The organism is Novosphingobium sp., assembly GCF_040398825.1.
Lineage (GTDB): Bacteria > Pseudomonadota > Alphaproteobacteria > Sphingomonadales > Sphingomonadaceae > Novosphingobium.
The window spans coordinates 1-55,270 of the sequence record NZ_JBBATI010000023.1 but is presented as its reverse complement, the minus strand read 5'-3'; the positions used below and the strand labels follow the sequence as shown (position 1 = coordinate 55,270).

The window sequence follows — 55,270 nt, the reverse complement described above, 5'->3', positions numbered from 1 at the left end:
TTCGCGCATCCACGCGCTTTCGGTCTGCAACAGCCGGCGGTTGAGGTTGCCGATCACGCCCTCGAACGCCTTTGACACGGTGTACGATTTGCGCCCGTCGATAAAGGTCAGCGGTACTGCTTTGCCACCCGTGCCATACAGGATGATCAGCTTGATTTCGCCGGGCAATTTGTCCCACGGGGTTTCCAGCGTAAAGCCGAAATGGCCGGCCAGGCTGGCCAGCACCTGCATGTAATAGGGGCTAGGCGGGTTGGATTTGGCCCAGGGCACCACCGCGCCCTGTTTCAGCGACAGGTGTTCGTTGGGCACCACCAGCTGCGGATCGAACAGCAGCTTTTCACCCAGCCCGTCGCACGCCGGGCACGCGCCCTGCGGCGCGTTGAACGAAAACAGCCGTGGCTCGATACTTTCGATGGTGAAACCGCTGACCGGGCAGGCGAATTTTTCCGAAAAGACGATGCGATTGGCGGCAAGGCCGGTACCCTTCAGCGTCTTGGCGCGCCCCTTTGGCTTGGCTTCTTCTTCTTCGCGCCCCGGCACCACGCCCTCGGCCAGATCGATAAAGGCAACGCCATCGGCCAGTTTCAAGGCTTGTTCAAAACTGTCGGCCAGCCGGCTTTCGATGCCTTCGCGCACGGCGATGCGGTCAACCACCACTTCGATATCGTGCTTCAGTTTTTTATCGAGCGCGGGGGCATCTTCGATCGCGTAAAATTCGCCATCGATGCGCACGCGGGTGTATCCGGCGCGCTGCCATTCGGCCAGTTCCTTGCGGTATTCGCCCTTGCGCGCACGCACCGCCGGCGCCAGCAGATAGGCGCGCGTACCTTCGGGCAGGGTCATCACCCGGTCAACCATCTGGCTGACGGTCTGTGCGGTGATCGGCAGGCCGGTGGCGGGCGAATAGGGCACACCCACCCGCGCCCACAACAGCCGCATGTAATCATAGATTTCGGTGACCGTGGCGACGGTCGAGCGCGGGTTGCGGCTGGTGGTTTTCTGCTCGATCGAAATCGCCGGCGACAGCCCGTCAATATGTTCGACATCGGGCTTGTGCATCATTTCCAGAAACTGCCGGGCGTAGGCCGACAGGCTTTCGACATAGCGCCGCTGCCCTTCGGCATAGATCGTGTCGAACGCCAGGCTCGATTTGCCCGACCCCGACAGGCCGGTCACCACGATCAGCGCATCGCGCGGCAGATCGATATCGATGCCTTTAAGATTGTGCTCACGCGCGCCGCGCACGGAAATGGTATTGAGGGCCATGGGGCTGCGTGTTCCATATTTGTTCGATTCACGCAAGGCGCGCGGATGCCTTTTGAACCGCACCAGCGGCCAGGCAACCTGTAACTGGGGTCAGTCGCTAGACAATCAAGGCGTGTGCGCCCGGTTCACCCAGCCAGCGCGTCCTGATGCCCCACACTTGCGCGATCACCGCCGGGTCCAGCGCCAGGGCTGGCGGCCCACTGGCCGCCAGCCGCCCGCGATCGAGCACCACCACATGATCGGCATGGTTCATGGCCTGCGCCAGATCATGCAGCACCAGCACCACACCCTTGCCCGCCATCGCAGTGGCGCGAAAATGCCGCAGCAGCGCCTGCGCCTGCGCCAGATCAAGGCTGGCCAGCGGTTCATCGGCCAGAATCCAGGCCGGATCACCCGCCAGCACCCGCGCCAGCAGCGCGCGCGCGCGTTCGCCGCCCGACAGCGTGCCGACCGCACGCGCGGCAAACGGGGTCAGATCCGCGCTGGCGAGTGCGGCGGCCACAGCCTGATCATCGCTGGCCCGCGACGCGCGATGTGGCAGGCGGCCCAGCCGCACCAGCGTCGCCACTGACACATTCCATGCGACATCGCCGCCCTGTGGCAGATAGCCGATGGCCAGCGCGCGTTCGCGCGGGCGCATATCGGCCAGCGGACGATCATCGAGAACAACGTCACCCGCAATCAGCCCGGCCAGTGCCGACAGCAGCGTTGATTTGCCCGCGCCGTTGGGGCCGACAATCGCGGTAAGCGCGCCGCGCGGCAGATTTACGCTGACGCCATCGAGCCGCCCCGCCACGGTCAGCGATTGCGCGCGCAAGGTCATGCGAAATCCCGCCGCATGCGAATGAGCAACATCAGGAAAAACGGCGCGCCGATCAGGCTGAGCGCGATGCCCAGCCGCAATTCGCCGCCCGTCAGCGGCAACAGCCGGCACGCGCTGTCGGCCACCAGCACCAGCAATGCTCCGGCCAGCGCGCTGGGCACGATCAGCGATCCAGGGCGATGGTCGGTCAGCGGCCGCACCAGATGCGGCACGATCAGCCCGACAAAACCGATGATCCCGGCCACCGCCACCCCGGCCCCCACCACCAGCCCCAGCCCCAGCACCATCCGCAGCCGCAACCGCGCCGGTTGCACGCCGAGCGAGCGCGCCGCGGCATCGCCCAGCGTCAGCGCGTCCAGCATCGGGCCACCGGTGGCCAGCACCACCACGCCGATCAATGTCGGCGGCGCGGCGATCGCCACGTCATGCCAGCTGCGGTTTTCCAGCGCCCCCATCAGCCAGGTGACAATTTCGGTCAGCGCAAACGGATTGGGCGACAGGCTGATCACCAGGCTGGTCAGCGCGCCGGCCAGACTGGCGATCATCATCCCCGCCAGCGTGAACAGCGAAATGCCGCGCCCGATCGCATCATCGCTGGCGCCGCCCGCCACCATGACCAGCAGTGCCATCGCCAGCGCCGCGCCGCCCAGCGCAAACAGTGGCAGCGCCCATGACAGCCCCCACACCAGCGCCAGCACCGCGCCCAGCGCGGCCAGCGGCGCGATCCCGAACAACCCCGGATCGGCCAGCGGATTGCGCAGATAGCCCTGCATCGCCGCACCGCCCGCGCCCAGCCCGCCGCCGATCACCAGCGCCAGCACCGCGCGGGGCATGCGCAATTCCACCAGGATCGGCACGGCATTGGCCACCGGTGATCCGAACGGATTGATCCACACCTGCCCGGCCAGCAACGACAGCGGCAGTGCCAGCGCCAGCAACCCCACCAGCATGATCCACCAGTGCGCGCGCATCACTGCCGCCCGTCGGTCAACGAGCGGCGCACATCCGCCAGCCACTGGGCCGCGCGAATCATTGCCGGACCGCCGCAATACAACAGCCCGGCGGGAAAATCGGCGCGCGTGGTGCCCGGGATCGCGCGCAGTGCCGGGTGGTGCAATGCCCGGTCATCGCCGACCGTCAGGATCAGGCGCGGCGGATGTGCCAGCAGGCGTTCGATCGGATAGAGATCGGCCTGGGCATAACCCTGCCGCGCCGCCATATTGGCAAAGCCGGTGCGCCCCAGCAGATCATCGATCAGCGTGTCGCGCCCGGCCACCATGCCGCCCCATTCCCACAGCACGGTATCGATCGGCCGCGCGCCCGGCGGCGGCGCGGACTGCGCCAGCGCCGCTTCGATCCGCCATGCCAGCGCGTTGCCGCGATCGGGGTGCCCGGCAATCGCCGCCAGACGATGCACATCGCGCAGCCCATCGGCAATGCTGCGCTGGGTGCCCAGTGTTTCCAGCCGCAGACCCAGCCGGCGATAGGCATCAGCGGTGGCCGGGGCGACAAATGCGCCATCAAACACCACATCGGGGTGGAGCGTGACCACCTCCTCCACCGTGCCATGGGTCACGGCATAACGGTCGGCGACCCCGGCCGGCAGGGAACTGCTGGCGCGATCCCGGCTATAGGCCGACAGCGCCAGGATCTGTGCCGGATCGGCGACTTCGACCAGGATCGCATCGGTACACGGGTTCAGCGATACAATCCGTGGCAGGCTGGAGTGGCGCGGCATTGATGCTGACGGCGGCGGCGCTGCCGCGGTCAGCATCAACGCCGCACAGGCCAGCACACCACCGGCGATGCGCCCGGTCAAATGCGCGCCCTGACGCCAACAAACACCCCACGCCCGGTCGCGCCATAGCCATCGATGGTTGGCAGGTGATTGTTGAACAGGTTTTCCACCCGCCCGTAAAATTCCACAAAACTGCCAAACGGCAGGCTGGCGCGCAGCGTGGTGATCGCCCCGGCCGGCAGGCGCACGGTATGATCCGCATCATCCCAGCTGGCCGATTGCATATGCAGATCGACACCCAGCACCACGCCCTTGAACGGAGAGGTCCAGTCGGCCGCAGCGGTGAACGCATGGCGGGGCCGCCGCGCCAGATCGCTGCCCTGGTTCACGCTGAACGGTGTCTGGTCGGTCGCATGGACAAAGCTGTATGCCCCCGACAGGTGCCATTTGGCCGAAGGCGCCAGCACCGCCTCCAGCTCCACGCCATCGGCGCGCGCCGCGCCAATATTGGCGAACGTGCCACCAAGCAGGCTGCTGCAGGCCAGTTCGTTGGTGGCCAGGCACCCGGCCAACCCGATCAGATCACGGCTGTCGCGGCGATAGACCGTGGCCGCCAGCCGCACCTGGCCATCGCGCGCCGAATATTCCAGTCCGCCGTCATAGCTGCGCGCGGTTTCGGGCCGCAGCGTGGCGCGGCCGTAAGACGAATAGAGCTGATACAGTGTCGGCGCCTTGAACCCGGTCGCGTAACTGCCGCGCAACCGCAGATGTTCGGCCAGTTTGATGCTGGCGTTGATGGCATAGCTGTCATGGCTGCCAAACTGGCTGTGGTCGTCGATGCGCAGCCCGGCGGTGACCGCGGCGACCGGGCCATACCAGCCGAGCAGCACGTGCCCGCTGGTAATCGCCGCGCTGTGCCGGGCGTCACCCCCGCCCGAAATCGCGGTCCATTCCGCGTCGGCGCCAAAATTGGCGACCAACCGTGCAGGCAGTTTGACCGACCCGGTCAGATCGATGCGTTCGGATTTCCCCAGCCAGTTGGCCGAAACCAACCCGGCGGTACCGCGCGCGGCATAAACGCGGCGGGTGGCGGCCAGGCTGTATCCGCTGTCCAGCGTGACCGTACCGCTGTCAAAATGGGCCCAGGCCCGGCCGGAAAACTGTTCGGTATCCAGCGCCTGGGCGGTGGCACCGGCCAATTCGGGCGGCAGCGGAAAGGCGTTGCCGGTGGCCTTGTCATCGGCATACCGCGCAGATGCGTTGATTGACAGCGTGGGGGTCAGATTGGCGCGCGCGCGTCCGCCAAAACGCCATTGGTGAAAACCGCCCGGCCCATCTTCACGCCGCGCCGGAATATCGTCGGTGGCGGTATAGCCGGCGTTGAGCGACAGCGCATAGCGGTCCCTGACGATGCCATAGGCCAGGTTGCCCGCCAGCGTATCGCGGCTGCCCACTTCGACCGATGCCGCCAGTCCCTTTGTTTCGGGCGTGGTCAGCGCGATCACACCGCCGATCGCGCCGCTGCCCCACACCAGCGACCCGGCCCCGCGCAAAACATCGATGCGATCGATCCCGACCCCGGTCAGTGTGCCGAAATCAAACCCGCCGCCCACGCTGCCCACATCCGGCATGCGCACGCCATCGATCATTACCAGCGTGTCATCGCTGCCCGCGCCGCGCAGATGCAGCCCGGTATAGGCCCCCGCAGCCCCGTTGCGTTCCCACGTCGCGCCGGGAATCGCCGCCAGCACGCGGGTAAAATCGGCGCCACCGATGCGCGCCATGTCATCGCGGGTCAGCACCGTGACCGGCTGTCCCACCCAATCGAGCGACAGCGCAGTGCCGGTGGCCAGCGTGGTTACCGCGATCGGCGCCACATCGGGTGCGGCCTGCGCTTCTTCGGGTGGGGGATAGTCATCGGCAGCGGCGGGTGTGGGCGCCGGCGCCGGCACCGACTGGGCCTGTGCCGAAGCGCCGGCCGTCAGCGCCGCCAGCAGCAGCAGGCGCGCGAGTGTGCGCGCGGACCCGCCCGGGACGCCATTGCCTGAAGTCCGGCGGAACAGCCCGGTCATCCATCACTCCCTTTGCCGCGCCTGTAGCGACACCGGGCGTTCAGAACAACCCTGCGCCGGCGCTGCTGCGCCCCACCGAACCAGCCCCCGGCAATCGCACGCCAATCGGTTAATCGCCTGATAACACACTGTCGCATAACGGTACGCTGCCCGATCGCGGGATGCGCAGGGCGCGAAAATCGCCTATGCGCGGCGCAACACACGACTCCGATCACCCTTCCACCAACCCCGCTGGACCGCAATGCCGCTGGAAATCGTCTATCGCCCGGTTGTCTTGCCCCCCGTGCCGGTCTTGCCGCGCGCGGGTTTCACGCAAGCGCCGCGCGCGGACGCAACCGCGGCCTGCCCGGTCACGCACGCGCAGCCACACCCGGCGCCTTTGCCAGAACCACGCCCACGCGATTTTGTCGCGCGCATCCGGCGCCGCGACATGACCTCGTTGCGGCGCGCGCTGCACCGGCCCGCACGGGCCCGCCAGCGGATTGCCGGCATTGTGGCGATCGGACTGCTGCCTGCGCTGCTGGCGGTAATCGGCTGGGGCGATCCGCACGGCATCGCCGGTGCCAGCGCGCAGGACCGTGCACCAGCGTGGCATGCCTCGGCGCCTGCCAGCAATGCACCCGCAACTGCTGTGGCAGCACAACCGGTTTCGGCATGGGATCGCGCGCTGGCCGGGTTGCACGGCGATGGCGACCTGCCCCAACCGGCCGCCGCGCTGGACCTGCCGCCACCATCCGTCCCGGCGGCGCGACCCTTGGCCCTGGCCGGAACCGGGCTGGACCATGTACGCGCGCTGCAATGCCTGACCGCGGCGATCTATTACGAAGCGGCGCGTGAACCCGACGATGGGCAACGTGCGGTGGCACAAGTCGTGCTGAACCGAGTCGCCCATCCGGCCTTTCCCAAAACCGTTTGCGGCGTGGTCTATCAGGGGTCGGAACGTGCGGGTTGCCAGTTCAGCTTTGCCTGCGACGGCGCGCTCGCACACGCGCCGATGGCCGCCTATTGGGATCGCGCACGCCGGGTGGCAGCGGCGGCGCTGGCAGGGTCGGTCTATGCGCCAATCGGCCTTTCCACGCATTACCACACCGGCGCGGTCCACCCGGCGTGGTCGGACAGCATGATCCTGCAGGACACGATCGGCGCGCACCAGTTCTATCGCTGGACCGGCAATGCCGGGCAACCGCGCGCGTTCAGCGCGGTCTATGCCGGCGGCGAGCCCGTCGCCGCCCCGCATCCGCGCACCTGGGTTTCGACCACCGCCGACTTTGCCGATCCGCTGGTCCTGGCCCAGGCGTTTGAGGCCGGACGGCTGGCCGCGCTGCGCCGTGCGATGGCAACCGGGCCCACGATGGGCATCGATCCGGCGATTGCGCGGGTCGGCGCGGGCTTTGGCCAGCAACCGCTGCCGCATGGTGCGTCGTCGCTTGATCCCGTTGGCGCGGCGGGCAGCGAACCGGCACGTGATACCCCCGGCGCGAACCGCATCCTGCCCGGATCGGGCGCGGTGCGACCCGACGCGACGCAACAATACGACAGCGCCGCGCACTGGATTCACCAGCCCGGCGCGTGATTGCGGGCAGTGCCGCATCCCACAGGACAGGCATGAACACACATCCGGATTTAGCGTTTCCTTTACCCTGTCACCTCACCCCACATTCATGGCTGCGGGATTAAACGGGCCACAGCAGCGGACGTGGAACCGCTGGTCAGGAGATCGATGCCATGCTGCACTTTGCCCCCCGCTATGGTATTGCCGCCCCCGCACTGGTCCGCCCGTCACGCCAGATCTGGCGCCCGGCGATGAACGACAACCAACGCCCAGCGCCGGACCGCAAATCCACGGGCCTGGCCGCCAACGACGCGGTCGCCACCGCCGACCAGGTCATTGACGGATCGATCAGCGATGTGCGGGTACAGGCGGCCCTGCGGCTGTTTGCCGCGCATGGCCTGTCCGCGGCGGAACGCGCACGGCTGGCCGCCGCCAGCGCCAACGCGCGTGGCGATGACAACGATGCGCGCTGGTGGAATGAAATCAGCCTGATGCTCGGCCAGCGCCGCCACCCCTGATCCGTCGCTGCACAAACCGCCCGCGTTCGCATGCCCGGTGTCCATGGCGTGGCGCAAGGTCGCGCGCGCCATCATTGCAGGACATTGCTGCCGGTCATTCCCGGTTCACGTGCGAGGGTTAGTAAGCGAGGCAGTATCGGTCGCAGCAGTACATTTTGATATTGCGAACCGTTATCATAAAAACCCCCGAATACGGCCTTTTATCGCCTTGCAATCCCATTCCCACCGGCTTACGGCCCGGGGCAACCCACCAGGCACCTTCCTGTCAAGCGGGACTGGGCAGGCACCCGGCTGGTCGTGATGTGATCTTTGTTCAGTCCCGCGCGTACGGGAAAGGACCGTTAACAATGGCTCGCAAGAAAATTGCGCTGATCGGCGCCGGCAACATTGGCGGCACGCTCGCCCACCTCGCCGCGCAAAAGGAACTGGGTGATATCGTGCTGTTCGACGTGGTCGAAGGCGTGCCCCAGGGCAAGGCGCTGGACCTGTCGCAGTGCGGCCCGGTCGAAGGCTTTGATGCCAAGATCACCGGCACCAACGATTATCAGGACATCGCCGGCGCCGACGTGATCATCGTCACCGCCGGGATCGCGCGCAAGCCGGGGATGAGCCGTGATGACCTGCTGGGCATCAACCTGAAAGTGATGAAGGCGGTTGGCGAAGGGATCAAGACCCACGCCCCCGACGCGTTCGTGATCTGCATCACCAACCCGCTGGATGCGATGGTGTGGGCCCTGCGCGAATTTTCCGGGCTGCCGACCAACAAGGTCGTGGGCATGGCCGGCGTGCTCGATTCCGCACGGTTCACCACTTTCCTGGCGCAGGAATTCGGGGTGTCGGTGCGCGATGTCACCTCATTCGTGCTGGGCGGTCATGGCGATACCATGGTGCCGGTGGTCGAATATTCGACTGTGGCCGGCATCCCGGTCACCGATCTGATCAAGATGGGCCTGTCGTCGCAGGAAAACATCGACGCCATTGTGAAGCGTACGCGCGGCGGCGGCGGTGAAATCGTCGGCCTGCTGAAAACCGGATCGGCGTTCTATGCCCCGGCGGCATCGGGCATCGCCATGGCCGAAGCCTATCTGAACGATCAAAAACGCATCCTGCCCTGCGCCGCACATGTCAGCGGCGAATATGGCGTTGATGGCCTGTATGTCGGGGTGCCGGTAATGATCGGCGCGGGCGGCGTGGAAAAGGTCATCGAAATCATGCTGGATGACACCGCCAGGGCCAACCTTCAGGTGTCGGTCGATGCGGTCAAGGAACTGCTGGATGCGTGCAAGGCGATCGACCCCGATCTGGCCTGATCACCCTGAATACGCCTGTCCGTTTGGAAACACGGGCGGGCGTATTCGCACGTAACGGCAACGCGTCGGGGTTTTTGCAGGTTGCATGGCACAACGCGCCGTGTTGCCCGCCCCGACGGGGACGACAATGACCCTGGTGCCATCCCGCACCAGGGTTTCCGACGCCCCGCCCGCGCCCCCGCGCTGGTGGACCGGGCACAGGAGTTGAGATGATGGGTCAGGACGTGCACCAGTTTGATCGCGATCCCGCGCAGGATGAACCGCAGCCGGGGCCAAGCTGGGCATCACCGCGCTGGCCGGTGACCGATGCCGCCGCGGGCGATGATCTGACCCGCGCGCTCGATCCGCTGGCGCTGAAGCTGGAGATTGGCGCTGCGGTCAAAGGCGCGCCAAAGAATGGCGCGCCCAAACTGGATGAAGCCGCGCTGGAACAGGCCGCGCAGGACAGCCTGCGCGCGATGCTGCTGATCCGCACCTATCGCGTGCGCGGGCATCTGACCGCCGATCTTGATCCGCTGGGGCTGGCGCGGCAGGATGTGCCCGCCGACCTTTCGCCCGAATACCATGGCTTTGTGGGTGCTGCGCTCGATCGCAAGGTCTATCTGGGCGGCATCCTGGGCGTCGACTGGGCCACGCCGAACGAGATCGTGGCGATCCTGCGGCGCAACTATTGCGGCAAGATCGCGTTTGAATTCATGCACATCGCCGATGTCGCCGAACGCAAGTTCATCCAGGACCGCATCGAAGGCGGCGACAAGGCGATCGATTTCACCCCCAATGGCAAAAAGGCCATCCTGGGCGCGGTTATCCGCGGCGAACAGTACGAGAAATTCCTGGGCCGCAAATATGTCGGCACCAAGCGGTTCGGGCTGGATGGCGGGGAATCGATGATCCCGGCGCTGGAGGCAGTGATCAAGTATGGCGGCCAGCTGGGCGTGCGCGAAATGATCTGCGGCATGTCGCATCGCGGCCGGCTGAACGTGCTGGCGAACGTGATGGCCAAGCCATACCGCGTGATCTTTCACGAATTTTCGGGCGGCAGCGCCAATCCCGAAGACGTGGCAGGTTCGGGCGATGTGAAATACCACCTGGGCACCTCTACCGACCGTGAATTCGACGGGATCAAGGTGCACATGAGCCTGCAGCCCAACCCGTCACACCTGGAAACGGTCGATCCGGTGGTGCTGGGCAAGACCCGCGCGCAACAGATGTTTCGCGATGACCTGGGGCCGGGCAAGCACAAGCAGGTGCTGCCGATCCTGATCCACGGCGATGCCGCGTTTGCCGGCCAGGGCATCGTGTGGGAATGCCTGGGCCTGTCGGGCGTGCGCGGATACGACACTGGCGGCTGCATCCACTTCATCGTCAACAACCAGATCGGCTTTACCACTTCCCCGCAATTTTCGCGCGGATCACCCTATCCATCGGACGTGGCCAAGGGCGTGCAGGCGCCGATCATCCACGTCAACGGCGATGACCCCGAAGCGGTGACGTTCGCGTGCAAGCTGGCGATCGATTACCGCCAGCGGTTTGGCCGCGATGTGGTGGTCGATATGTGGTGCTATCGCCGGTTCGGGCATAACGAAGGCGATGAGCCCAGCTTTACCCAGCCGCTGATGTACGCCAAAATCCGCGCGCATCCGCCGATCAGCGCGATCTATGCCGAACGGCTGGTGGCGCAGGGCGTGATCGATGGCAATTGGAAGGGTGAGATCGAAGACCGCTTCGTCGCCACGCTTGAGGCTGAATTCGACGCGGCCAAAAGCTACAAGGCCAACGAGGCCGACTGGTTCGGCGGACGCTGGAGCGGGCTGAACCGCCCGGCCGATCCGGTTACCGCGCGGCGCAACGTGCCGACCGGGATCGATGGCAAGCTGTTCGACAGTCTGGGCCGCGTGCTGACCACCGTCCCCGACGGGCTGACCGTGCACAAGACGCTGGGCCGCGTGATCGATGCCAAGCGCGACATGTTCAAAACCGGCAGCGGGTTCGACTGGGCCACCGGCGAAGCACTGGCGTTTGGCAGCCTGGCCACCGAAGGGTTCAACGTGCGCCTGTCGGGGCAGGATTCGGGCCGCGGCACATTCAGCCAGCGCCATGCGGTGTGGGTGGACCAGACCGACGAGCACAAATATGTGCCGCTCGCGACGCTGCCGCACGGCCGGTTTGAAGTGCATGACAGCACCCTGTCGGAATATGGCGTGCTGGGTTTTGAATATGGCTATGCCAGCGCCGACCCCAAGACGCTGGTGCTGTGGGAAGCGCAATTCGGCGATTTCGCCAATGGCGCGCAGATCGTCATTGACCAGTATATCGCCGCATCCGAAGCAAAATGGCTGCGCGCCAATGGCCTGGTGCTGTTGCTGCCGCATGGCTACGAAGGTCAGGGCCCGGAACATTCGTCGGCGCGACTGGAACGTTACCTGCAGCTGTGTGCCGAAGACAACCTGCAGGTGTGCAACATCACCACGCCGGCCAATTATTTCCACGTGTTGCGGCGGCAGATGCATCGCCCGTTCCGCAAACCGCTGGTGATCATGACCCCCAAAAGCCTGTTGCGCCATCCGCTGGCCAGATCGGATGCATCCGATTTCGTCGGCGAAGGGCACTTCATGCGCATCCTGTCGGACATCAATGGCGCGGATGACGACACCACGCGCAAGGTGATCCTGTGCAGCGGCAAGGTCGCCTATGACCTGTTCGAAGCGCGCGACCAGCAGGGCGCAAAGGATGTGCAGATCATCCGGCTGGAACAGCTGTACCCCTTCCCCGGTGAACCGCTGGCGGTCCGGCTGGCGCGCATGCCCAATCTGGAAGACGTGGTGTGGTGCCAGGAAGAACCGCGCAACAACGGCGCCTGGTTCTTTGTCGAACCCATGATCGAGGAAGCATTGCGCACCGCCGGCAGCAAAGTCGCGCGCCCACGCTATGCCGGGCGCAATGCCTCTGCCTCACCCGCCACGGGCCTGGCCAAGCGGCACGCCAATGAACAGGCGGCGCTGATCGCCAATGCCCTGGCACTGTCGGTGCGCGGTGAAATCCGCCGTCGCAAAAAGGCCTGATTTTTTAGCGTTTTCATCCCCCCATTCAGATCATTTGCCCAAGGAACCCAGGCAATGTCCATCGAAGTCAGAGTCCCGACGCTGGGCGAAAGCGTAAGCGAGGCGACCGTCGGCCAGTGGCTGAAAAAGCCCGGTGAAGCGGTCGCGCTCGATGAGCCGATCGCCAGCCTGGAAACCGACAAAGTCGCCATCGATGTGCCCGCACCCGCCGCCGGAATCATGGGCGACTGGGTCGCCAAAGAGGGCGACACGGTATCGGTGGGCGCGCTGCTGGCGCTGATCGAGGCGACCGGCGCGGCCCCGGCGGCACCCGCTGCGCCCGCGCCTGCGCCTGTTGCACCCGCGCCAGTGGTGGCCGCACCGGCGCCGGCACCGGCACCAGCACCCGCACCCACGGCCGCCAAGGTGGCGACCGATGGCGATGCCGTGGCGCTGTCACCTTCGGTCCGCCGCGCCGTGCTGGAATATGGCATCGACCCTGCCACGGTCAAAGGCACCGGCGCCGGCGGCCGGCTGACCAAGGAAGACGTGCTCGCCGCCGCGCAGGCCAAGGCGGTCACGCCGATGGCGGCACCCGCGCCGGTGCCCGCCGCCCCGGTCGCCAGCACCGCGCCGGGCCGCAACGAAGAACGCGTAAAAATGACGCGGTTGCGCCAGACCATCGCCAAGCGGCTGAAATCGGCGCAGGAAAATGCCGCACTGCTGACCACGTTCAACGATGTCGATATGTCGGCGGTGATGGCCGCGCGCGACCGGTTCAAGGACGCGTTCGAAAAGAAGCACGGCATCAAGCTGGGCTTCATGTCGTTCTTTGCCAAGGCATCGTGCCTGGCGTTGAAAGACATCCCCTCGGTCAACGCCCGGATCGAAGGCGACGAGATCATCTATCACGACTATGTCGATATCTCGATCGCGGTATCGGCCCCCAATGGCCTGGTGGTGCCGGTGGTGCGCGATGTCGACAAGCTGTCGTTCGCCGGGATCGAAGCCGCGATTGCCGGTTATGGCAAAAAGGCACGCGACGGCACGCTGACCATGGACGACATGAAGGGCGGCACTTTCACCATTTCCAACGGCGGTGTGTTTGGCGGGCTGATGTCCACCCCGATCATCAACCCGCCGCAGTCGGCCGTGCTGGGGCTGCACCGCATCGAAGACCGCCCGGTGGTGCGCAATGGCCAGATCGTGATCCGCCCGATGATGTATATCGCGCTGAGCTATGACCATCGCCTGATCGACGGACGCGAGGCGGTGACCGCGCTCAAGACCATCAAGGAAGCGATCGAGGATCCCACGCGGCTGCTGATCGATCTGTGATCGAACCACACCCTCGCGCGCGGCTGGTATCTTGAAGGACCGACACAATGGCTGAATACGATTACGACGTGCTGGTGATCGGTGCCGGCCCCGGCGGCTATGTCGCAGCGATCCGCGCGGCGCAGCTGGGGCTGAAGACCGCGTGTGCCGATGGCCGCGCCACGCTGGGCGGCACCTGCCTGAATGTCGGCTGCATCCCGTCAAAGGCGCTGCTGCACGGGTCGGAACTGTATGACCAGGCCGCCAATGGCACGATGGCCAAATTCGGCGTCATGGCCGCCGGGGTCACGCTCGATCTGGATGCGATGCAGGCGGAAAAGGCGCTGGCGGTCAAGGAGCTGACCGGCGGGATCGAATTCCTGTTCAAGAAAAACAAGGTCACCTGGCTGAAAGGCCACGCGACGTTTGCCGATGCGCATGCGGTCGATGTCGCCGGCGCGCGGGTTTCGGCAAAGCATATCGTGATCGCCACCGGATCATCGGTCACGCCGCTGCCCGGCGTGACGGTCGATAACGATGGCGGGGTGATTGTCGATTCCACCGGCGCGCTGGCGCTGACCAAAGTGCCGGGGCACCTGGCGGTAATCGGCGGCGGGGTGATCGGGCTGGAACTGGGTTCGGTGTGGAGCCGGCTCGGCGCCAAGGTGACCGTGGTCGAATATCTGGACCAGTTGCTGCCCGGCATGGACGGCGACGTGCGCAAGGAAGCCGCCAAAATATTCAAAAAGCAGGGCTTTGACATCAAGCTGGGGACCAAGGTCACCGGCGTCGTTGCCAACGATGGCATGGCCACGCTGACGCTGGAACCTGCCAAGGGTGGCACGGTCGAAACGCTGGAGGCCGATGTCGTGCTGGTCGCGATCGGCCGCCGCCCCAATGTCGATGGCCTGGGCCTCGACGCCATCGGGTTGACGGTCAATGCACGTGGGCAGATCGACACCGATCACGATTTCCGCACTGCCGTCGATGGCGTGTGGGCAGTCGGTGACGTCATCCCGGGGCCGATGCTGGCGCACAAGGCCGAAGATGAGGGCATTGCGGTTGCGGAAAACATCGCCGGGCTGACCGGCCTGGTCAACCACGCGGTCATCCCCGGCGTGGTCTATACCGCGCCCGAATTCGCCGGGGTCGGCCTGACCGAAGAAGCGGCCAAAGCGTTGGGCGAGGTAAAAGTCGGCAAATTCCCGATGATGGCCAACAGCCGCGCCAAGACCAACCGCGAAACCGACGGTTTTGTCAAAGTGATCGCCGATGCCAAAACCGACCGCGTGCTGGGCGTGTGGATCGTCGCCAGCCTGGCCGGCACGATGATCGCAGAGGCCGCGCTGGCGATGGAACTGGGCGCCACCAGCGAGGACATCGCCTATACTTGCCACGCCCACCCCACCCATGCCGAAGCGCTGAAAGAGGCGGCGATGGCGGTTATGGGCAAGCCCATCCATATGTGAGGCGGGTTGGATATAACTCCACCACCTCCATCGCCCCCCCCCCCCCGGGTCAAGCCCGGGGAGACGCGAGGTGGATGATGGTATTCACCCCATCTCCACCACGACTTTGCCCACTGCCGACCGGTTTTCCAGGCTGGTAATCGCCTCGGCCGCGCGTTCCAGCGGGAACCGTGCATAGATGCGTGGCGCGATACGGCCATCGGCCAACATCGCAAACAGTTCGGCGACCTGTTCCTTGAATTTCAGCGGCTCGCGCGCGACAAAGGCGCCCCAGAACACACCGCACACATCGCAGGATTTGAGCAGGGTCAGGTTGAGCGGCAGCCGCGCGATCCCGGCGGGGAAACCGACCACCAGGAACCGCCCTTCCCATGCGATCGCGCGTAGTGCGGGTTCGGAATAATCGCCGCCGACCACGTCATAGATGATGTTCGCGCCATTGGGACCGCACGCGGCCTTGAACGCGTCGGTCAGTTCGCGCGATTGCGCCTTGTCGAACGGAGCGCGGCCATAAATGACCACATCGTCCGCTCCCACCGCGCGCGCCAGTTCCGCCTTTTCGGCCGAAGACACCGCCGCGATCACGCGTGCGCCAAACGCCTTGGCCAGTTCCACCGCCGCCAGCCCGACGCCGCCCGCCGCACCCAGCACCAGCACGACATCGCCGGCCTTGATATGCCCGCGATCGACCAGCCCGTGGTAATTGGTGCCATAGGTCATCAGCAGCGAAGCGCCGGTATCGAAATCGACGCCATCGGGCAGGGCAAACAGCCGCGCCGCTTCCACCACTGCCTGCGTGGCCAGGCCACCGCTGCCGATCATGCCGATCACCCGGTCACCCACCTGCCAGCCGGTCACGCCGTCACCCACCGCGGTGATCACCCCGGCGATTTCGCTGCCCGGGGCAAACGGCCGCGCCGGTTTGAACTGATAGAGGTCGCGGATGATCAGCGTATCGGGAAAGTTGATCGAACAGGCCTTGACCGCGACCACCACCTGGCCCGCACCGGGCACCAGATCGGGCAGTTCGTCCATCACCAGCGTTTCGGGGCCACCGGGGGCGTGGCTGCGCAACGATTTCATGGCATTCTCCCATTGATTGTTTTGGTGCGGCGCGATCCCGATTAACCGGGTAACGCCCACAAGGCCGCGCCACAGATGCCAACATTTGCGGCCTGAGGAAAGGCCTTTTAATCGCGCGTTTAAGCCGCCGCGGCGACTTGGGTGCCCTTGGCCAGAAACGGGCGATCGGCGCGCACGGTGCTTTCAAACGCGCCGATGGCATCGCTGCGCGCCAGCGTCAGCCCCACTTCGTCCAGCCCGCCCAGCAGGCAGGTTTTGCGAAAGGCATCGATTTCAAAGGTGAAACGGTCCTGAAACGGCGTGGTCACGGTCTGGTTTTCCAGATCGACGTGGATCGGCTGGGTCTGGGCGACCTCGATCAGGCGGTCGATCGCATCCTGCGGCAGGACCACGGTGACAATGCCGTTCTTGAACGCGTTGCCCGAAAAGATGTCGGAAAACGACGGCGCGATCACCGCGCGCACGCCCAGGTCCAGCAGCGCCCAGGCGGCATGTTCACGGCTGGACCCGCAACCAAAATTGTCACCCGCGATCAGGATCGGCGCACCGGCAAATTCGGCGCTGTCGAACAGGTTGTCGGGATCTTTGCGCAGGGTTTCAAACGCGCCCCGGCCCAGCCCTTCACGCGTAATGGTTTTCAGCCAGTGCGAAGGGATGATCACGTCGGTATCGACGTTTTTCTGCCCAAACGGATAGGCGCGGCCGTCGATCTGGTTCACGGGTTCCATGGTGGGGTAGGGTCCTGTCGTTCAATCGGTTTCGGGTGGCAGCGTCGGCGTGACGGCGGCCTTGGCCTTGTCGGCGCGGTCCTTGCGTTGCGAGGCATAGAGCAAGGCGGCGGCAATCGCGGCCGAACCGATCGCGGCGCCCGCGCCCGCCAGCGCGGCCTTTGCCGCCCACGATCCGTTGCCGCCGGCTTCGGGCTTGTCATCGGTCTTGCTCATCGCGCAGTCCTCCCTTGCGTTATCATGTCCCTGGCGCACTCTAGCGCGATCAGCTTAGCGATACTTGAACGGGTCAGATGAGTGTACGCACGTCGGTCAGATGGCCGGTCACTGCGGCTGCGGCGGCCATCGCCGGGCTGACCAGGTGGGTGCGCGCGCCTGGCCCCTGCCGCCCGACAAAATTGCGGTTGCTGGTCGATGCGCAACGTTCGCCCGCCGGCACTTTGTCGGGGTTCATGCCCAGACACGCCGAACAGCCGGGTTCGCGCCATTCAAAGCCGGCGTCACGGAACACCTGGTCCAGCCCTTCGGCCTCGGCCATCGCCTTGACCAGCCCCGACCCCGGCACGACGATTGCCCATTTGACGCTGTCGGCCTTGGTCCGGCCCTTCAGCACTGCCGCGGCGGCGCGCAAATCTTCGATCCGGCTGTTGGTGCAGCTGCCGATGAACACGTTCTGGATGGCAACCTCGTCCATCGCCTGCCCGGGTTCCAGCCCCATATAGGCCAGCGATTTGGCCGCGGCATCGCGCTTTGACGCATCGGCAAAGCTGTCGGGCGCGGGCACGCGTGCGGTGATTGCTACCACGTCTTCGGGGCTGGTGCCCCAGGTCACGCTGGGCGCGATGTCGGCCGCATCGATCACCACCACTTTGTCATAGTGCGCGCCGGCATCAGTCGACAGGCTGTGCCACCACGCCACCGCCTGGTCCCAATCATCGCCCTTTGGCGCATAAGGACGGCCTTTGACATAGGCGATCGTCTTGTCATCGGGCGCAATCAGCCCGGCGCGGGCGCCATGTTCGATCGCCATGTTCGACACCGTCAACCGGCCCTCGATCGACAGCGCGCGGATCACCGGGCCGGTATATTCGATCACATAGCCGCTGCCGCCGGCCGCGCCGAGCACGCCGGTGATGTGCAGCACCAGGTCCTTCGCCGAAACGCCGGGGCCCAGTTCGCCTTCGATGCGCACTTCCATCGATTTCGATTGTTTCAGCAAAAGCGTCTGCGTCGCCAGCACATGTTCAACCTCGCTGGTGCCGATGCCGAACGCCAGCGCGCCCAGCCCGCCGTGGCAGGCGGTATGGCTGTCACCGCAGACGATGGTCGCGCCGGGCAGCGAAAAGCCCTGTTCCGGCCCGACCACATGCACGATGCCCTGTTCGCGGTCCGCATCGCCGATATAGCGGATGCCGAACGCGGGGGCATTGCGTTCCAGCGCGGCCAGTTGCGCCGCGCTTTCGCCATCGGCAATCGCGATGCGCGCGCCCTGGCTATCACGCCGCGCAGTGGTGGGCAGGTTGTGGTCGGGCACCGCCAGCGTCAGATCGGGGCGGCGGACGGTCCGCCCGGCCAGCCGCAGCGCCTCAAACGCCTGCGGGCTGGTCACTTCGTGCACCAGGTGGCGGTCGATATAGATCAGGCAGGTGTCATCATCGCGACGTTCGACAACATGCGCGTTCCAGATTTTCTGGTAGAGCGTTTGGGGATTTTTCGTGGCCATGAATGTCGGTTAAGCCTGCGGCCCGCGCTTTTCAAGGCATGCGTTGCATTTCAAGGCAGTCGTTGCGCTTGCGCATGGTCAAGCCGCCGATCAGCGGGTATAGCCGCGACCATCATGATCGCCACGCTCCTCATCCGTGCCGCTATCGTTCTGGCGGCTGCCACCACGATGGAAATTGTCGCCTGGTCCAGCCACAAATATGTGATGCACGGGTTTGGCTGGGTGTGGCACCGCGACCATCACGAACGGCACGACGGTTTCTGTGAATTGAACGACCTGTATGCGGTGGTCGGCGCGGCGATTTCGATATCCTGCTTCATGATCGGCAGCCCGCTGGTGCTGGGTGCGTCGGCGTGGTGGCCGGCCACGTGGATCGGGATCGGGGTCATGCTTTATGGTGCGATCTATACACTGATCCATGACGGCATCGTGCATCAGCGCTGGTTCCGCTATGTCCCGCGCAGCGGCTATCCGATGCGGCTGGTGCAGGCGCACAAGCTGCACCACGCGACCGAGGGCAAGGAAGGCGGGGTCAGTTTCGGCTTTGTATTCGCCCGCGACCCCAAAGTGCTGAAGCGCGAATTGAAAGCCCAGCGCGAAGCCGGCGTGGCCAAAGTGCGCGACGCGATTTAATCGAGCAACGCTACCGCATCACCCACGGTGATTGTGCCAGGGCCATCGGGGATGGCGTTGGTGCCGAAAATCGGTTCGGCTCGAACGCTGGCCATGACTCGTCCCATGGCCTTCAACGTCTTCAGCGGTTCCAGCGGATCGGTCACGGCGCCCGAATCGGGGTCCTGGGTGGTAACAACGCAGCGCGTGCAGGGTTTGACCACGCGCAAAGTCACATCGCCAATGCACAGACAGTGCCAGCCATCTTCGGCAAAGGCCGATGCGCCGGCGATCACCAGATTGGGGCGAAACCGCGCCATCGGCATCGGCACTGGCAGCCGGGCGTTAAGCGCATCGAGCGATTCGACCACGGCCACCAACAGCGGATAGCCATCGGCAAAGCTGACATGATCGCCCACGTGGCCAAAAGCGGGATCGACCGGGCGGTGCGCGGTATCGGGCATATGCACCAGCCGCACTGCCCGGCCCATGCGCGTCGACAACCAGTGCGCCGCAGCATCCCCGGCATCGTGCGCCATCACCGGATCGCCCCAGACCTGCACCGCCAGCGGCTGGGCATGATCGGGCTCGGCCACGCTGATCGCACCGCCATCGCGGTGCGACAAGGTGATCCCGCCATCGACGGGATCGGCATGGAGCAAGGCCATCACCGGCAATTCGCGCCGGGTCAGAAACCGGCCCTGCGGCGTGACCATCAACCAGCGCCGATCACCGGCAATCCCGCGCGGTTCCACCCGGGCGGATGTCAGCGCCTGCCCGCCCATCGATTTGACCGGATAGCGGTGCAGCGCGACAACCCGCAGCGTCATACGGCGGTGCCGGCGATGCGCGCGGCATGGTCACGCACCAGCGCGATCATGTTGGGCACGCCTTGTGTGCGGTTGGATGACAATTGCCGTTTCAGATCAAACCGGTCGAGCAGCGCCGCGATGTCGGCCGTGGCCACCGACCCGGCCGGCTGATCCTGCACCGCAGCCAGCACCAGCGCGACAATCCCCTTGGTGATCGCGGCATTGCTGTCGGCCAGAAAATGCAGATCGGCGCCGCCGCGTTCCAATGGATAGACCCACACGCTGGCCGAACAGCCGCGCACCAGCGTGGCATCGGTCTTCAGCGCATCGGGCATCGGTTCCAGTTCCCGCCCCAGGTCGATCAGCAGGCGATAGCGATCATCGCCGTCGAGGAATTCATATTCGTCGTAAATATCGTCGAGTGTGCGCATCACCGGTCCCTAGCAGAGCGGGCATCACGCAAAAACCCCCCTAACGGTCACGCAGGGCGTCAATCTCGTGCGCCAGGTCACGGCTGCTGCGGTTGTCGGTGACGATCCGTTCCAGCACCGCGATGCGGGTGTTGAGCGCGGCCACTTCACGCGCCAGTGCGGCGGTTTCGGCGCTGTCGCCGCGCAGACCTTCGATGCGCGCCTGTGCCGCATGGCGGCTGCGCATCACGCGGGCGACCTGCGTGATGGCAACGATGATGATAATGGCCAGCCAGAAGTCCACGGTATGGTATCCTTGATCCAGAAAAACCGACGGGGGCTATTGCAGCGCTTTGGTCGCCACCGGCGCCGCCGTATCGGTGCGCAAGGCCTCGATCTCGTCGGCCAACGCCTGGCCGCGATCGGTCACGATGCGTTCCAGCACGCGCACGCGTTCTTCCAGCACGGCGGTCTGCGCCGCCGATTGCGCGGCGCGGTCGTTGGCAGCACTTGCGCGAATCTCCTCCACCCGGCGCTGGTGCGTAGTCCATATCGCGATCACCGGGATCATCAGCGCGATGATCGGGATCAGCAGGGCCAGCGTTCCGTTATCCATTGTCGTATCCCCCCGGAAAATATGCGGCCAAAAAACTCAGCGCAACTGTTCGATTTCGGCCGCCAGCGTCGGATTGGACGACACATAAAACGCCTCGACTTCGGCCAGGCGGCGGTCGATATCGCGAAATTGCGACCGCACTTCGCGTGCGGTGCGGGCGGGCGACTGGCGCACGCCCTGCCAGAATTTCGCCTCGGCGGCATCGGCATAGAGGCTGATCGGCTTTTTTTCCGACAGGAACCCCAGCGCGAAATAGACCACCGGCATGAACCCCATGCCGCACAGCGTGGCGACCACAAACCCCAGCCGGACCCAAAGCACATCCAGCCCGGTGTAATCGGCGATCCCGGCACAGACCCCCATCCATTTGCCATTGGCCTTGTCGCGATAGAATTTGGTGCGAGCGGTGTTCATTTGCGCAACCCCTTTTTGTCGGCAAGCATCCGTTCCAGCTCACCCAATGGTTCATCATCGCTGCCTGGCGCGGTGCGCCCCAGCGGCCGAAATTCCGGGTGGTCGGCGGTTACCAGCCGCTCCACCGTGGCCATGCGTTCATCCAGCCGGCGGGCCAGCCGGTACAGTTCATCCAGCAGCGCCTCATCCCCCGAGGTCAGCGTCGCGGCGGTTTTCCAGCGCGTGACATAGTGCATGATGATCCACGGCAGCACGATGAACAGCGCTACGACCGCGACCAGACCGATCACGTCTCCGGTATCCATGGCTCAGCCCTCCTTCGGTGCGGCGGACTGGTCGATCGCGCGTTTCATCGCCGCCAGTTCCGCATCGATATGGTCTTCGCCCGCCAGCGCGGCGATTTCATCGGCCAGCGTCGGTTTGGGCGTAGCGAGCCCCAGCGCATCGGCGCGCCCTTCGGCATCATCGACCCGGCGTTCCAGCTGATCAAACCGCGACAGCGCCTCATCCACGCGTTCGGTGGTCATCAGCGTGCGCAGCCGCACCCGGTTTTCCGCCGATTCCAGCCGCGCGGCAATCGCGCTCTGCCGGCTGCGCGCTTCGCGCAAACGGGTCTGCAGCTTTTCGATATCGGTTTCATAGGCGCGCAGCGAATCCGCCAGGATGGCCACTTCGGTGCGCAGTTGCGCGGCCATGTCGGTCGCCTTTTTCTTTTCCACCAGCGCGGCGCGGGCCAGGTCTTCGCGCGCCTTGGACAAGGCCAGCGCGGCCTTGTCGGACCAGTCGGTTGCCAGCCGGTCCAGCCGATCGGTGTGGCGCTGCATCTCTTTCTGATCGGCGATGCTGCGCGCGGCCGAGGCGCGCACTTCGACCAGGGTTTCTTCCATTTCCAGGATGATCATGCGGATCATCTTCACCGGGTCTTCGGCACGATCGAGCAAGTCGCTGAAATTGGCGGCGATGATATCGCGGGTACGGGAAAAAATACTCATCGGAAAAGCTCCGTTGTTGCGACGGCGATAGGGGCTGTCGGTTCCGCCACGCGCATCCTGATCGATGATGCCAGACTGCCGCGCCAGAACCGCGCGATCAAGCCGCGAAAGCGGATCGGGCGGCATGGTCATGCCAGTTCGCCAGTGATCGCCGCCGGGCTGGCCACCACATGCGGGGCAATCATCAGGGCGCCGAGCGGAGGCTGGCGCATGGTCGCCACCCCGCTGAGCGCGACGAGCGCCAGAATGCTGGCCAGCGCGGCGCGGCCGAGCGGCGATGCGAGGAAGCGGGCGGTATCGGTCACAATCTGTCTCCTCAGGTCGTTGAGGTGCCCGTGATGGGCCACGCAACCATGTCTGCATGGGTCGTGCCAGTTGGAAAAAGGCGCGGATTTGCGCGGTTTCACGGTATTTCCCGAATAAACTGACATGGGCATTCTTGCCTGATGTTGGTAAAATCTGCTATTCCTTGGGAATGGAACGCCAGACGCAATTGATCGGCCAGGCCAGTCCTTTTCTGGACGCGGTCGAACGCGCCAGCCGAGCCGCGCCGTTGCGCCGCCCGGTGCTGGTGATCGGCGAACGCGGCACCGGCAAGGAACTGATTGCCGAACGCCTGCACCACCTGTCCACCCGCTGGCAGGAACCGCTGGTAACGATGAACTGCGCCGCGCTGCCCGAAACATTGATCGAAACCGAACTGTTCGGGCACGAAGCCGGCGCCTTTACCGGTGCCGCGCGTGCGCGCGCCGGCCGGTTTGAAGAAGCGGACCGTGGCACGCTGTTTCTGGACGAACTGGGCACGCTGTCGATGGCGGCACAGGAACGGCTGTTGCGCGTGATCGAATATGGCGAAGTGACGCGAATCGGCGCTTCGCGGCCGTTGCGGGTGGATGTGCGGATCGTTGCCGCCACCAACGAGGACCTGCCGCGCATGGCCAACGCGGGCCGGTTCCGCCCCGATCTGCTCGACCGGCTGAGCTTTGAGGTGATTACGCTGCCGCCGTTGCGCGCGCGCGAAGAGGATATTGGCGTACTGGCCGACCATTTCGGGCGGCGCATGGCCGCCGAACTGGGGTGGGACACCTGGCCCGGGTTTGCCGATATGGTGGCCGCCGCGCTGGATGCGCATCCCTGGCCCGGCAATGTGCGCGAACTGCGCAATGTGGTCGAACGCGCGGTCTATCGCTGGGATGATCCCACCCGCCCGATCGGTGCGGTGCAGTTCGATCCGTTCGACAGCCCGTGGAAACCGATCGGTACTGATGTGGTCAAAGAACCAGTCACCACCGCCCACGCAATACCGGCTGCCCCTGCCCCGGCCACCGATCTTGACGGTGTGACCGATTTGCGCGCGGCGGTGGACAGCCACGAACGTGCGATCATCGATCATCACCTGGCGCGCCACCGGTTCAACCAGCGCCAGACCGCCAAGGCGCTGGGGCTCAGCTATGACCAGTTGCGCCACGCGCTGCGCCGCCACGGCCTGATCGACCGCACCTGAGCCAACCGGCACAAATGGCCCTCACCCGATTGACCTTGCGCGATTTTCGCAACCATGCCGCGACCCGGCTGGACCAGATGGCCACGTTCAACGTGCTGGTGGGCGAAAACGGCGCTGGCAAAACCAACGTGTTGGAAGCGATCAGCCTGCTGGCGCCCGGGCGCGGTCTACGACGCGCACAACCAGCGGACATGGCGGCGGCAACCGGCCCCGGCGGGTTTGCCATTGCCGCCGATCTGGAGGCAGGCGCACTGTCGATCGGCACCATGACCACGCCCGCTGCGCCAGGGCGGCGCACCGTGCGCATCAATGGCGCCGATGGCCCGGCCACGCGGCTGGCAGAATGGCTGGCGATCACCTGGCTGACCCCGGCGATGGACCGCCTGTTTGCCGAAGGTGCATCGGCGCGGCGGCGGTTTCTGGATCGGCTGGTGCTGGCGGGCGACCCCGGCCACGCACGCAACGCCGCGCGGTATGAGGCGGCGTTGCGCGAACGCAACCGGCTGCTGGCCGACCCGGCCGAGCCCGACCCGGTGTGGATGGACGCGCTGGAGGTGCAACTGGCGGGCACCGGTGTGGCGATCGCCGTCGCACGGCGCACGCTGACCATGCGACTGGATGCTGCCATCGCTGCCGAACCTGCAGGGCCGTTTGCGCGACCGCTGCTGACCTATGCCGGGGAAACCCCCGACATGCCCGCTGCGCTGGCCGCGATGCTGCGCGACGGGCGCCGCCGCGACCGGGCCGCCGGGCGCACCCTGGTGGGCCCGCACCGGGATGATCTGGCGGTGACCATGGCCGCCAAGGACGCGCCCGCCGCCACCTGTTCCACCGGCGAACAAAAGGCGATGCTGATCAGTATCGTGCTGGCACACGCGGCGCTGGGTGCGGCTTCGGGTGGCGGCACGCGCCCGCGCCTGCTGCTGCTCGATGAAATCGCCGCGCACCTTGATCCGCTGCGCCGCGCCGCGCTCTATGCCCGGCTGGCCACATCCGGCGCGCAAGTGTGGATGACCGGCACCGAACCGGCGCCGTTCGCCGACCTGCCCGCCCCCGCCGCGTTCTGGCGCGTCGCCGACGGGCGGGTGGAGCGGATTTAGCCCAGCTTCGCCTTCAGCACCTGGTTGACCAGCTGCGGATTGCCCTTGCCGGCCATCGCCTTCATCGTCTGGCCCACGAAAAAGCCGAACAGCGCTTCTTTGCCATCGCGGTATTGTGCGACTTTGTCGGCGTTGGCGGCCAGCACGGCATCGACCGCGGCCTCGATCGCGCCGGTGTCGCTGGTCTGTTTCAGCCCGTCGCGTTCGACGATCACCCCGGGCAGATCACCGGTGTCCAGCATCTTTTCCAGCACCTGCTTTGCAATCGAGCCCGAAATCGTGCCATCGCCGACCAGCGCCAGCAATTGCGCGCCCGCCTCTGGCGTGACCGGGCTGTCGAACAGCGTCTTGCCCAGCTTGTTCAGCGCACCAAACAATTCGCTGGTCAGCCAGTTGGAGGCGGCGCGCGCCACATCACTTTCGGGCTTGGCCTGCAATTGCGCGCTGTGCGTCAGCAGGCGTTCAAACCAGCGCGCGGTTTCCGCCTCTGCGGTCAGCACCCCGGCGTTATAGGCCGACAGCCCCAGCGCGGTTTCATAGCGCACGCGCTTGGCATCGGGCAGTTCGGGCAAAGACGCGCGGCATTCTTCGATATAGGCCGCGTCGATCACCAGCGGCAGCAGATCGGGATCGGGGAAATAGCGGTAATCGTGCGCGTCTTCCTTGCTGCGCATCGACCGGGTGGTGCCGCTGTCAGGATCGAACAGGCGGGTTTCCTGCACGATCTTGCCGCCGGCCTCCAGCACGTCAACCTGGCGGCTGGCCTCGTATTCCACCGTCGCCATGACGAACCGCACCGAATTGACATTCTTGGTTTCGGTGCGCGTGCCAAACTCTTCACCCGGGCGCCGCACCGACACATTGACGTCGGCGCGCATCGAACCCTGGTCCATATTGCCGTCGCACGATCCGACATAGCGCAGGATGGTGCGCAATTTGGCCAGATAGGCGCCGGCCTCCGCCGGGCTGCGCATGTCGGGGCGGCTGACGATTTCCATCAGCGCGACGCCCGACCGGTTGAGATCGACATAGCTCATGGTCGGGTGCTGATCGTGCATCAGCTTGCCCGCATCCTGTTCGACATGGATGCGTTCGACGCCGATCACCTTGGTCTGATCGGGGTGCTTGTCATCAGGGGTGATTTCGACCGCGCCTTCGCCCACCAGCGGATGGTACAGCTGGCTGATCTGGTAGCCCTGCGGCAGATCGGCATAGAAATAGTTCTTGCGATCGAACCGCGACCACGGGTTGATCACCGCGTTGATCGCCAGCCCCGTGCGCACCGCCTGGCGGATGCATTCGGCATTGGGCACCGGCAACATGCCGGGCATCGCCGCGTCGACCAGGCTGACCTGGGTGTTGGGTTCGGCACCGAATGCCGTGGCCGCGCCCGAAAACAGTTTCGATTGCGTGGTGATCTGGGCGTGCACTTCCAGCCCGATGACCACTTCCCATTCGCCCGTTGCGCCCTGAATACGATAGGTCATGTTACCACCACTTGGCCGCGCGGGCAGAAAATCCGGCACGGGCTTCGATCGCCAGCCCGGCGTTGAGCACGCCCTGTTCGTCAAACGGCCGCCCGATCAGGTGCAGCCCCAGCGGTAGCCCGGCGCTGCACAGCCCGGCCGGCACCGACATCGCCGGCAACCCGGCGAGCGAGGCCGGCACCGAAAACACATCGTTCAGATACATTTCCAGCGGATCGGCGCTTTTTTGCCCCAGCACGAATGCCGATGACGGCGCGGTCGGCGTCAGGATCACGTCGCACTGGTCAAACGCCCGTTCAAAATCGCGCGCGATCAGCGCACGCACCTTTTGCGCCTGGGTGTAATAGGCGTCGTAAAACCCGGCGGACAGCACATACGTGCCGATCATGATCCGGCGTTTGACCTCTGGCCCAAACCCGGCGGCGCGGGTGGCGGCATACATGTCCTGCAGGCCGGCGTGATCGGGCAGATCGCGCAAACCATACCGCACGCCATCATAACGCGCGAGGTTGGATGACGCTTCGGCCGGGGCGATGATGTAATAGGTGGGCAGTGCATAGCGCGTGTGCGGCAGGCTGATATCCACCACGTTTGCGCCCGCATCTTTCAGCCAGGCGATGCCGTCGTCCCAGCTTTTGGCGACATCGGCGTTCAGCCCGTCGATGCGGTATTCGCGCGGGATGCCGACCGTGCGCCCGCGCAGATCATCCGACAGCGCGGCGCCCCATGCCGGCACCGGCATGTCCAGACTGGTCGAATCCTTGGGGTCAAAACCCGCCATCGCTGCCAGCATGACCGCGCAATCGGCCACGTCCCGCGCCATCGGCCCGGCCTGATCGAGCGATGAGGCAAACGCGACAATGCCCCAGCGGCTGCACCGGCCATACGTCGGCTTGATCCCGGTGATGCCGGTGAACGCGGCGGGCTGACGGATCGATCCGCCGGTGTCGGTGCCGGTCGCGGCGGCGACAATGCGCGCGGCGACCGCTGCCGATGAACCGCCCGATGAACCGCCCGGTGCGCGCGGTGCGGTATCGCCGTTGGCGCGCCACGGCGAAATGACATTGCCGAACGCGCTGGTTTCGTTGCTGGACCCCATCGCGAACTGGTCCAGGTTCAGCTTTCCCAGCATGCCCGCGCCGGCATCCCACAATTTCTGCGATACGGTCGATTCGTAGGGCGGGATGAACCCTTCCAGGATGTGGCTGGCGGCGGTGGTCTGCACGCCCTGCGTGGCGAACAGGTCCTTCATGCCGATCGGCACGCCCGCCAGCGGCGCCAGCGCTTGCCCGCCCGCGCGCGCGGCATCGACGCGCGCCGCTGCGGCCAGCGCATGATCGGGGGTGGTGACGATAAACGCGTTAAGCGCCGGATTGGCCTCCGCCACCGCGGCGTTGAACGCGGTCGCGACCTCGGTCGCGGTAAAATCGCCCGCAGCGACCCCGTCACGGATCGCGGTCAGGCTCAGCTCGGTCAGTTCGCTCATGTTATTCGATCACCTTGGGCACGCCGAAAAACCCGTGTTCGGGCGCGGGGGCGTTGGCCAGAATCTTGTCGCGGATACCGCCGCCGGTCAGCGGATTGGCGCCGACAACATCGGCGCGCAACCGTTGGTGGTTGGCGATCACTGCGGTCATCGGTTCGATCCCGGTCACATCAACCTCACCCAGTTGTTTAACCCAGGCGAGGATACCGTTCAGTTCGGGCACCATTGCGGCCAGTTCAGCCTCGGTAACCTTGATGCGGGACAGCGCGGCAATCTTGGCCACGTCGGCGGGGGTGACAGACATATCGCGTCGCCTTTATCGTCGATCAGTTCGCGCCCGGCGCAGCGCCGGCGCCATCAGGAGCGGGAGCGGCACCATCGGGCGCGGGAGCGCCACCTGCACCAGCACCACCGCCACCGGCACCGCCGCGCATCTGCTGCTGCATCTGCTGCATCATCATGCGCTGGCGCATGAATTCCTGCGCGTTCTTGTAATCGATCAGGTCGATATCAAACGTCAGGTCGCTGTTGGCGGGGATGGTCACTTCGCCGGTCATCTGGTTGCGCTGTTCCTGCGCGCCATAGGCCAGCCGCGCCGGGATCGACACGTGATACTTGCCGCCCTTCTGCATCTGCAGCAGCGCCTTGGAAAAGCCGGGGATCACACCCTGCACCGGGATCGGCACGTGTTCGCCACGGTCGAATTCCTTGCCGCTGGCCAGGTGGCCGACATAGTTGAGCAGGACATAATCGCCGGTGGTCGGCGATGCGCCTGCCCCGGCCTTGATGGTATCGACCTGCAACCCCTTTTGCCGGGTTTCATAGGCAACCGCGCCACCCAGCATGACCGCCAGCCCGACGCCGATCCACAGTTTGCTGATCGCGCCCCTGGCCACGGGTGCAAGCGGAACGCGGGTGATTTCGGTCATGATGGCCCCTTGGCATTGGTATGATGATTCGCTGCGCCTGCCACATCGGCCCGCCGCCATCCCGTCAGGATACCGCCAGGCCAGACAGGCGAAAGGGCGCCGCGTTAACGGCGCCCTCTTGGCCCAGCGCGGGCGCTCTCGCAAGACTTAAGCGCGGATTTACGCGCGAAGTTCGATCACCATGGCCCGCCAGACTTGGCCGGCCGCGACCGAACCCTACTTGCCGCCGTCGCGTTCGACGCGCTTGCGTTCCAGTTTGCGGGCGCGACGGACAGCAGCAGCCTTTTCACGGGCGCGCTTTTCCGACGGCTTTTCGAAGTGACGGCGCAGCTTCATCTCGCGGTACACGCCTTCACGCTGCAGCTTCTTTTTGAGCGCGCGGAGAGCCTGATCGACATTGTTGTCGCGAACGAGAATCTGCATAAAAAAAGACACCTCACGAAATAACAGGCCAGAACCCCGTCTGCCGCGCGCAGTCACCTGCACGGATCAAGGCGGGGGATCACCCAGGAAAATCGCAACCGCGAGATCAGCGATTCTGCGCAGTTGCAAACAAAAACGGCCGATTCCCGACAGGGATCGGCGCTTAATGCGGGGCCACTAACACTTTGGCCGGGGTAAGGCAAGCCGAGTCGGGCACCGCCGGTCAGCGTCATGCCTTGCCACACGGCGCAAGGCCCGGCGCAGGTCATGATGACAAAACCGCTTACCACTTTTGCGCATGATGCTCTATGGACGGGCGCATGCAATCACAAAGTTCATTTCTTTCCGCCTCTGTGCTGGTGGCCGGCGGCGGCGCGGCCGGATCCTGGCTGCGCTTTGTCACCGGCCGGATCTGGTCCGGCGCGATCGGCCCGGTCGCGGCCACCGCGTTCCCCTGGGCAACGCTGACGGTCAATGTCGCGGGGTCGATCGCCATGGGTGTGCTGGCCGGCTGGCTGGCGCGCCATGGCACGGGCGGGGAACACTGGCGCCTGTTGCTGGGCGTCGGCGTGCTGGGCGGCTACACCACGTTTTCATCCTTCGCGCTGGATTTTGCGGTGCTGGTCGAACGCGGCGCGATCGTGCTGGCGATGGGCTATGTCGCGGCAACGCTGATCGCCGGGCTGGGCGGATTGTTCGCCGGGCTGATGCTGACGCGGGTGGTGACATGAAGCCCCCGCGCAAGACCGCCACGCCGGCAGAAGCGGTGCGCCAGTTCGTGGTCGGCCGCGATGATGATGGCGTGCGGCTGGATCGCTGGTTCAAACGCCATCTGCCGCTGATCGGCTTTGCCACGGTATCGCGCTGGGCGCGCACCGGGCAGATCCGGCTGGATGGCAAACGCGCCGATGTCGATACCCGGCTGGTGCCGGGGCAGACGCTGCGTGTGCCGCCGGGCGGATCGCTGCCGCCGGGCATCGGCAGTGCCGCCGCGCGCAAACCGCTGACCGATGAAGAGGTCACCCTGGCCGAGGGTATGGTGCTGACGCAGGATCGCGCGGCGATCGTGCTGAACAAGCCGCCGGGCCTGGCCACGCAGGGCGGCAGCGGCACGCACGTCCATGTCGATGGCCTGCTCGATGCCTATGCCGCCGATCATGGCCCGCGCCCGCGGCTGGTCCACCGGCTGGACAAGGATACGTCGGGCGTGCTGCTGATTGCGCGCACGCCGGGCAGCGCCGCGTATTTTTCGCGGCATTTTGCCGGGCGATCAGCGCGCAAAATCTATTGGGCGCTGGTGGTTGGGGTGCCGCAGATCTACAACGGCGAAATCGAACTGCCGCTGTCAAAGCAGCCCGGCACCGGCGGCGAAAAGATGATGGTGGATGAAAGCGGCGCGGGCCAATCCGCGCGCACCCGCTATCGCGTGATCGACCGCGCCGGCAACAGCGCGGCCTGGGTGGAACTGCAACCGCTGACCGGGCGCACCCACCAGTTGCGCGTGCACATGGCGGCAATCGGCCACCCCATCGTCGGTGACGGCAAATATGGCGGGCAGGCCGCATTCCTGACCGGCACGATCAGCCGCAAGCTGCATCTGCACGCGCGCCGGCTGGTGATCCCGCATCCCGAAGGCGACACCATCGATGTGACCGCGCCGCTGCCCGACCATTTTGCCACCGGGCTGGCGCAATTGGGCTTTACCGAATCCGAAGGCGATGCGGTGCTGGACGCCGCGCCCGCAACCCCGCCACGGGTAGCGGAAAAGCGTGCCGCACGCGCCCATTCCAAAGACCTGCGCCGCGAACGCAAGGGCGAACGGCGCGGCCGGGGCAGCGATGATACCCCACGCGAACGGCCCGCACGCCGCCCTGTGGAAAAGGCTGGGGGTAAGCCTGTGGGAAAACCCGGCAGAACCGGTGCACGAACAGGGGCTAAGCCGGGGACAAAACCGCCGGCCAAGCCGTTTGCCAAAGCGCCGGGCACGTCACCGGGCAGGGCACCGCCCAGATCCGGCGCCCCCACCGGGTCAAAACCGGCGCCACGATCGGCACCCCGCACCGGCGCGCCATCCGCACCCCGTTCAGCCCCCCGGTCAGCGCCCCGGCCAGGCGGCACAAAACCGCCACGCCGCACCACCCCGGCGCCAGCGCGGACGCCGCGCGACCGCGGCTGATCAACGATGCATCCCAACCCCGCCTTTCGTCACGATGACCGCGCGCTGCTGGCGCAGATCATCGATGACGTCGGGTTCGGCATGGTGTTTGCCGCCACCCCCGATGGCCCGCGTGTGGCGCATGTGCCGCTGCTGCTGCGTGACGATGGCCATATCGCGTTCCATCTGGCGCGCGGCAATGCGCTGGTGCGGCATATCGAACAGGGACCCGCGCTGGTGGTGGTCAATGGCCCCGATGGCTATGTCTCTCCGCGCTGGTACGACGATCTGGGCCAGGTGCCGACCTGGAACTATGTCACGGTCGAATGCGAAGGCCGCGTGCAGCGGCTGACCCGCGACGGGCTGGTCGCTTTGCTGCGTGATGCATCTGCACAGCATGAGGCGCGGATGGGCGGCACACCGTGGACGATGGACAAAGTGCCCGATGCCACGATGTCGCGGCTGCTCGACGGGATTGTCGGATTTGAGCTGGAGGTCATGGCCTGGCGCCCGACCTTCAAGCTGTCGCAGAACAAATCCGCCGCTGATCGCGCGCGCGTGGCCGATGGGCTGGCTGCCGCCGGATCGGGGGCGATTGCCACGCTGATGCAGGCGCTGGTGCCGGGGGACATGACACAATGACCGGGCGGCTTGCGATATTCGACTGTGACGGCACGCTGGTCGACAGTCAGGCCGACATTGCCGAGGCGATGGAGGCGGCGTTTGCCGCGCACGGGTTGCGCGCGCCGCCGCGCACCGCGATCCGCCGCATCGTCGGGCTGTCGCTGGGAGAGGCAATCCGCCAGCTGGCCCCGCACACCGACCCCGAAACCGCCGCATCGCTGGTGCAGGCCTATAAGGACGCATTTCGCAGCCGCCGCGCCGCCGGGGTGGTGGAAGAACCGCTGTACGACGGGATCGCCGCGCTGGTCGCCAATCTGGCCGCGAGTGGCTGGCTGCTGGGCGTGGCCACCGGCAAAAGCGACCGGGGCCTGGCACATTGCCTGGATCGTCACGGGCTGGCCGGCCATTTCGTCACGCTGCAGACCGCCGACCGCCACCCGTCAAAGCCCGATCCGGCGATGATCGAGGCCTGTCTGGATGCCACCGGCGCAGATCGTGATCAGACCGTGATGATCGGCGACACCGCCTATGACATGGCGATGGCGGTCAACGCCGGGGTGCGCGCGATCGGCGTCGATTGGGGTTACCACCACCCCGATGACCTGTTCGCCGCCGGTGCCGAAGTGGTGGCCGGGTCGGTCGCGCAATTGCACTTGCTGCTGAAAGACCTGGAAACATGACCCCCGATCCGGCGCTGCCGCGTTTCATGATCCTGCAGGCGCTGCGGTTGAGCGGGGCGTTGATCGCGTTGCTGGGGGTGGTCATTCTCAGCCATGGCCAGCGCTGGCTGGCGGGGGTGCCCGATCTGGTTGGCGCGGTGCTGGTAGTGGCGGGCGCAGCAGAATTTTTTGCCGTACCAATGCTGCTGGCGCGGGCGTGGAAGCGCAGGCCTTAACCGTGAAGCGGTTTTATCGCGAAGTCAGCGTGGCCGAAACGGCCGATGGCCATCGTGTGCTGCTCGACGGGCGGGCGGTCAAGACGCAAGGCGGGCGCGCGCAAGCGGTGCCGTCGCGCCCGCTGGCCCAGGCTCTGGCGGCAGAATGGGCCGATCAGGGCGACGAGATTGACCCCACCCGCTTTTTCATGCGCGATCTGGCCGATTATGCCATCGATGTGGTCGCGCCCGATCCCGCGCAGACTTGTGCCACGCTGATCGGCTATGCCGAAACCGACACGCTGTGTTACCGCGCCTATCCCGATGAGCCGTTCGCTGCGCGCCAGCACACCGACTGGGAACCGCTGGTGACCGCGGCAGAGGCGCGCTTTGACGTGCGCTTTGTGCGCGTGGCCGGAGTTATCCACCGCCCGCAGCCGCCTGAAACGCTGGCACGGCTGCGCGCGCACATTGATGGCCACGATGCCTTTGCGCTGGCCGGGCTGCACACCCTGACCAGCCTGGCGGCATCGCTGATTATCGGCCTGGCAGCGCTGGAATCCGCCATGACCATCGATGCGCTGTGGGACGCGGCCAATCTGGAAGAGCTGTGGCAGGCCGAACTGTGGGGCAAAGTGCCCGAAGCCGAAGCCCGCCGCGCCCGCCGCCACGCCACCTTCGCCGCCGCCGCGCGGTTTACTGCACTGGCGCGCGGATAGAACATCCTCCCCGATTCGGGGAGGATTTCCCGAAGCGCGTTAATTGATCCAGTCGGCCACGGCCCTGGCGACCTGGTTGGCAGCCTGGTTCAGCCCGGCGCCAACATCGCTGGCCTGCGCAGCGATATGATCGGCGCTGGCCTCGAACCGGCGGGTTTCGATCGTGCCGTCGGGCAACTGGCGCGTGGCATCGAACCGCACCACTGCCGATGCCGTGCGCGCGTCATAGCCGCATTCGATCAACCGGCCCGACAGCACCGGGCCATGCACGCCGGCATCGCCTTCGCTGATCAGCCGTTTGCCGCGTGCGCGCAGCGTTTCGGCCAGCAGGTGCTGAAACAGCCGCGCCGGGCGTTCTACCCACTGCGCCTGTTTCAGATAGGCCACGCGCGATGCATCGATGGTCACCGCCACGCGCACCACGCCCAGTTTGGCCGCAGCGGCGGGTTCCGGCACGCTGAGCGTGGTTTCGGCGCGGCCACTGGTTACGCTGCCATCAACCGGCGCGGTATCCGATGTCAGCGTCAGCAGCGCGGGCGGGGTCTTGGCCGATCCCAGCCCCAGATTGATGCACCCCGACAGCACCGGGATCAGCAGCAGCGGGGCAAACACAGCCTTGCGCATCATGGTTACTTTCGTGGGCGACGGGTTCGTTGCCGAACCGATCATGGTTTGTAATCGGGCAATTGCGGCCCGCCGATCAGTGTGCCGACCCCGCGATCCTTCAGCTGATCGCTTAAATCGCGCAAGGCATGCGTGGTCGATTGCAGATCGCGGATCGCGGTTTCAGCCGACGGCAGGGTCTGATCGTTCAATCGGCGCACGGCGGGCCGGGCATCGTCCATCATGCCCTGCAACGACGAAGCCGCCGCATTGGCGGATTTGAGCGTGTCGTGCAATTGCCGCACCAGCCCGTCCTTGTTGTCGCTGATCGCTGTATTGGCGGTGTTGGAAAGCCGTTCAAAACTCGCCAGCGTGGTGTTGGCCTGCTGGATGGTGGTGCGCAATTCGCCCACCGTCGCCTTCACATCGGGGCTGGCCGCGGCCAGATTGGCGGTCAGTTTGTCGGTATTGGCCAGAATGTCGCCCACCGCCTTCTGATTCTTGTCGGACACCAGCGTGGTCAGCCGTTCGGCCAGCTCGGTCAGTCGGTCCAGCAGTACCGGCGCGCTTGACAACAGTTCGCCCAGGCCGCTGCGTTTGGTCGGGATCACCGGCACCCCGCCCGGGCCAGGCAGGGTGATCGGCGCAGCACCCTTGACCGCGCCCGACAGCTGGATCGTGGTCACCCCGGTAAAACTGCCCTGCAGGCTGGCGGTGGTGCCGATCAGGATCGGCACCTTGTGGTCGATATTGATGCGCACCCGCACAAAGCTGGGGTCCTGTTCCCACAACGCAATTTGCCCAACCTGGCCCACCGGCACGCCCGAAAACGTCACCGCAGAGCCACGCGCCACGCCATCGACCGATTGCCGGAAAAAAATGTCGTAATGGTTCTGCACCGGATGGCTCAGCCGCGCGATCCACACCACCATCAGCGCGACCCCGGCGATCAGGGCCAGTGTCACCACCCCTACCCAGACATGGTTTGCGCGTGTTTCCATAGTGCTGCAGCTGCCCCTTACCGATTGTCAGAGTGTTTGTCAGAGTGTTTGCCAGAGCCCTTTGACGCCATGGCCGCACGCCCGCGCGGCCCTTTGAAGTATTCCTGAATCCACGGATGGTCGAGCGCCATCAGTTCGGGGATCGTGCCCACCGCGATCACGTGTTTGTCGGCGATCACCGCCACGCGGTCGCAGATTTCGTGCAAGGTGTCGAGATCGTGGGTGATCAGGAACACCGTCAGCCCCAGGGTCTGTTGCAGGCTCATGATCAGCGCATCGAACGCGGCCGCGCCGATCGGGTCGAGCCCGGCAGTCGGCTCGTCAAGGAACAGCAGTTCCGGATCAAGCGCCAGCGCCCGCGCCAGGCCAGCGCGTTTGCGCATACCGCCCGACAGTTCGGCCGGAAATTTGCCCGCGGCATCCGCCGACAACCCGGACAGCAGCACTTTGTACCGGGCGATTTCGGCCAGCAATTGTGGACCGATCTCGGGGTAGAATTCGCGCAACGGCACTTCGACATTTTCGGCAACGGTCAGCGTGGAAAACAGCGCGCCACCCTGAAACAGCACGCCCCAGCGGCGACGGATGGCGATATCGGCGTCATCGCGCGCCTCGGTAATCGACTGGCCCAGCACATCGATCGATCCCGCGTTGACCTGTTGCAACCCGATGATCACGCGCATCAGCACCGATTTGCCGGTGCCCGATCCACCCACCACCCCCAGGATTTCGCCGCGCCGGACATCCAGATCAAGATTGTCGTGCACCACGTGCGTGTCGAACTCGGTGCGCAAGCCATGCACACGAATGGGAAATTCAGCGGCATCGTCATGCCGGTTCGCGGGTTCGTGGGCAGTATCGGGAACGGTGGCGGTATCGGTCGCGGTCATCCCCAGCCCACTTCGGTGAACAGGATGGCAAAAATCGCGTCGAGCACAATCACCAGGAAAATCGCCATGACCACCGCGGCGGTGGTGCGCGTGCCCACTTCTTCGGCATTGGCGGTGACCTGCATGCCGTTGTAACACCCGGCGATCGATACGATCAGCCCGAACACCGGCCCCTTGATCAGCCCCACCCACAAGTCAAAGATCGGCACCACTTCGCGGATGCGGGTCAGAAAGCTGACAAACGGGATGCCCAGCGCAAATTGCGCCAGAAACGCGCCGCCGATGATCCCCAGCACCGCCGCATAGACCCCCAGCAGCGGCATCATCACGATCGTTGCCATGATGCGCGGGATCACCAGCGCCTCCATCGGGGCGACCCCGATGATGCGCATGGCATCGACCTCTTCGGTCAGCTTCATCGTGCCGATTTCCGCGGCAAAGGCAGATCCGGACCGGCCGGCGACCATGATCGCCGTCATCAAAATGCCCAGTTCGCGCAAAGTCAGCCGCCCGACCAGATTGACGGTGTAGATTTCGGCACCGAATTGCCGCAACTGCACTGCGCCCTGTTGCGCGATCACGATCCCGACCAGAAAGCTCATCAATCCGATGATGCCCAGCGCATTCACCCCGACCAGTTCCATCTGGTGAACCAGCGCGCGAAAGCGAAAGCGGCCAGGATGCCGCAGCAACGCGCCGGTGGCCAGCACCAGCTGCCCGACAAAGCCCAGCACCGTCACCGTGGCGTGGCGGTATTCGATCATGCTGTCGCCGACTTCGGCCGGCACGCGCGTCCATACCGGCAACTGGTGCGGCGGTTCGGCCCGCACGCCATCGTCGATGGTGTCCATCGCCGCGATCAGCCGCGCTGCGGCGTCACAGGGGTTGATGATCTTCGCCCCGCATTCACGCGCCACGCGGCAGCACACCCAGGCGCCCACCGTATCGATCACGCTGACCGCACCAAGGTCGATCTGCGCGATCGGCCCGGGTAGCGCGCGCAGGCGATCATCAATGCGGCCCATCGTCGCAACGATCAGCGGTCCGGTAAACACCAGCGTGTCGCCGGAATCCCCCGGACGTAGCGTGAAATCGGCGATATCGGTCATCCCGCGTGCACCATGCGGGAAATAGCCCGGCGCGGCAAGCGCCGGCTGGACATGACCGCACCGCCTGCCCGCGCGCGACGGTTGCAGTCGGCGCGCCGGAATGGCAAGGCGCATGGATCATGACCGACACCATTCCCGACACCGCCACGCCCGAGGCGCTGGCCAAAACATTCGAGCCCGCCGCGATCGAGGCGAAATGGTACCGCCATTGGGAAAGCGCGGGCGCGTTTCGCCCCGCGCGGCCCGATGCCACGCCGTTCACCATCGTCAATCCGCCACCGAACGTGACCGGCAGCCTGCACATCGGCCACGCGCTCGACAATACTTTGCAGGACGTCGTGATCCGGTACGAACGCCTGCGCGGCAAGGATGCGCTGTGGGTGGTCGGCACCGATCACGCCGGGATCGCCACGCAGATGGTGGTCGAACGCCAGTTGGAGGCACGCCAGGACAAGCGCAGCAATTACACCCGCGAAGATTTCATCACCAAAGTGTGGGAATGGAAGGCGGAGAGCGGCGGCACCATCACCGGACAATTGCGGCGGCTGGGCTGTTCGATGGACTGGAGCCGCGAACAGTTCACCATGGACCCGCATTTCACCCGCGCAGTGGTCAAAGTGTTTGTCGACCTGTTCAACAAGGGGTTGATTTATCGCGACAAGCGTCTGGTAAACTGGGACCCCCGGCTGAAAACCGCGATTTCCGATCTGGAAGTCGAAACGCGCGAAATGAAAGGCGGGTTCTGGCGGTTCCGCTATCCGCTGGCCGATGGCGTGGTGCGCGCGGATGGGCTGGACTATATCGAGGTGGCGACGACGCGCCCCGAAACGATGCTGGCCGATATGCTGGTCGCGGTGCATCCCGATGATGCGCGTTATCAATCGGTGATCGGCGCGGAAATCCTGCAGCCGCTGACCGGGCGGCGGTTGCGCGTGGTGGCCGACGACCATGCCGATCCGGCGCTGGGTTCAGGTGCGGTGAAGATCACGCCCGGCCACGATTTCAACGATTTCGACGTGGGCAAGCGCGCCGGGATCAAACCCGCGGACATGCTCAACATGTTCGATGCAGAGGCGCGCGTGGTGCAGACCGCCGATGGCCTGGTGCCCGCCGAATATGTCGGCCTTGACCGGTTTGATGCGCGCACGGCGGTGGTCGCGGCGATGAAGGAGGGCGGGTTTCTGGTGCCGCACGTCGACAAGGACGGCGCCGAGCACGATTTTGAACCGCGCACGATCCAGACCCCTTATGGCGATCGTGGCGGGGTGGTGATCGAACCCTGGCTGACCGACCAATGGTATGTCGATGCGCATACTTTGGCGCAGGCGCCGATGGCGGCGGTGCGGTCGGGCGCGATCGAGATCGTGCCCAAGACCTGGGAAAAAACCTTCTTCAACTGGATGGAAAACATTCAGCCGTGGTGCGTGTCGCGGCAATTGTGGTGGGGGCACCAGATACCGGCGTGGTATGATGCCCAGGGCACCGCCTATGTCGCGGACAGCGAAGCGACGGCGCAGGCGCTGGCGGGTACTGGCGTTGTGCTGACGCGCGATCCCGACGTGCTCGACACGTGGTTTTCGTCGGCGCTGTGGCCGTTTGCCACGCTGGGCTGGCCCGACGACAGCGAACTGGTGAAGCGCCACTATCCCAATGACCTGCTGATATCCGGGTTCGACATCCTGTTTTTCTGGGATGCGCGGATGGCGATGCAGGGCATCGAATTCATGGGCCAGGTGCCATGGCGGCGGTTGTACCTGCACGGGCTGGTGCGGGCGGCCGACGGGCAGAAAATGTCCAAATCCAAGGGCAACGTGGTCGATCCGCTGGGCCTGATCGACCAGTATGGCGCCGATGCCTTGCGCTTTTTCATGTGCGCGATGGAAAGCCAGGGCCGCGATGTCAAAATGGACGAGCGCCGCGTCGAAGGCTATCGCAATTTCGCCACCAAGCTGTGGAACGCTGCGCGGTTTTGCCAGGCCAACGGCATTGCCGCGTCCACCACGCTGGCCGCGCCCGCAGCGACGCATGCGGTCAACCGCTGGATCATTGGCGAAGTGGTCGAAACGCTGGCCGCGCTCGATGCGGCGTTGGCCGACCTGCGCTTCGATGCGGCGGCCAATGTGATCTATCAGTTTGCGTGGGGCACGTTCTGCGACTGGTACATCGAATTCATCAAGGGCAACTTTGATGATGAAACGAAGGCCGTGGCCGGCTGGGTGCTCGATCAGATCCTGGTCATGCTCCACCCGTTCATGCCGTTTGTGACCGAGGAACTGTGGCACGCGCTTGGCGAGCGGCATGACGACCTGATCGTGGCGCAATGGCCCGCACCGGCGGCCCACGTCGATCCTGCGGCCAAGGCCGAAGTGGAATGGCTGATCGCGCTGGTTTCGGGGTTCCGCACCGCCAAGAACGAACTGGGCCTGCCGCCCGGCGCACGGCTGGAGGCGTGGCTGCCCGAACCGAGCGAGGCGACCCGCGCCATCATCGCCGGCAACGGCCCGGTAATCGACCGGCTGGCGCGGCTGTCGGCGATCCATCTGGCGCCCGCCCCGGCGGGCGCGGCGATGCAGGTGGGCGCCGGCGATGCCACGCTGATCGTGCCGCTGGAGGGCCTGATCGATGTCGCGGCGGAACGCGCGCGGCTGGAAAAGGCGCTGGCCGCCGCGCAGAAAGAGGCCAAGGCGCTGGAAGGCCGGCTGAACAACGCGTCCTTCGTCGAACGCGCCAAACCCGAAGCGGTGGACAAGGCCCGTGCCGACCACGCCCACCATGCGGCAGAGGCCACACGGCTGTCGGCAGCACTGGCGCGGCTGGGGTGAGCGTAGCGGACTGTCCCCCGCGCGTGCAGCGCCCCCCTTCCCCAACCCCGTTCGTCCTGAGCCTGTCCAAGGACGCGCGCGACGGTTGGCCAAGGATACTTTGCGCGGGCATTGGGCAGGCCGTTGCGCGTGTCCTTCGACAGGCTCAGGACGAGCGGATTGATGTGGTTGTTCAATACAGTCCACGTAAGATCGTTGCATGAACCTGATCCTGGCCACCACCACCCCGGGACAAGCGGAAATCTTCGCCTCGATCCAGGGCGAAGGCGCGTCGATCGGGCGGCCATCTTTGTTTGTGCGGCTGTCGCGGTGCAACCTGGCGTGCCAGTGGTGCGACACCGCCTATACCTGGCGGTTTGATGGCGACAACCGGCCGCACCGCGACAATCTGGCGTTTGCCAGAACCAGCAACCAGATCGCGCTCGATGTGTCAGAGGTCGCCGCGCGGATCGCCGCGCATGGCGTGCCACGCGTGGTCATCACCGGCGGCGAACCGCTGTTGCAGGCCCCGGCGCTGGCGCGGATGATCACCGCACTGAGCACCATGGCGCCGTTTCACATCGAGATCGAAACCAACGGCACCGTCGCCCCGCCCGCCGCGCTCGATGCCATGATCGACCAGTACAATGTCAGCCCGAAACTGGCGCATTCGGGCAACCCGGCGGCGCTGGCGCTGATCCCCGAACGCCTGCGCGAATGGGCAGTGAACCCGCGCGCCTGGTTCAAATTCGTGATCGCCACCCCCGCCGATCTGACCGAAGTCAGCGATCTGGCGCTGACTTATGCCATCGCACCGGACCGCCTGTTCGTCATGCCCGAAGGCACCGACAGCACAATCCTGCGCGACCGGTCACGCTGGCTGGCAGAGGCGGCCATGCAGCGCGGCTGGCGCTTTACCGACCGGCTGCACATTCATCTGTATGGTGATACGCGCGGGACATGAAGCATCGTGCAAAAAAGCCTGTCCTGAGCGATGTCGAAGGATGGGAACCGGCTTTTTGCAAATAACGATGCGACACCAAAAAGCTTCAGAACGGGATATCGTCGTCCAGATCGTCGCCGAACCCGCCCGGCGCGCCGCCGCCCGATCCACCGCCGGACCCGCCACCGCCAAAGCCGCCGCCCGACGATGCACCGCCGGAACGCTGCCCGCCGCCATAGCCGCCGCCCGATCCGCCGCGGTCGCCGCCACGATCACCGCCACCAAATCCGCCGCGATCACCACCGCCGCCGCCACCGCCCGCACCGGGCGCGCCGTCCAGCATGGTCAGCACCGATCCCAGGCCCTGCAGCACGACTTCGGTCGAATAGCGGTCCTGCCCGTCCTTGTCCTGCCATTTGCGCGTGCGCAGCTGGCCTTCGATATAGACCTTTGATCCCTTGCGCAGATAGCGTTCGGCGACGCCCACCAGGCCTTCGGAAAAGATCGCCACCGTGTGCCATTCGGTGCGTTCCTGGCGGTCGCCGGTGTTTTTGTCTTTCCACGATTCCGACGTGGCGATGCGCAGGTTGCACACTTTGCCGCCGTTCTGGAAGTTCCGCGTTTCGGGGTCTGCGCCCAGATTGCCGACCAGAATGACCTTGTTGACGCTGCCTGCCATCGAATCGTGTCCCTGTTTGGTAATTTGTCCGTGGCTAGCGCATGCGGCGCGGGAACGCACAGCCCCCGCAACCGGCTTTCCACCACCATTTTCGCTGCAATCAGCCGAGCCCGGCGGCGACCGCGGTCCAATAGACAATTCCGGCGAACAGATAGGCCAGCCCGAACAAGTATGACAGCATGAACGCCGGCCATTTCCACCCGTTGGTTTCGCGCCGGGTGACCGCGATGGTCGACATGCATTGCGGCGCAAATACAAACCACGCCAGGAACGCCAGCGCCGTCGCCAGCGACCAGTGCCGTTTCAGCTGCGCGCCCAGGCCGATCGCGCGCGTCGCATCATCGGTGCTGCCGACCGCATACGTCGTGGCCAGCGAACTGACCGCAACCTCACGCGCGGCCATCGTCGGGATCAGCGCCAGTGCGATGTCACGGTTGAACCCGACCGGTTCGACCAGCACCGCCAGCCCGTTGGCGATATGCCCGGCGATCGACGCATCGACCTGATCACGCCCCGGTTCGGCCCGCGGGAAATTCAGCAGCAGCCACAGCACGATCGCCACGGTAAAGATCATCGTGCCGGCGCGGCGAAGAAAAATCTGCGCGCGCTGCAACAGCCCGATCGCCAGATCCTTTACCGTTGGCAGCTGGTATTTGGGCAGTTCCATGATGAAGCCCGACGCCGCGCCGCGCGTGATCGACCGGCGCAGCACCAGCGCCACACCCATCGCGCCCAAAATACCCGAAACATACAGCACCAGCAGCACCAGCCCCTGCAGCCCGACCCCCGGCAACACCTGCCGCGCCGGGATGAACGCGGCGATGATCACCGCATAGACCGGCAGCCGCGCCGAACAGGTCATCATCGGCGCGATCAGGATGGTGGTCAGCCGGTCGCGCGGATCGGTGATCGACCGCGTTGACATGATCCCCGGCACCGCACAGGCAAAGCTGGACAACAGCGGGATGAAACTGCGCCCCGACAGGCCGACGCCGGCCATCATGCGGTCCATCAGGAACGCCGCGCGCGCCATGTACCCGGTCGCCTCCATCACCAGGATGAAGAAAAACAGCACCAGGATCTGCGGCAGGAACACCACCACCGAACCGACCCCGGCGATCACCCCGTCGGTAACCAGATCGCGGAACAACGATGCCGGCATCGCCCCGCGCAACCACGCCGAGGCCATGGTGAACAGCGCGTCCAACCCGTCCTGCGCCGGTTTGGCCCAGCTGAACACCGCCTGGAACACCACAAACAGCAACGCGAACAGGATTGGCGGCCCCAGCCACGGATGCAGCAGCACGTGGTCCAGCCGCGCGTGCAACCGGTGCATCGCGGTTTCCGACAGGATCGCGCCGCGCGCCATCGTGCGCGCCAGCATCCGCCGTTCGGCCATGGTCAGGTGTGCGCGCGGTTGCGGTGGCCCCGCCTCTGCCGCCAGCCGCGCCGCCGCCACTGCCGCCACCAGATCGGGCAGCCCGCGCCGCCGCACCGCCACGGTGGGGATGACTGCCACGCCCAGTTCCGCCGCCAGCGCAGCCGGATCGAGCACCAGGCCATCGCGTTCGGCCAGATCAACCATGTTCAGCGCCACCACGCACGGGCGGCCCAGCGCGATCACTTCCTGTGCCAGCACCAGGTGCTGTTCCAGGTTTGACGCATCGATCACCAGCACCAGCACATCGGGCTGCGCCTGCCCGGCCTGTTCGCCCATGATCACCCGGCGCGTGACGTCTTCGTCCGGGCTGGTGGCATCAAGGCCATAGGTGCCGGGCAAATCGACCAGTTCGATCGGTTCGCCATTGGGCAGCTGCATCCGCCCCGCCTTGCGCTCCACCGTCACGCCCGGGTAATTGCCGATTTTCTGGCGCGCGCCGGTCAGCGCGTTGAACAGCGCGCTTTTGCCCGCATTGGGATTGCCGACCAGCGCGGCGACGCCGGGCTTGCGGCTCATGCCGGTTCAACCGCAGCGGTGTCGGTGATCAGTTCAACCTGCATTGCGCGGGCATGGACGCGGCGCAGCGCGACGGTCATCCGCCCGACCTCTACCGCCAGCGGATCACGCGTCATGAACACGCCGCGATAGGCCAGCCGCACGTCCGCCCCTTCGGCCAGGCCAAGCGCGCGCAACCGCTGCGCCTCTTCGTCCACCAGCGCAGACCAATCGACCACGGTGATTCGCGCAAGGGTGCCCAGGGGGATCATGTCAAGCGTCATCATCACAGCGCTGCCACAGCGCCGGGGTAATTGCAAGTCATTCGCAATAGTTGATTCAGGTCAAAAAATTCAGGTCGCCGGATAGCGCAGCCGGCCGAACAGCCGCACCAGGCTGGGCCGTTCGCCCTTGGGGTTCAGCACTTGCGCCTTGAACTTTTCAAACCGCATCACGCCATCGATGCGCCGGCCCAAAAATGCGCGGGTATCGGCATGGTCCTCGCTGCGATCATCGGCCATGACCGCCAGCGTGGCGGCATAGATCGCCGCCAGCGTCGCGCGTTTGCTATAATGGTTGAGGTCGGTCGCGGTGTCGCCGGCCATGCGCCACATCACATCGGCGCTTTTCCAGCCAAGCTGCGCCGACGCCACCAGATTGCCGGGCTTGGCCAGTTCGATCAGCGCGCGGCGCAGCGCCTCTTCGCGGCCGGCGATCGCCTCCAGCCGAAATTCGATCATGGTACGGATGCGGTCGCGGATTTTCAGGCTGGTCAGCGTGGCGGCGCCGGGCATTTGCAGCATCTGGGCATCGATGCTTTGTGTCCACGCGGTGATCATGGCCATAGCCTTGCCATCAAAGGCAAAGCGCGCGGCAGCAGGATCGACGCCGGCGATTTCCGCCGCGGCGGTAACCGCCGCATCGGTCCACCCGTCAAACGATGCCGCATCCGCAATCAGCGGGGCGAGATCGATGCGAAAGCTGTCATGGTCGGTGCTGTCGGTCATCACGCAATCATGCCTCACCCTAAAACGAGGGTCCATAGGTCTTGCGGGCAGCGCCGGGGGCGGCCTTCGCCTTGGCCACGCTTTCGATTTCGGCCAGCACCGCGTTGGCTTTGCCATCCAGCGTGGCATAATCGCGCGCCGAACGGCCGGAATTGTCGGGCCGGTCGGGATTGGCGCCGGCCTTCAGCAGCGCACGCACCACGGCCAGATCGCGGCGGCTGACCGCGTCGATCAGCGGCGTGCTGCCGGTGTTGTTGGTTTCATCGACGCGCGCGCCCGCGCTGATCAGGAAATCGACCCCTTCGGCAAAACCCAGCTGGGCGGCGATTTCGATCGCGGTTTCGCCCTTGCCATTGCGCGCGTTGACGTTGGCGCCCTTGCCCACGATGAACTGCATCCACACCATGTCGCGGCGCGCGGTCACGATATGCAGCGCGGTTTCGCCCGTGGTGATATCGCGGGTGTTGACGATCTGGGTCGATGGCTTGCTCAACATCTCGTTGACCACGTCGCCATCCTTTTTGCGGATCGCGTCGAGGAATTTGTAGCTTTCCGAAAACTGCGCCCACGCCGGCACCGGCGCTGCCGCCACCACGACCAGCGCGGCCATTACCGGCAGCACATGCCGCAATCCAAAGTTGCTGTTCACGTTGAGCGAATCCCCTGATCGAGCACGTTCCGACACTTGCCAGCGGCTGGTTAGCAGAGCATGACCGGCAGCGCTATGCCACCACATGTCCTGTTCTCCGCCCGGCAACCCCGCAGCCCATTCCCCCAACGCGCGAACCGCTCTTACCCTGCGCGGTTTGCTGCGGCCTGGCTGATTGCGGCCAGCCTGGCGCTGAGCGGGTGCGGCCCGGCCGCACATCAGCCCGAACCGCCGCTGGCGGATTCCAGGCTGGGCGGCGATTTCACGCTGGTGGACAAGGCGGGCAAGACCGTGCGGTCAGCCGATTTTGCGGGCAAATGGCGCATAGTCTATTTCGGTTATACCTTTTGCCCGGATGTCTGCCCGCTGGATGTGCAGCACCTGATGCAGGGCTATCACGCCTTTGCCCATGCGCATCCGGACCTTGCGCCACAGATCGTGCCGCTGTTCATTTCGATCGATCCCGAACGCGATACGCCAACCGCCGTGGGCCAGTTTGCCGGCGCGTTCGGCAAGGAACTGGTCGGCCTGACCGGAACGCCGGCGCAAGTGGCGGTCGCGGCCAAGGCCTATGCGGTCTATTATGCGAAGCGTGACGGCGAAAAACCGGGCACTTACCTGATGGATCACAGCCGTGCGGCCTATCTGATGGACCCGGCCGGCAAACCCATCGCGCTGTTGTCGGTCGATCAGGATGGCAAGACCGTGGCGGCGGAGCTGGAACAGTGGGTCCATTGACCACCCCCCCGACGCCCCCTGTGCACCGGTTCTGGGACAAGCCGCTGGCCGCGCTGAACCGTGAACAATGGGAAGCGTTGTGCGATGGTTGCGGCAAATGCTGTCTGCACAAGCTGGAGGATGACGATACCGGTGATGTCTGGCGCACCAATGTCGCGTGCCGGTTGCTGGATCTGAAAACCGCGCGTTGCGCCGATTACCGCCATCGCAAGGCAATGGTGCCCGATTGCCTGCGGCTGACGCTGCGGCTGGTCACACAAGTGCCGTGGCTGCCCGAAACCTGTGCCTATCGCCTGCGGGCAGAGGACCAGCCGCTGCCGGCATGGCATTACCTGGAATGCGGCGACCGCGATGCCGTGCACCGCGCCGGGCAATCGGTGGTGGGCAAGGCGATCAGCGAAGTGATCGCCGGCCCACTGGAAGAACACATTGTCGATGCCGACGGCGTGCTGCTGTACCAGGCCGATGATGGCGACGATGGTGACGGCGACGACGACCGCGACAGCGAAGACTGCGCGTGGCCATGATGAACTGGCTGCGCCGCGCGACCGCCGCACCACCCCCGCGGCAACGCCCGCTCGCGCCCGATCCGGTGCCCGCTGCGGTGCGCGTGGGTGACCGGTTGTTGCCGGTGGAACTGCGGCGGCTGCGCCACGCCCGGCGGATGACACTGCGGCTGGCGCCCGATGGCGCGGCCGTGCGCATCTCGCTGCCGCCGTGGGTACCGGTGCACGAGGCGCTGGCGTTTGCCGCGGCGCGCAGCGCGTGGCTGGCCGAACAGGCCGCGCGGGTGCCCCGGGCAGAACCGCCCGGCCCCGGTGGCACCATGGCCTATCGCGGATTTCTGGTAACGGTGGCCTGGGACGCGGCCAACCCGCGCCGCCCTGCGCTAGCCGGTGACAGCATCGTGATCGGCGGCCCGCGCGAAAGCGTACCGGCACGGTTGGCGCGCTGGCTGGAGGGTGAGGCGAAGCGTTGTTTCGCGCACGATCTGGCCGAATATTGCACACGCGCCGGGGTGCCGGTGCCGGGGCTGGCGCTGTCGCGCGCGCAACGGCGCTGGGGCAGTTGTGCCGCCAATGGCACGATCCGCATCAACTGGCGGCTGATCATGGCGCCCGATGCGGTGCGCCGGTCGGTGGTCGCGCACGAAGTTGCGCATCTTTCGCATTTTGACCACAGCGCGGCGTTCCACGCGCACCTGGGCACACTGTTTGAGGGCGATATCGCGTCTGCCAACGCCTGGCTGAAACGCCATGGGCGCGGGTTGTACCAGCCGTTCGGGTGATTGGCACAACCGGCCGCTGGCAAATTGCCGCGCCAATGCCTAATATAGCGCCATGAGCACGTTTTTCAGCAATGTTTCCCCGCGCCGCGCGGTGATCGATCTGTGGCGGATTCTGGGCGCGCCCAGCGAATACCGCTGGACCGGGCTGGCGCTGGCGAGCTGTGTGACCGGGGGCATTTTCTGGGTCATGGCCAGCCAGGGAGGGCGCGCACTGCCCCCGCCGCCCAAGATCATCTATTTTGAAAGCTGGCGCGCCGATCGCACCAACGCGCAGATCATCGCCGAAAACATCGCCGCAGCGAAAAAGGCCAGGGCAGAGGCGGCCGAAGAGGAACGCCGCGCCGAAGACATGCGGCTGATGTACAAGGCGGTTGGCGCCGCTTCCGGCATGGATACCGATCGCATGTACAAACAGGGCAAGATCGACCGCGCCGCCGAAGCCCGCGCCGAAGCCGCGCACAACCAGGCGCTGCTGGACCGCTATCTGGAAAAGGGCACCAAGCCGGTGGTCGATCCGCATCCTGATGCCGTTGCCGGTCCTGATGCCGTTGCCGGTGCCGCCCCTGCCCCCGGCAATCCCTAGGGCAATGCCAGGCGATTTCGACTGGATGAATGCCGCCGCGGCACTGGCTGCGCGCGGCCGGCCGCTCAGCCGCCCCAATCCGGCAGTCGGCGCCGTGATCGTCGCACACGGCCGCGTGGTCGGCCGCGGCCATACCCAGCCGGGCGGCCGCCCGCATGCAGAGGCGATGGCGCTGGCCATGGCCGGCGACCGCGCCGCCGGCGCAACGCTATATGTCACCTTGGAACCGTGCGCGCATGACAGCGCGCGCGGGCCCGCCTGCGCCGATCTGGTGGTAGCCGCCGGGCTGGCGCGCGTGGTGATCGGTTGTCTTGATCCCGATCCGCGCACCGCCGGGGCGGGCGTCGCGCGGTTGCGCGCTGCCGGCATCGCGGTGACCGTGCTCGATCATGCGGCGGCGCGCGCCTCGCTGGCGGGATACCTGCTGCGTACGGCAGCGGCGCGGCCACATGTCACGCTGAAACTCGCCACATCGCTCGATGGGCGAATCGCGCTGGCGTCGGGGGAAAGCCAGTGGATTACCGGGCCGGCAGCGCGCGCGCATGTGCACGCGATGCGCGCACGCAGCGATGCGATCCTGGTCGGCGGCGGCACCCTGCGCAGCGATGCGCCGCGGCTGGATGTGCGGTTGCCCGGGCTGGAGGGGCACAGCCCTGAACGCTGCGTGCTGACGCGCGGGGTCGCGCCACCGGGCTGGCGCGCGGTGGCGGACATTGGCGCGCCCGATGCGTTCGGACCGGCACAGTACCTGTATGTCGAGGGTGGCGCGGGTGCGGCGGCCACCTTTCTGGCCGCCGACCGGGTCGATCGGCTGATGATCTATCGCGCAGCCATCGTGATCGGCAGCGGGCTGGCGGCGATTGGCGATATCGGGCTGCACGATCTGGCCCAGGCGCATGACCGGTGGCAGCCGGTGGCCACGCAGACGCTTGGCAGCGATACGCTGTCCATCTACGACCGGTTGCGCTGAATCGCAGACGCAACCCACGCAAAAAGGACGTACCCCCCATGTTCACAGGCATCATTGTCGAAGTCGGCAAAGTGCTGGCGGTGGCAACACCGGGCGATACGCGGCTGACCATCGCCACCGCGCGCAGCCAGTGCACGATTGCCATCGGCGCATCGATCGCCTGTTCGGGCGTGTGCCTGACCGTGGTGGAAAAGGGCACCGGGTTTGCCGGCGATCCGGCAGTGGGCTGGTTTGCGGTCGATGTGTCGGGCGAAACCATCAAGTGCACGGCGCCCGCGCAATGGCACGCCGGCGCGCGGCTGAATCTGGAACCCGCGCTTAAACTGGGCGATGAACTGGGTGGGCATATCGTCACCGGCCATGTCGACGGCCTGGGCGAAGTCGCCGCGATCACCCCCGAAGGCGCATCACGCCGCATCGATTTCATCGCGCCGGCCGATCTGGCGGCCTATATCGCCGCCAAGGGATCGATCACCATCGATGGCGTGTCGTTGACCGTCAACACCGTGGCGGACCAGCCCGATGGCCGCGCCCGGTTCAGCGTCAATATCATCCCGCACACCGCCGATGTCACCACACTGGGCGCACTGGTCCCCGGCGCGCAGGTCAATCTGGAAATCGATGTGCTGGCGCGATACCTGATGCGCATGCAGACCGCCGCCCGCACCGCCTGAACAGCGTCTGCGCGGGCAATCGATTTCTCGCTGAAATCTTGCGGACACTTCAAAGGAATCGACACGGGCGTTAACTAAGTGAATCTCCTTAGACTGCGGCGGAAATGATTCGCGGCTGCGTCTGGCCGCCAACGCTCCGTTGTACTGTGGTCCGACTGGTAACCGGGGGGTTCCATTGCCAGGCAAGTTGCGTCGATGGTGGGCGATCGGGCGGGTGTCGGCCGTGCTGGCGGGTCTTTTTGTGCTATCCGGACCCGTGCAGGCGGCTGTCCCGCGCCGGGTGGCGCTGGTGATCGGCATTTCGCAATATGCGTCGGTACCGCAATTGACCAACCCGCAGGTCGATGCCGATGCGGTGGCCAAAGCGTTGCGCGGTGACGGATTTGACGTCATCGAATTGACCAGGCCCGCCGATCTTGGCCGGACCGCGCTGTGGACCGCCATCAGCACATTCAAAAAGGGCGCAGTCGGCGCCGAGGCTGCGGTGATCTATTATGCCGGTCATGGCGTCGAAGTCGGCGGCCGCAACTGGCTGTTGCCCGCCGATGCAAAAGCCGGATCGCCCGACGAGCTTGAAGGATCGGCAATCGCCACCAATACCCTGATCAATGCTGTTTCCGGTGCCAGCCTGGTGCGGCTGGTCATTCTGGATGCCTGCCGCGACAATCCCTTTGCCGGCGAAAGCGGCTGGGCGGAAACCACCCGTTCGGTTGCCGGTCCGACGCGCGGGCTGGCGCGGGAGGTCAATCTGCCGCCGAATGTGGTGGTATTGCTGGCCACCCAGCCGGGGCTGAAGGCCAACGATGGCAAAGGCGGCACCAACAGCCCGTTTGCCCAGGCGCTGTCGGCGGCGCTGACCAACCCGGGACTGCGCATTTCATCGCTGCCAACAATGGTATCGCGCCAGATGCGGGCCTTGTCGGGGGTTGATCAGCGCCCGGATCAGCAAGGCATCTTTGACGAGCCGGACTGGACCTTTCGCGCTGGCCCGACCAATGCGGCGGTGGCGCTGCCGGCCGGCCCCGCACCCGCGTTCGTTGCACCGGCCCCGGTAGTGACCGCACCAGCCCGGATGGCACCCCTACCCGCGCCCGCGGCTACGGCGGCCGCGCCGGTGGCACAGACCGCGCGCGGCTACGGGCTGGTCCTGCAAAGCCGCACCGATGGGCAACCGGGCCTGCTGGTGGTGAATGTGGAGGCTGCATCACCGTTCGCCGGCACCGTAAAGCGCGGCGATGTCATCCTGAAACTCAACAGCGCAACACCCGCCGAACCGCAAAGCGTGATCGGCGTGCTTGACCAGGACCGCCGCGCATCGATCAGCCTGCAGCGTGATGGCCAGGGCATGGCCACCAGCATGGCGCTGGTCCTGCCGAAAAATACCGACGACGATTGAAACGACAGACAGGAATACCACGCCGATGAATCGACCAATGGCTGTTACCCGATCGCGCGCCACCGGTTGCTGCGCGCTGCTTGCCCTGTTTGGTGGCGGGATGTTTGCACCGGGTGCCCGGGCCCAGCAGTTTACGTATACCTTCGACCAGGTGATTCCCGGATCATACGACGAAGTGTTCAACCTGCCGTCGATTGGCGTGATCCCTTTGCGCGGCAGCGATGGACAGAATTTTGCAGCCACGGTTGCCGGCGAATTGCAGGCGTTGCGCATCGGCACCCGCCCGGCATTTTCGATCCGCACGCAGGACAGCGGTGCAGCGCCGGGCAAAAGCCGCAAAAGCCCGCCAGATTCAATCTATGCCCGCGCGGCCGCCGACAAGCTGGGGGTTAAAGGCGTGTTCTGGGGCGAAGTTACCGCCGCAACGGTCAGTTCGAACAATTTCAACGCCATCAGCGAGGCGTGTTCGCGCAACAATGTCTGCAGCAAGGTCACCACGCCTTGCGTGAAATATCAGGGCACATACGTGGTCACCCCGTCCATTTACGCAGCCCTCAACAGCAAGCTGCTGTATCAAAAGACCATCAAAAAGGACGTGGTGATCGATGTCTGCGCGGGGGTGGTGCAGCAGGCCAGTTCGGAGGACAGCCCCAACATGCTGGGTAAAGTCGGCAACATTGCCAATTCAACCGGATTTCTTGGCAGTTTTGGCAGTACGCTGGGGGGTGTCGGCAATGCGCTTGGCGGTATTGGCGGGCTGACCGGCCTGCTGGGCAAACGTGGAAAGAAAGACGAACAGGTTGCGGTAACCCCGGAAAGCATCATGACCGCCATCCGCGTCGAGGCAGCGCAAGCCGTGGTATCCGATCTGACGCCGAAAACCCGCAAGGCCAAAGTGGGGTTCAAGACCAAGTTTCCCGAATTCGACAAAGACACGCAGGCCAAATTGACCAACGCCGTCGATCAGCTGAAATCCGGTCGTCCCGACAAGGCCTGCGGCATTTTTCAGACCATGGGCGAAGGTGCCACCACCAAACAGCTGTCGCTGCGCTACAACCTGGCGGCGTGCGAAGAGGTGAATGGCAACCCCAAGGTCGCGCGGCAGATTTATGAAGCCTATGACCGCGAACAGACCCAGGTTGATCAGATGCTGAACGACGCGCTGAAACGGCTGGCCGACGTCAGCTGACCATGTCCGGGGTGGCGCGCCGCCACCCCGCCCGGTCGGCTGTCAGACCGCCACCACGCGCAAGGCATCCAGGAACGTGCCGATATTGTCGGTGGTCAGCCCGGCGATGTTGATGCGGCCCGATCCCGCCATATAGATGCCATGCGCATCGCGCAGCGCCAGGATCTGTTCGGCACTCAGTGGCAGCATCGAAAACAGCCCGTTCTGGATGCCCAGCGGCGCCATCGGCACCGTGCCGACCTGCTGCGCCGCGGCCAGATGATCGCGCACCTGCCGCATGCGGTCGCGCATGTCGTCCAGTTCGGCCAGCCACAGCGCGGTCAGTGCGGCATCCTGCAACACCACGCGCACCGCTGCGGCGCCATGGTCGGGCGGCATCGACCACGATGCGCGCGCGATCGCCGCACCATTGGCCATCGCCCGCGTCAGCGCGCCGGCATCGCCGGTGACCGCATAGAACGCGCCAACGCGGTCACGGTACAAACCGAAATTCTTGTCGCAGCTGTACGCCACCAGCGCCTCTGGCACCGCGGCCAGCACCGCGCGCAGGCCATAGGCATCGGCCTCCATCCCCTCGCCCAGCCCCTGATAGGCCAGATCGATCAGCGGCAGCACACCGCGTGATGCCAGCAGCGGCGCGATCACATCCCATTGCGCCGGGGTGTAATCGACCCCGGTCGGGTTGTGGCAACACCCGTGCAGCATCACCGCATCGCCCGGCCCGACCTCCGCCAGCGCCGCGATCAACGCATCAAGATCGGCGGTGCCGTCAGCGGTAACATGGCGAAACGGCGCCAGTTCCAGCCCGGCGGCGGCCACGATCTGCGCGTGGTTGGGCCACGATGGCGTGCCCATCACGATGCGGCGCACCCCGGCGCGCCTGGCCACTTCGACCGCCAGCCGCACCGCGCCGGTGCCGCCGGGCGCCTGCATGCCATCGACCCGCGTGGTATCAAAATCCGCGCCAAACACATAAGGGATCAGCGCGTGGACAAAGCCCATGTCGCCTTCGGGGCCGAGGTACGATTTGCTGTCCTGCGTTTCCAGCAGGACCGCCTCCGCCGCCTTGATCGCCTTGAACACCGGGGTGGCGCCGGTCGCAGTGCGATAGACGCCCACGCCCAGGTCGATCTTTTCCGGCCGTGGATCAGCGTTGTACAGCTTGATCAGCCCCAGCAGGGCATCGGCGGGCTGTGGCGCAAGAGCTTCGAGCATGGGTGGTCGGCCTTCCCTGGACAGCATGGCTGGCCATCAGGGGCCAGCGCAATCATCCGCCGGGCTGCGATCGATCCGGCAGACGGCGACCCCATGCCCCCCATACCTGCACGACGCAAGCCATTTTGGCGCAAAATATGCGCCACCCACCACCCCGCACCCCCGGCCCATCCGCCCATTCATGGTACACTGTGGGCGAATGGGCCGGGGGTGCGGGGTGGTGGTGGCTCTTTTCAAACAGACGCTTAAAACGGCACCCATTTAACCTTGTGGGTAAAGTTCATGTAACCGGCATTGACCCCCAGCCGCATCCCGCCGCCCATCCGCACCGGGATCACCACCAGATCGCCGCGCCGCATGTACGACACGTTGAACCCGCCCAGCATATAGGCCTGGCCCTCGCCCGCGGCGATCCGCTGAAACAGCTTTTCGGTGTCGTGCAGGTTGTAGATCAGCACGAACGTGCTGCCGCCGCTGCCACCCAGGTCAAACCCGATCGAGGGACCGGTCCAGAACACCGGGCTTTGCCCTTCGATCTTGTGGTGCAGCGTGCCCCGGCCATAGCGCACGCCGACCACGACCGCGCCCCCGCCTTCGCTGCCGGTGATATAGGCATTGGGTTCACCCTGCTTTTTCAGCAGGTCGCGGATCATCAGCGCCAGCCCGCGCGCGCCTTTGCCAAACACGCCTTCGGCCGCATTGACCAGTTCGTTTTCATGATAGGTGCTGTCGCCGCCGGCTGCTGCCGCACTGGGCCCGCCAACCGGGCCACCGGTCGCCGCCGTACCCGGAGCACCATAGGAGGGCGCTGCAGGATTGCTGAACGACGCACCGGCCGCCGGCGCGGTCATCGGCGCTGTGGCGGGCGGCGCGGCAGGCGCGGATGGCACTGCAGGCGCGGTGGCGCCATGGTTGAGATCGGCGTCGATCGCGGTGTTGGGATCGATGTTCTGCACTTGTGCATATGCGGCGGGCGCCAGCAGCATGGCCGCGGCCGCCGCCAGTGTGGCCGCCACCGTCACCGCGGCACGGCGCGCGCACTGCGGTACATGCGCCAGCGTTCCGGTTGCCTGCCCACGCATGCCCTGCATGCCGTTCCCGCGATATGTCATGTTGTGCATCATACCACCCGTGATTGCCAGACGCCCGCCCTGTGGCAAGACCCCCGGGGTTCCTTGTGGTGGACAATTGCGCGACGACAATGAACCCGCGATGAGCCGAGTCGAATTTGCGCCGGAAGGTGCCCGCGCCCTCGCCAGGCCCGCATCAACCAACCCTGCGCCGAAAATTGCTGGCACCCCCTTGCCACCGCCCCCACACCCTCGCTATAGGCCGCGCTCGCCGCTGCGATCCGGAGACGTGGGTGAGTGGCTGAAACCAACGGTTTGCTAAACCGTCGTACGGATACATCTGTACCGAGAGTTCGAATCTCTCCGTCTCCGCCAAGTCAATGATAATCGGCACTTTTTCCCACATGGGAATTTCCCCTTTCAACTTGAAACAGCCCAAAACCGTTGGTGCTGTGACCACTTTTGTGACTACCCCAGCTTAGCCGCGTGCTGCTGGTCGGGTGTCAGGAAGGCCAGATAGATCTCCGTCGTCTTGACACTTGTGTGACCCAGAATGCCCTGAAGTGCGTAGATTCCGCCGCCATCCCGAAGGTAGCGAACGGCGAAAAGATGGCGCAAATCATGGAATTTGAAGCGCACGAAGGGGTGCCCACGGTGTGACCACTTTTGTGACCACTTGCTTGTCAACCGGCGCGCGGTTGCCCCGAACTGCGACGACACCCAATCCATCGT

At 65.5% G+C, this 55,270-nt stretch carries 59 protein-coding genes and 1 tRNA gene (1 of these 60 cut by a window edge); 26 read left to right on the top strand and 34 right to left on the bottom strand.

The features are described from left to right. From uvrA to ABWP89_RS12310, 5 genes are all read right to left on the bottom strand, one after another. Positions 1-1,266 carry the start of an excinuclease ABC subunit UvrA gene (gene uvrA / locus ABWP89_RS12330; protein ID WP_353229586.1) on the bottom strand. Its footprint begins 1,644 nt before the window's first position, so the window shows 1,266 of its 2,910 coding nt (coding positions 1-1,266); its start codon is at positions 1,264-1,266; its stop codon lies off the left edge, out of view. 97 nt (positions 1,267-1,363) lie between these two features. Beyond that, entirely contained in the window at positions 1,364-2,089 is a 726-nt protein-coding gene (locus ABWP89_RS12325) for an ABC transporter ATP-binding protein (protein WP_353229584.1), read from the bottom strand. Further along, entirely contained in the window at positions 2,086-3,060 is a 975-nt protein-coding gene (locus ABWP89_RS12320; protein WP_353229583.1) for a FecCD family ABC transporter permease, read from the bottom strand. The genes ABWP89_RS12325 and ABWP89_RS12320 overlap by 4 nt, the downstream gene beginning before the upstream one ends. Next, positions 3,060-3,908, bottom strand: coding sequence for an ABC transporter substrate-binding protein (locus ABWP89_RS12315; RefSeq protein ID WP_353229581.1), 849 nt, complete (start codon positions 3,906-3,908; stop codon positions 3,060-3,062). Before ABWP89_RS12315 ends, ABWP89_RS12320 begins: the two co-directional genes overlap by 1 nt. After that, complete coding sequence (locus ABWP89_RS12310) at positions 3,905-5,899, bottom strand: TonB-dependent receptor plug domain-containing protein (protein WP_353229580.1); 1,995 nt, start codon at positions 5,897-5,899, stop codon at positions 3,905-3,907. Before ABWP89_RS12310 ends, ABWP89_RS12315 begins: the two co-directional genes overlap by 4 nt. A gap of 430 nt (positions 5,900-6,329) precedes the next feature. Between ABWP89_RS12310 and ABWP89_RS12305 the strand changes: the two genes are divergently transcribed. From ABWP89_RS12305 to lpdA, 6 genes are all read left to right on the top strand, one after another. Beyond that, positions 6,330-7,472 (top strand): cell wall hydrolase, encoded by a 1,143-nt coding sequence (locus tag ABWP89_RS12305; protein ID WP_353229579.1) that lies wholly within the window; start codon positions 6,330-6,332, stop codon positions 7,470-7,472. Positions 7,473-7,624: 152 nt separating this feature from the next. Then, positions 7,625-7,969 carry a hypothetical protein gene (locus tag ABWP89_RS12300; RefSeq protein WP_353229578.1) on the top strand — a complete coding sequence of 115 codons (345 nt, stop codon included), beginning with the start codon at positions 7,625-7,627 and terminating at the stop codon, positions 7,967-7,969. Between the two features lie 347 nt (positions 7,970-8,316). After that, positions 8,317-9,279, top strand: a complete 963-nt coding sequence (gene mdh / locus ABWP89_RS12295) for a malate dehydrogenase (protein ID WP_353229576.1) — start codon at positions 8,317-8,319, stop codon at positions 9,277-9,279. A gap of 212 nt (positions 9,280-9,491) precedes the next feature. Then, positions 9,492-12,341 (top strand): 2-oxoglutarate dehydrogenase E1 component, encoded by a 2,850-nt coding sequence (locus ABWP89_RS12290; protein WP_353229605.1) that lies wholly within the window; start codon positions 9,492-9,494, stop codon positions 12,339-12,341. Positions 12,342-12,395: 54 nt separating this feature from the next. Next, a complete protein-coding gene (odhB, locus tag ABWP89_RS12285) occupies positions 12,396-13,658 on the top strand; it encodes a 2-oxoglutarate dehydrogenase complex dihydrolipoyllysine-residue succinyltransferase (RefSeq protein WP_353229575.1) in 1,263 nt (420 codons plus the stop codon). Positions 13,659-13,705: 47 nt separating this feature from the next. Next, complete coding sequence (gene lpdA / locus ABWP89_RS12280; RefSeq protein ID WP_353229574.1) at positions 13,706-15,106, top strand: dihydrolipoyl dehydrogenase; 1,401 nt, start codon at positions 13,706-13,708, stop codon at positions 15,104-15,106. An 84-nt stretch (positions 15,107-15,190) separates the two neighbouring features. Here lpdA and ABWP89_RS12275 read toward each other — a convergent pair whose 3' ends face one another. From ABWP89_RS12275 to leuC, 4 genes are all read right to left on the bottom strand, one after another. After that, the gene (locus ABWP89_RS12275; protein ID WP_353229573.1) at positions 15,191-16,189 is read right to left on the bottom strand and encodes an NADPH:quinone oxidoreductase family protein; all 999 of its coding nucleotides are present in this window, start codon (positions 16,187-16,189) and stop codon (positions 15,191-15,193) included. Between the two features lie 119 nt (positions 16,190-16,308). Beyond that, entirely contained in the window at positions 16,309-16,917 is a 609-nt protein-coding gene (gene leuD, locus ABWP89_RS12270; protein WP_353229572.1) for a 3-isopropylmalate dehydratase small subunit, read from the bottom strand. Between the two features lie 21 nt (positions 16,918-16,938). Continuing rightward, on the bottom strand, positions 16,939-17,133 hold the full coding sequence (locus tag ABWP89_RS12265; RefSeq protein WP_353229571.1) for a hypothetical protein: 195 nt from the start codon (positions 17,131-17,133) through the stop codon (positions 16,939-16,941). A gap of 73 nt (positions 17,134-17,206) precedes the next feature. Further along, positions 17,207-18,640 (bottom strand): 3-isopropylmalate dehydratase large subunit, encoded by a 1,434-nt coding sequence (gene leuC / locus ABWP89_RS12260; RefSeq protein ID WP_353229570.1) that lies wholly within the window; start codon positions 18,638-18,640, stop codon positions 17,207-17,209. A gap of 114 nt (positions 18,641-18,754) precedes the next feature. Between leuC and ABWP89_RS12255 the strand changes: the two genes are divergently transcribed. Continuing rightward, positions 18,755-19,273, top strand: coding sequence for a sterol desaturase family protein (locus tag ABWP89_RS12255; protein WP_353229569.1), 519 nt, complete (start codon positions 18,755-18,757; stop codon positions 19,271-19,273). Here ABWP89_RS12255 and ABWP89_RS12250 read toward each other — a convergent pair. The 8 genes from ABWP89_RS12250 to ABWP89_RS12215 are packed head-to-tail and all read right to left on the bottom strand — an operon-like array spanning position 19,270 to position 22,801. Then, the gene (locus ABWP89_RS12250) at positions 19,270-20,082 is read right to left on the bottom strand and encodes an MOSC domain-containing protein (protein ID WP_353229568.1); all 813 of its coding nucleotides are present in this window, start codon (positions 20,080-20,082) and stop codon (positions 19,270-19,272) included. The two genes, ABWP89_RS12255 and ABWP89_RS12250, sit on opposite strands and share 4 nt — an antisense overlap. Then, positions 20,079-20,495: a SufE family protein gene (locus ABWP89_RS12245; RefSeq protein ID WP_353229567.1), complete on the bottom strand. Its 417-nt coding sequence runs from the start codon at positions 20,493-20,495 to the stop codon at positions 20,079-20,081. Before ABWP89_RS12245 ends, ABWP89_RS12250 begins: the two co-directional genes overlap by 4 nt. 40 nt (positions 20,496-20,535) lie before the next feature. Further along, positions 20,536-20,778 (bottom strand): hypothetical protein, encoded by a 243-nt coding sequence (locus ABWP89_RS12240; protein WP_353229566.1) that lies wholly within the window; start codon positions 20,776-20,778, stop codon positions 20,536-20,538. A 36-nt stretch (positions 20,779-20,814) separates the two neighbouring features. Beyond that, entirely contained in the window at positions 20,815-21,090 is a 276-nt protein-coding gene (locus tag ABWP89_RS12235; protein ID WP_353229565.1) for a hypothetical protein, read from the bottom strand. A gap of 36 nt (positions 21,091-21,126) precedes the next feature. After that, complete coding sequence (pspC, locus tag ABWP89_RS12230; protein WP_353229564.1) at positions 21,127-21,504, bottom strand: envelope stress response membrane protein PspC; 378 nt, start codon at positions 21,502-21,504, stop codon at positions 21,127-21,129. Continuing rightward, complete coding sequence (gene pspB / locus ABWP89_RS12225; protein ID WP_353229563.1) at positions 21,501-21,809, bottom strand: envelope stress response membrane protein PspB; 309 nt, start codon at positions 21,807-21,809, stop codon at positions 21,501-21,503. The genes pspC and pspB overlap by 4 nt, the downstream gene beginning before the upstream one ends. Before the next feature lie 3 nt (positions 21,810-21,812). After that, the gene (gene pspA, locus ABWP89_RS12220) at positions 21,813-22,628 is read right to left on the bottom strand and encodes a phage shock protein PspA (RefSeq protein ID WP_502915280.1); all 816 of its coding nucleotides are present in this window, start codon (positions 22,626-22,628) and stop codon (positions 21,813-21,815) included. Next, positions 22,625-22,801, bottom strand: a complete 177-nt coding sequence (locus ABWP89_RS12215; RefSeq protein WP_353229561.1) for a hypothetical protein — start codon at positions 22,799-22,801, stop codon at positions 22,625-22,627. Before ABWP89_RS12215 ends, pspA begins: the two co-directional genes overlap by 4 nt. Before the next feature lie 170 nt (positions 22,802-22,971). Between ABWP89_RS12215 and pspF the strand changes: the two genes are divergently transcribed. Both pspF and recF read left to right on the top strand, forming a co-directional pair. Then, positions 22,972-24,000, top strand: a complete 1,029-nt coding sequence (gene pspF / locus ABWP89_RS12210; protein WP_353229560.1) for a phage shock protein operon transcriptional activator — start codon at positions 22,972-22,974, stop codon at positions 23,998-24,000. A 14-nt stretch (positions 24,001-24,014) separates the two neighbouring features. After that, positions 24,015-25,100, top strand: a complete 1,086-nt coding sequence (gene recF / locus ABWP89_RS12205; RefSeq protein ID WP_353229559.1) for a DNA replication/repair protein RecF — start codon at positions 24,015-24,017, stop codon at positions 25,098-25,100. Here the strand turns inward: recF and gatB are convergent. The 5 genes from gatB to rpsU all read right to left on the bottom strand — a co-directional run bounded on the left by gatB (position 25,097) and on the right by rpsU (position 29,425). Continuing rightward, the gene (gene gatB / locus ABWP89_RS12200; protein ID WP_353229558.1) at positions 25,097-26,587 is read right to left on the bottom strand and encodes an Asp-tRNA(Asn)/Glu-tRNA(Gln) amidotransferase subunit GatB; all 1,491 of its coding nucleotides are present in this window, start codon (positions 26,585-26,587) and stop codon (positions 25,097-25,099) included. The genes recF and gatB overlap by 4 nt on opposite strands. 1 nt (position 26,588) lies before the next feature. Next, a complete protein-coding gene (gatA, locus tag ABWP89_RS12195) occupies positions 26,589-28,073 on the bottom strand; it encodes an Asp-tRNA(Asn)/Glu-tRNA(Gln) amidotransferase subunit GatA (protein WP_353229556.1) in 1,485 nt (494 codons plus the stop codon). A 1-nt stretch (position 28,074) separates the two neighbouring features. Further along, a complete protein-coding gene (gene gatC, locus ABWP89_RS12190; RefSeq protein ID WP_353229554.1) occupies positions 28,075-28,377 on the bottom strand; it encodes an Asp-tRNA(Asn)/Glu-tRNA(Gln) amidotransferase subunit GatC in 303 nt (100 codons plus the stop codon). A 22-nt stretch (positions 28,378-28,399) separates the two neighbouring features. Further along, positions 28,400-29,002 carry an FKBP-type peptidyl-prolyl cis-trans isomerase gene (locus ABWP89_RS12185; protein ID WP_353229552.1) on the bottom strand — a complete coding sequence of 201 codons (603 nt, stop codon included), beginning with the start codon at positions 29,000-29,002 and terminating at the stop codon, positions 28,400-28,402. Positions 29,003-29,218: 216 nt separating this feature from the next. Then, the gene (gene rpsU / locus ABWP89_RS12180; protein WP_028641935.1) at positions 29,219-29,425 is read right to left on the bottom strand and encodes a 30S ribosomal protein S21; all 207 of its coding nucleotides are present in this window, start codon (positions 29,423-29,425) and stop codon (positions 29,219-29,221) included. 320 nt (positions 29,426-29,745) lie between these two features. On the opposite strand from rpsU, the gene ABWP89_RS12175 reads away from it, so the two are divergent. From ABWP89_RS12175 to ABWP89_RS12150, 6 genes are read left to right on the top strand one after another with little or no spacing between them, the layout of a single operon-like run. Beyond that, complete coding sequence (locus ABWP89_RS12175) at positions 29,746-30,156, top strand: CrcB family protein (protein WP_353229550.1); 411 nt, start codon at positions 29,746-29,748, stop codon at positions 30,154-30,156. Then, positions 30,153-31,601, top strand: coding sequence for an RluA family pseudouridine synthase (locus ABWP89_RS12170; protein ID WP_353229548.1), 1,449 nt, complete (start codon positions 30,153-30,155; stop codon positions 31,599-31,601). The genes ABWP89_RS12175 and ABWP89_RS12170 overlap by 4 nt, the downstream gene beginning before the upstream one ends. A 6-nt stretch (positions 31,602-31,607) precedes the next feature. Beyond that, on the top strand, positions 31,608-32,222 hold the full coding sequence (locus ABWP89_RS12165; RefSeq protein WP_353229546.1) for an FMN-binding negative transcriptional regulator: 615 nt from the start codon (positions 31,608-31,610) through the stop codon (positions 32,220-32,222). Beyond that, on the top strand, positions 32,219-32,884 hold the full coding sequence (locus ABWP89_RS12160) for an HAD-IA family hydrolase (protein WP_353229545.1): 666 nt from the start codon (positions 32,219-32,221) through the stop codon (positions 32,882-32,884). Before ABWP89_RS12165 ends, ABWP89_RS12160 begins: the two co-directional genes overlap by 4 nt. Continuing rightward, positions 32,881-33,099: a hypothetical protein gene (locus ABWP89_RS12155; RefSeq protein WP_353229544.1), complete on the top strand. Its 219-nt coding sequence runs from the start codon at positions 32,881-32,883 to the stop codon at positions 33,097-33,099. The genes ABWP89_RS12160 and ABWP89_RS12155 overlap by 4 nt, the downstream gene beginning before the upstream one ends. Before the next feature lie 2 nt (positions 33,100-33,101). After that, positions 33,102-33,797, top strand: coding sequence for an ATP12 family chaperone protein (locus ABWP89_RS12150; RefSeq protein WP_353229543.1), 696 nt, complete (start codon positions 33,102-33,104; stop codon positions 33,795-33,797). A 39-nt stretch (positions 33,798-33,836) separates the two neighbouring features. Here ABWP89_RS12150 and ABWP89_RS12145 read toward each other — a convergent pair whose 3' ends face one another. Genes ABWP89_RS12145 through ABWP89_RS12130 form a run of 4 tightly spaced genes read right to left on the bottom strand, consistent with a single transcriptional unit; the run spans position 33,837 to position 37,400 of the window. Then, the gene (locus tag ABWP89_RS12145) at positions 33,837-34,424 is read right to left on the bottom strand and encodes an ABC-type transport auxiliary lipoprotein family protein (protein ID WP_353229542.1); all 588 of its coding nucleotides are present in this window, start codon (positions 34,422-34,424) and stop codon (positions 33,837-33,839) included. A gap of 38 nt (positions 34,425-34,462) precedes the next feature. After that, positions 34,463-35,401 (bottom strand): MlaD family protein, encoded by a 939-nt coding sequence (locus tag ABWP89_RS12140; protein WP_353229541.1) that lies wholly within the window; start codon positions 35,399-35,401, stop codon positions 34,463-34,465. A gap of 17 nt (positions 35,402-35,418) precedes the next feature. Next, positions 35,419-36,291: an ABC transporter ATP-binding protein gene (locus ABWP89_RS12135; RefSeq protein ID WP_353229540.1), complete on the bottom strand. Its 873-nt coding sequence runs from the start codon at positions 36,289-36,291 to the stop codon at positions 35,419-35,421. Further along, positions 36,288-37,400, bottom strand: a complete 1,113-nt coding sequence (locus ABWP89_RS12130; RefSeq protein WP_353229539.1) for an MlaE family ABC transporter permease — start codon at positions 37,398-37,400, stop codon at positions 36,288-36,290. The genes ABWP89_RS12135 and ABWP89_RS12130 overlap by 4 nt, the downstream gene beginning before the upstream one ends. A 119-nt stretch (positions 37,401-37,519) precedes the next feature. Here ABWP89_RS12130 and ABWP89_RS12125 point away from each other — a divergent pair, with 119 nt between their 5' ends. Both ABWP89_RS12125 and ABWP89_RS12120 read left to right on the top strand, forming a co-directional pair. Further along, a complete protein-coding gene (locus ABWP89_RS12125) occupies positions 37,520-40,222 on the top strand; it encodes a valine--tRNA ligase (protein WP_353229538.1) in 2,703 nt (900 codons plus the stop codon). 199 nt (positions 40,223-40,421) lie between these two features. After that, positions 40,422-41,165: a 7-carboxy-7-deazaguanine synthase QueE gene (locus ABWP89_RS12120; protein WP_353229537.1), complete on the top strand. Its 744-nt coding sequence runs from the start codon at positions 40,422-40,424 to the stop codon at positions 41,163-41,165. Positions 41,166-41,250: 85 nt separating this feature from the next. Here the strand turns inward: ABWP89_RS12120 and ssb are convergent, their stop codons facing one another. From ssb to ABWP89_RS12095, 5 genes are all read right to left on the bottom strand, one after another. Next, complete coding sequence (gene ssb / locus ABWP89_RS12115; RefSeq protein WP_353229536.1) at positions 41,251-41,823, bottom strand: single-stranded DNA-binding protein; 573 nt, start codon at positions 41,821-41,823, stop codon at positions 41,251-41,253. A gap of 100 nt (positions 41,824-41,923) precedes the next feature. After that, positions 41,924-43,780 (bottom strand): ferrous iron transporter B, encoded by a 1,857-nt coding sequence (feoB, locus tag ABWP89_RS12110; protein ID WP_353229534.1) that lies wholly within the window; start codon positions 43,778-43,780, stop codon positions 41,924-41,926. Next, positions 43,777-44,046, bottom strand: a complete 270-nt coding sequence (locus tag ABWP89_RS12105; RefSeq protein WP_502915279.1) for a FeoA family protein — start codon at positions 44,044-44,046, stop codon at positions 43,777-43,779. Before ABWP89_RS12105 ends, feoB begins: the two co-directional genes overlap by 4 nt. Positions 44,047-44,112: 66 nt before the next feature. Further along, a complete protein-coding gene (locus tag ABWP89_RS12100; protein ID WP_353229533.1) occupies positions 44,113-44,766 on the bottom strand; it encodes a COQ9 family protein in 654 nt (217 codons plus the stop codon). Positions 44,767-44,785: 19 nt separating this feature from the next. Further along, positions 44,786-45,415, bottom strand: coding sequence for an ankyrin repeat domain-containing protein (locus ABWP89_RS12095; RefSeq protein ID WP_353229532.1), 630 nt, complete (start codon positions 45,413-45,415; stop codon positions 44,786-44,788). 60 nt (positions 45,416-45,475) lie between these two features. On the opposite strand from ABWP89_RS12095, the gene ABWP89_RS12090 reads away from it, so the two are divergent. The 8 genes from ABWP89_RS12090 (at position 45,476) to ABWP89_RS12055 (ending at position 52,253) form a co-directional block, all read left to right on the top strand. After that, positions 45,476-46,153, top strand: a complete 678-nt coding sequence (locus tag ABWP89_RS12090; protein WP_353229530.1) for an SCO family protein — start codon at positions 45,476-45,478, stop codon at positions 46,151-46,153. Further along, on the top strand, positions 46,150-46,680 hold the full coding sequence (locus ABWP89_RS12085; protein ID WP_353229528.1) for a YcgN family cysteine cluster protein: 531 nt from the start codon (positions 46,150-46,152) through the stop codon (positions 46,678-46,680). The genes ABWP89_RS12090 and ABWP89_RS12085 overlap by 4 nt, the downstream gene beginning before the upstream one ends. Next, on the top strand, positions 46,677-47,441 hold the full coding sequence (locus ABWP89_RS12080; protein ID WP_353229600.1) for a M48 family metallopeptidase: 765 nt from the start codon (positions 46,677-46,679) through the stop codon (positions 47,439-47,441). Before ABWP89_RS12085 ends, ABWP89_RS12080 begins: the two co-directional genes overlap by 4 nt. A 52-nt stretch (positions 47,442-47,493) precedes the next feature. Next, positions 47,494-48,024 (top strand): hypothetical protein, encoded by a 531-nt coding sequence (locus ABWP89_RS12075; RefSeq protein ID WP_353229527.1) that lies wholly within the window; start codon positions 47,494-47,496, stop codon positions 48,022-48,024. A 4-nt stretch (positions 48,025-48,028) separates the two neighbouring features. Beyond that, positions 48,029-48,994, top strand: coding sequence for a bifunctional diaminohydroxyphosphoribosylaminopyrimidine deaminase/5-amino-6-(5-phosphoribosylamino)uracil reductase RibD (gene ribD, locus ABWP89_RS12070; RefSeq protein ID WP_353229526.1), 966 nt, complete (start codon positions 48,029-48,031; stop codon positions 48,992-48,994). Between the two features lie 38 nt (positions 48,995-49,032). Continuing rightward, the gene (locus ABWP89_RS12065; RefSeq protein ID WP_353229524.1) at positions 49,033-49,668 is read left to right on the top strand and encodes a riboflavin synthase; all 636 of its coding nucleotides are present in this window, start codon (positions 49,033-49,035) and stop codon (positions 49,666-49,668) included. Positions 49,669-49,909: 241 nt separating this feature from the next. Beyond that, positions 49,910-51,064: a caspase family protein gene (locus ABWP89_RS12060; RefSeq protein WP_353229523.1), complete on the top strand. Its 1,155-nt coding sequence runs from the start codon at positions 49,910-49,912 to the stop codon at positions 51,062-51,064. A gap of 37 nt (positions 51,065-51,101) precedes the next feature. After that, positions 51,102-52,253, top strand: a complete 1,152-nt coding sequence (locus ABWP89_RS12055) for a hypothetical protein (protein WP_353229521.1) — start codon at positions 51,102-51,104, stop codon at positions 52,251-52,253. 42 nt (positions 52,254-52,295) lie between these two features. Here ABWP89_RS12055 and ABWP89_RS12050 read toward each other — a convergent pair whose 3' ends face one another. Both ABWP89_RS12050 and ABWP89_RS12045 read right to left on the bottom strand, forming a co-directional pair. Continuing rightward, positions 52,296-53,468 carry an amino acid aminotransferase gene (locus ABWP89_RS12050; protein WP_353229519.1) on the bottom strand — a complete coding sequence of 391 codons (1,173 nt, stop codon included), beginning with the start codon at positions 53,466-53,468 and terminating at the stop codon, positions 52,296-52,298. Positions 53,469-53,713: 245 nt separating this feature from the next. Next, positions 53,714-54,454 (bottom strand): EipA family protein, encoded by a 741-nt coding sequence (locus ABWP89_RS12045; protein WP_353229599.1) that lies wholly within the window; start codon positions 54,452-54,454, stop codon positions 53,714-53,716. Between the two features lie 367 nt (positions 54,455-54,821). Here ABWP89_RS12045 and ABWP89_RS12040 point away from each other — a divergent pair. Then, positions 54,822-54,913: transfer RNA gene (locus ABWP89_RS12040), tRNA-Ser, on the top strand. A 93-nt stretch (positions 54,914-55,006) separates the two neighbouring features. Here the strand turns inward: ABWP89_RS12040 and ABWP89_RS12035 are convergent. After that, positions 55,007-55,270 (bottom strand): site-specific integrase (locus tag ABWP89_RS12035; protein WP_353229518.1); only part of this gene is annotated, 264 nt, incomplete at its 5' end.

Excerpts from the sequence above, each read along its gene's own strand:
- ABWP89_RS12135 (WP_353229540.1), bottom strand. The coding sequence starts at position 36,291 with ATGACCGCGACCGATACCGCCACCGTTCCCGATACTGCCCACGAACCC.
- ABWP89_RS12275 (WP_353229573.1), bottom strand. The coding sequence starts at position 16,189 with ATGAAATCGTTGCGCAGCCACGCCCCCGGTGGCCCCGAAACGCTGGTG.
- ABWP89_RS12105 (WP_502915279.1), bottom strand. The coding sequence starts at position 44,046 with ATGATGACGCTTGACATGATCCCCCTGGGCACCCTTGCGCGAATCACC.
- ABWP89_RS12065 (WP_353229524.1), top strand. The coding sequence starts at position 49,033 with ATGTTCACAGGCATCATTGTCGAAGTCGGCAAAGTGCTGGCGGTGGCA.
- lpdA (WP_353229574.1), top strand. The coding sequence starts at position 13,706 with ATGGCTGAATACGATTACGACGTGCTGGTGATCGGTGCCGGCCCCGGC.
- ABWP89_RS12255 (WP_353229569.1), top strand. The coding sequence starts at position 18,755 with ATGATCGCCACGCTCCTCATCCGTGCCGCTATCGTTCTGGCGGCTGCC.
- ABWP89_RS12165 (WP_353229546.1), top strand. The coding sequence starts at position 31,608 with ATGCATCCCAACCCCGCCTTTCGTCACGATGACCGCGCGCTGCTGGCG.
- ABWP89_RS12175 (WP_353229550.1), top strand. The coding sequence starts at position 29,746 with ATGCAATCACAAAGTTCATTTCTTTCCGCCTCTGTGCTGGTGGCCGGC.
- ABWP89_RS12185 (WP_353229552.1), bottom strand. The coding sequence starts at position 29,002 with ATGACCGAAATCACCCGCGTTCCGCTTGCACCCGTGGCCAGGGGCGCG.
- ABWP89_RS12325 (WP_353229584.1), bottom strand. The coding sequence starts at position 2,089 with ATGACCTTGCGCGCGCAATCGCTGACCGTGGCGGGGCGGCTCGATGGC.
- ABWP89_RS12075 (WP_353229527.1), top strand. The coding sequence starts at position 47,494 with ATGAGCACGTTTTTCAGCAATGTTTCCCCGCGCCGCGCGGTGATCGAT.
- ABWP89_RS12130 (WP_353229539.1), bottom strand. The coding sequence starts at position 37,400 with ATGACCGATATCGCCGATTTCACGCTACGTCCGGGGGATTCCGGCGAC.
- ABWP89_RS12145 (WP_353229542.1), bottom strand. The coding sequence starts at position 34,424 with ATGATGCGCAAGGCTGTGTTTGCCCCGCTGCTGCTGATCCCGGTGCTG.
- ABWP89_RS12160 (WP_353229545.1), top strand. The coding sequence starts at position 32,219 with ATGACCGGGCGGCTTGCGATATTCGACTGTGACGGCACGCTGGTCGAC.
- ABWP89_RS12250 (WP_353229568.1), bottom strand. The coding sequence starts at position 20,082 with ATGACGCTGCGGGTTGTCGCGCTGCACCGCTATCCGGTCAAATCGATG.
- leuD (WP_353229572.1), bottom strand. The coding sequence starts at position 16,917 with ATGGAACCCGTGAACCAGATCGACGGCCGCGCCTATCCGTTTGGGCAG.
- gatC (WP_353229554.1), bottom strand. The coding sequence starts at position 28,377 with ATGTCTGTCACCCCCGCCGACGTGGCCAAGATTGCCGCGCTGTCCCGC.
- ABWP89_RS12125 (WP_353229538.1), top strand. The coding sequence starts at position 37,520 with ATGACCGACACCATTCCCGACACCGCCACGCCCGAGGCGCTGGCCAAA.
- ABWP89_RS12080 (WP_353229600.1), top strand. The coding sequence starts at position 46,677 with ATGATGAACTGGCTGCGCCGCGCGACCGCCGCACCACCCCCGCGGCAA.
- ABWP89_RS12050 (WP_353229519.1), bottom strand. The coding sequence starts at position 53,468 with ATGCTCGAAGCTCTTGCGCCACAGCCCGCCGATGCCCTGCTGGGGCTG.
- ABWP89_RS12170 (WP_353229548.1), top strand. The coding sequence starts at position 30,153 with ATGAAGCCCCCGCGCAAGACCGCCACGCCGGCAGAAGCGGTGCGCCAG.
- ABWP89_RS12055 (WP_353229521.1), top strand. The coding sequence starts at position 51,102 with ATGGCTGTTACCCGATCGCGCGCCACCGGTTGCTGCGCGCTGCTTGCC.
- mdh (WP_353229576.1), top strand. The coding sequence starts at position 8,317 with ATGGCTCGCAAGAAAATTGCGCTGATCGGCGCCGGCAACATTGGCGGC.
- ABWP89_RS12265 (WP_353229571.1), bottom strand. The coding sequence starts at position 17,133 with ATGAGCAAGACCGATGACAAGCCCGAAGCCGGCGGCAACGGATCGTGG.
- ABWP89_RS12120 (WP_353229537.1), top strand. The coding sequence starts at position 40,422 with ATGAACCTGATCCTGGCCACCACCACCCCGGGACAAGCGGAAATCTTC.
- ABWP89_RS12290 (WP_353229605.1), top strand. The coding sequence starts at position 9,492 with ATGGGTCAGGACGTGCACCAGTTTGATCGCGATCCCGCGCAGGATGAA.
- ssb (WP_353229536.1), bottom strand. The coding sequence starts at position 41,823 with ATGGCAGGCAGCGTCAACAAGGTCATTCTGGTCGGCAATCTGGGCGCA.
- ABWP89_RS12305 (WP_353229579.1), top strand. The coding sequence starts at position 6,330 with ATGACCTCGTTGCGGCGCGCGCTGCACCGGCCCGCACGGGCCCGCCAG.
- pspF (WP_353229560.1), top strand. The coding sequence starts at position 22,972 with ATGGAACGCCAGACGCAATTGATCGGCCAGGCCAGTCCTTTTCTGGAC.
- odhB (WP_353229575.1), top strand. The coding sequence starts at position 12,396 with ATGTCCATCGAAGTCAGAGTCCCGACGCTGGGCGAAAGCGTAAGCGAG.
- ABWP89_RS12320 (WP_353229583.1), bottom strand. The coding sequence starts at position 3,060 with ATGCGCGCGCACTGGTGGATCATGCTGGTGGGGTTGCTGGCGCTGGCA.
- ABWP89_RS12090 (WP_353229530.1), top strand. The coding sequence starts at position 45,476 with ATGACCGGCAGCGCTATGCCACCACATGTCCTGTTCTCCGCCCGGCAA.
- ABWP89_RS12310 (WP_353229580.1), bottom strand. The coding sequence starts at position 5,899 with ATGACCGGGCTGTTCCGCCGGACTTCAGGCAATGGCGTCCCGGGCGGG.
- recF (WP_353229559.1), top strand. The coding sequence starts at position 24,015 with ATGGCCCTCACCCGATTGACCTTGCGCGATTTTCGCAACCATGCCGCG.
- ABWP89_RS12245 (WP_353229567.1), bottom strand. The coding sequence starts at position 20,495 with ATGCGCACACTCGACGATATTTACGACGAATATGAATTCCTCGACGGC.
- pspB (WP_353229563.1), bottom strand. The coding sequence starts at position 21,809 with ATGGATACCGGAGACGTGATCGGTCTGGTCGCGGTCGTAGCGCTGTTC.
- rpsU (WP_028641935.1), bottom strand. The coding sequence starts at position 29,425 with ATGCAGATTCTCGTTCGCGACAACAATGTCGATCAGGCTCTCCGCGCG.
- gatA (WP_353229556.1), bottom strand. The coding sequence starts at position 28,073 with ATGAGCGAACTGACCGAGCTGAGCCTGACCGCGATCCGTGACGGGGTC.
- ABWP89_RS12140 (WP_353229541.1), bottom strand. The coding sequence starts at position 35,401 with ATGGAAACACGCGCAAACCATGTCTGGGTAGGGGTGGTGACACTGGCC.
- ABWP89_RS12045 (WP_353229599.1), bottom strand. The coding sequence starts at position 54,454 with ATGCTGCTGGCGCCCGCCGCATATGCACAAGTGCAGAACATCGATCCC.
- ABWP89_RS12235 (WP_353229565.1), bottom strand. The coding sequence starts at position 21,090 with ATGGATAACGGAACGCTGGCCCTGCTGATCCCGATCATCGCGCTGATG.
- gatB (WP_353229558.1), bottom strand. The coding sequence starts at position 26,587 with ATGACCTATCGTATTCAGGGCGCAACGGGCGAATGGGAAGTGGTCATC.
- ABWP89_RS12155 (WP_353229544.1), top strand. The coding sequence starts at position 32,881 with ATGACCCCCGATCCGGCGCTGCCGCGTTTCATGATCCTGCAGGCGCTG.
- pspA (WP_502915280.1), bottom strand. The coding sequence starts at position 22,628 with ATGACCATGCCGCCCGATCCGCTTTCGCGGCTTGATCGCGCGGTTCTG.
- ribD (WP_353229526.1), top strand. The coding sequence starts at position 48,029 with ATGCCAGGCGATTTCGACTGGATGAATGCCGCCGCGGCACTGGCTGCG.
- pspC (WP_353229564.1), bottom strand. The coding sequence starts at position 21,504 with ATGAACACCGCTCGCACCAAATTCTATCGCGACAAGGCCAATGGCAAA.
- ABWP89_RS12100 (WP_353229533.1), bottom strand. The coding sequence starts at position 44,766 with ATGACCGACAGCACCGACCATGACAGCTTTCGCATCGATCTCGCCCCG.
- feoB (WP_353229534.1), bottom strand. The coding sequence starts at position 43,780 with ATGAGCCGCAAGCCCGGCGTCGCCGCGCTGGTCGGCAATCCCAATGCG.
- ABWP89_RS12300 (WP_353229578.1), top strand. The coding sequence starts at position 7,625 with ATGCTGCACTTTGCCCCCCGCTATGGTATTGCCGCCCCCGCACTGGTC.
- leuC (WP_353229570.1), bottom strand. The coding sequence starts at position 18,640 with ATGGCCACGAAAAATCCCCAAACGCTCTACCAGAAAATCTGGAACGCG.